This window comes from Nocardia thraciensis, assembly GCF_054782435.1.
This window is the reverse complement of sequence record NZ_BAAGSM010000010.1, coordinates 173,015-229,093: the sequence shown is the minus strand read 5'-3', so window position 1 is coordinate 229,093 and position 56,079 is coordinate 173,015. Positions and strand designations below refer to the sequence as shown.

The following is a 56,079-nucleotide window of genomic DNA, read 5'->3' as shown; positions in this document are numbered from 1 at the left end:
CTCCGCGGCGGGCGCCTGAGCGTGCAGGGCGGCGATCGCCGCCTGCAACTGATACGGCCCCGGCCTGCCCAGCCGCAGAGCCCGGTCGAGCACCCCGACCGCCTCGACGATCTCGGCGCCGTCCCAGCGCGAGCGGTCCTGATCCTCCAGCAGCACCACGTCCCCGGCGGGGTCGAAGCGGGCGGCCCGGCGCGAATCGTGCAACAGCAGCAACGCGACCAGGCCGAGCGTTTCGGGCTCGTCGGGCATCAGGCTGGCGATCAGTTCGGCGAGCCGGATCGCCTCGCGGCACAGCGCGCCGTGCTCGGGAGGGCAGGTGTAGCCCTGCGTGAAGATCAGATACACGACCGCGAGCACCCCGGACAGCCGATCGGGCAGCAGGTGGTCGGCGGGGACCTCCAGGCTGATGCCCGCGTCGCGGATCTTGCGTTTCGCGCGGACCAGGCGCTGCGCCAGGGCCGGTTCGCCGACCAGGAACATGCGGGCGATCTGCGCGGCGGTCAGTCCGGCCACCGCCTGCAGGGTCAGGGCGACCCGGGCGTCCTCGGACAGCGCGGGATGGCAGCAGGTGAAGATCAGGCTCAGCCGCTCGTCGCCCGCGCGCAGCAGGCTGTCGTCCCCGTAGTCGGGCCTCGTCGTCACCGCCTCGGACCGCTCACCGGCCGCGACGAGCTTCTCCCGGCCGCGCCGGGCCCGCCGCAACCGATCGATCGCGCTGTTGCGGGCCGCGGTGAGCAGCCACGCCATCGGATCGTCGGGCACCGTGTCCCACTTGCGCAGCGCGAGTGCGCAGGCGTCCTGCAGTGCGTCCTCGGCGAGTTCGAAGTCGCCGAGCGCACGGATCAGGGCGGCGAGCATCCGAACCCGATGCTCGCCGTAGACCCGCTGCAGCGCCGCCGCGGCGGTCATCGACCGTCGGCCGCCGCGTCCGCCGGACGGTGGTCCAGGCCGGGCACCCCGGCGACGGGACGCACCTCGATCGACCCCGCCTCCGCCAGCGGGCACAGCGCGGCCAGCTCCAGCGCCTCGTCCAGGCTGCGGCAGTCGAGGACATAGACGCCGCCGAGATGTTCGTGCGTCTCGGCGAACGGCCCGTCGGTGATCAGCGTCCGGCCGCCCCGGACGCTGATCGTGGTGGCCGTGTGCTCCCCCTGCAGCGGGTGTCCAGAGACGAAGACGCCGCGGCGCCGACACTCGTCGGCGAACGCGTTCACCCGTGCCAGCGCCTCGGCGAAGTCCGGATCGTCCGGTTCGGGCCGGTCGCAGTTGTAGATCAGCAACATGTACTGCACTGGGTCCTCCACTCACCCGGTCACGGTCGGCTGTAGAGAATGACGAATGAGCCGACCGTATCTCGACAACCGGCCGATCGTGGGCTTCAGCCGCAGTTCCGAACGGGCAGAACTGGTCCGCCGACGCCGGTGCTCAGCGTGCCGGGCTATCGGAGCGCACCAGTTCCGACGCCGGGGTGACCCAGGCGCCGAAGGCCGTCCACAGCGACCCGTCCGATATCCGTCGTAGCGTGAAGCGATACTTGCCGTAGCAGGCGCGCGACTTCAGCGATAGCCGAGCGCTGCCGAGCACCTGGTAGGGATGTCCATCGATACGCACTGTCTGGCCCATAACCTGACCGCACCTCTCGTTGTCGGCTGTGACGCCTTTCGGACACCGTTACGGTCGCAGGGAGCGGCTGAAGACAACCTGAATCAGCCTGAAGACAATTTCAGGAAGCATTCGGCACAATGGGGGCCACCCGGTCACAGCAGGCCTCGAGCAGATCCTGGTCGTGGGCCACGACCAGGACGCCGATCCCCTCGTCGGCCGCGCGACCCATGATCAGTCGCATGATCGCCGCCGTCGTCGCCGCGTCCAGCATGGCGGTCGCCTCGTCACAGAGCAGATAGCGCGGGCGCTGCGCCAGCGCGCGGGCGACGCAGGCCCGCTGGAGTTGCCCGTCGCTCACCTCGTGGGGGCGGCGGTCCAACAGGTCCGGCGTCAGACCGACTGCGGCGCAGAGGGTTCCGATATCCGGATCGCGCTCGCCGCGAATGCGGGCGGGTTCGCCGATGATCCGCGCCAGGGTGAAGCGCGGATTGGTGGCCGCGCGCGGCGACTGGAACACCACGGCCACCGCGCCGCGCGGCGCCCGCGCCAGCGGCTCGCCGTCCAGGGTCACCATGCCCGCGCGCGGCGTCACCAAGCCCGCCAGGGTCCGCACGAGAGTGGTCTTCCCGGAACCGGATTCGCCGTGGAGCCCGATCAGCCTGCCGGGTTCGACCGCGAAATCGACCGCGTCGATGACGGTTTCGCCGCGGCCGTACCCGACCGTCACCGCCTCGGCCGCCAGCATCACCGGCTCCGTTCGCGAATCACGCGGGCTCCTCGCGGCACCGCGGTGGTCGGGCCGCCGAGGTACGGACAGCGCTCCGGCGCGAGATCGGTCAGCTCCGGGGTCGGATGCGGCAGCGGTCGCAGCCCCCGGCCCGGCAGTGCCGCCAGCAGGTCCCGCGTGTACTCGTGCCAGGGGTCGTCGAGCAACTCGTCCGCGGGACCGCACTCCATGAGGTGCGAGGCGTACATGACGGCGACGGTGTCGGCGACCCGGGTGCGGATGAGCGCGGCCAGGTCGTGGGTGATGAGCAGGACGGCGGCCCCGGCGTCGGCGCATTCGCGCAGCAGCCGCAGTGCGCGGTCGGTGCGGTCACGGTCGAGACCGGAGGTGGGTTCGTCGGCAACCAGCATATCCGGGTCACCGGCGAGGGCCGCGGCGAGGGCGGCGCGTTGCGCCATACCGCCGGACAACTCGTGTGGATACCGGTCCAGCGCGGCCACGGGAAATCCGGCGCGCTCGGCCAGTTCGGCGCAGGTGTGCGGCGAACCCAGGGCCGCGACCGTCTCGGCGAGCTGGGAGCCGATGGTGCGCACCGGGGTGAAAGACGTTGCCGGGGACTGGGGTACGAGGGCGGCATGCCGACCGCGATAGGCGCCGCCCGCGGTGAGCGCATCCACGGCGCCGTCGCCGGTGGACACCGCCACCGTGCCGGAGACCAGCGCGCCGGGCGGCAGCAGCCCCATCACGGCGCTCGCGACGATCGACTTGCCGCAGCCGGACTCGCCGACCAGGGCGGTCACGCGGCCGCGCGGGGCCGCGAGCGTGACCTCGGTCGCGGCGTGCACGAACCTGTTGCGACGCACCGGGATTCGGACGGTCAGCGACTCGATCACGAGGCCGTCGCGCGTGGTCGCCGCGGTGCGGGTCACGCCACCGCCTTCGTCGGTTTCGGCGGTATCAGCAGGCCGCGCAGCGCCGATCCGGCGACCGCGACGGCCACCGTGGTGACGACGAGTACGCCCGCCGGAAACGCCAGTGTCCACCAGCCCCCCAGCAGCAGCGAGCCGCGTGCCTCCTCGAGGAGGGCGCCCAGGCTCGGGGCATGCGGCGGCAGGCCGAATCCCAGGAACGACAGCGTCGATTCGTGCCATACGGCGTGCGGGAGCAGCAGCACCACGGCGATGACGGCCTGCGGGGCGACGGCGGGCAGCAGATGGCGCAGCAGCAGATGGCCGCGGCTCGCACCGGCCAGCCTTGCGGCACTGAGGTATTCGCGTTCGCGCAGGCTCAGTGCCTCCACGCGCACGACGCGCGCCACCTGCACCCAGTGGGTGAGCCCGATGGACAGCACCACGGCAGGCACGCTGCCGCGGAACAGGGCCACGATCACGATCCCCAGCAACAGGTGCGGGAGCGCGTTGGTGGTGTCGGCCACCCGCATGACCAGCCGGTCCGTCCAGCCACCGGCCAGCGCGGCGAGCGTGCCGACCAGGGTGCCGAGAACCGTTGCCAGCAGCGCCGATCCGAGCGCGACCAGCAGCGAGACGCGAATGGCCGCGGCGATGCGCACGAACAGATCCCGGCCCGCGGCGTCGGTGCCGAACCAGTGCTCCCCGGACGGTGCCCGCCGGGCCGCCGCGAAATCGGTCAGGCGGTCATCTATATCGGTGAACCAGGGCACGACCAGCGCGTACGCCGCGACCGCCGCGAGGACCGCGACCGCGATCCACCATCGCCGCTCAGCCATCGGCACGCACCCTCGGATCCAGGAGCACACAGGCGATATCGGCGATCAGGGAGCCGCACATGACCGCGCAGGTCGTGCCCACGGTCAGCAGCGCCAGCAGCGGCATGTCCAGATCGGTCGCCGATCCGACGAAGGCGCCCGCGATACCGGGCCAGGAGAAGATCTCCTCCACCAGGACCGCGCCGACCACGATCTCCGGCAGCCGCACCCCCAGGATGGTCACGAAGGGCGCGAGTGACATGGGCAGGATGTGGCGGCGGGCGATGGTCCCGGTGTCGATGCCGCGAGCCACGGCCCCGGCCACGAAATCCTCACTTCTGTTCTGCGACACCGATTCCCGCACCGCCAGCAGCAGCCAGGGCAGTTGCGACAGCGCCAGGGCCGCCGCGGGCAGCACCAGATGCCGGAGCACCTGGGCGGCATCCGGATCGGCTCCGGCATCGGTGAGTCCGGCCGGGGGCAGCCAGCGCAGGCCGACCGCGAAGACCGCGATGGCCGTCAAGGCCAGCACGAACGGCGGCAGCCCCTGCACCACGACGCAGGCCGTGGTCACCAGCCGATCCACCATTCCCCCGCGCCGCATCCCGGTCCACGCGCCCAGCGCCACCGCGACCAGCACGGCCGCCGCGAGCGCGACCCCGACCAGCAGCATGGTCCACGGAATCCGTTCGGCCACCACCTGACTCACGGGCTGGCCGTAGGTGCGCGACATTCCGAGATCACCGGTGAACACCCCGCGCAGCCACCGGCCCAGCAGCCGGTACCACGGGCTGTCGAAGCCCAATTGCTCCGCCAGCAGGGCCTTGTCGGCCTGACCGGTGGTCTCGTACCGAGTGCCGAGGTAGCCCACCAGCGGATCGAACGGCGAGACCGCGGCGGCCGCGAACAGGCCCGCGGACACCAGGCCGAGCACCGGGACCAGGGTGAGCAGCCGGACGCCGATCATGCCCGGCAGCCCGCGATCGCGGAACCGGCTGCGCCGCAGGATGACCGGCGCGGTCACGGCGTGCGGCTCCAGGTCTGCAGCGACCACCACGGACCCCACGCCACGCCGTGCGTATGCGGTTCCAGCACCGGGCCCGACATCGTCCAGCCGGAGTCGCGGGTGACGTAGGTGTGGTCGAGGAAGGCCAGGAAGACATAGCTCGGGTCGTCTATGTAGGCCGTCTGCAGATCGCGGTACGCGGCGGCGCGGGCGGCCGGGTCGGTGCCGCGGCGGCCGCGGTCCAGGGCCGCGTCGAAGGCCGGATTCGCGTAGCGGCTGGCATTGTCGTACGCGCTGCCGACGGCTGGGTCCAGATAGGACGAGTGCAGCGTCTTGTAGGTCTGGGTGTCCGGATCGTAGGGCTCGTCGCCGCCGCCGAGCAGGACGGCGTCGTGGTCCACGCGCGGTGCGATCCGATCCGACGACAGCGCTTCGAGATTCACCTCGATGCCGATGCGCCGGGCGTCGGAGGCGAAGGCCTGCGCCAGATCCCGGCGCAGCGTATCGGTGGACTTGTACACGACCGTGAACATCGCGCGCTGCCCGTTCCGTACCCGGATGCCGTCCGCGCCCTCACCCCATCCGGCCTCGTCCAGGATGCGCAGGGCCCGGGGCCGGTCGAAGGCGAATACGGCCTGCGGATTGTATGCGTACCCGTACACCTCCGGCACCGGCGTGTACGCGGGCCGCCCGTAGCCGCCGAGGACGTTGTCGATGGTCGCGCGGCGGTCCACCGCGAGATTGAGTGCCCGCCGGACCGCGGCGTCACCGGTCACCGGATGTCCGGACGGCAGCGACACCCCGCGCCAGTCGGCGGAGGTGTTGGACGACACCGTCATTCCCTCGGTGGCGGCGAAGGTGCGCGCCAGCAGCGGCGGCAGGGTGGTGCCGTCGAGTTCACCCGCGGCCATGCGCTGGGCGCGGGTGTTGTCGTCGGGCACGTAGACCAGGGTCATCTTCCGCACCGAAGGCGCACCGCCCCAGTAGTTCTCGTTCGCCTCGAAGATCGCGCGGTCGGGTGTCAGCCGGGTCAGCCGGTACGGGCCGGTGCCGATCGGCGCGGAGTTGAGCGGAGATTCGGCGACGGGGCCCGGCGTCGCTACCGATTCCGACGGCACGATGCCGATCAGCAGTTTGGTCGGGAACGCCGCGTACGGATAGCGCAGGGTGAATTTCACCGTGGCCGGGCCGACCGCCTCCACGCGGTCGATCATCTCGTAGGACGAGCGCACCTCCGACGCCGAGGCGGGGTCGAGTATCGCCCGGTAGGTCGCCACCACGTCGGCGGCGTCGAAGTCCGAACCGTCGCTGAACCTCACGCCCGCCCGCAGCGGGACCGTCCACTCGGTGGCCTCGGGGTCCGCGGCCGGGAGCTGCGTGGCCAACGCGGGGTCGAAGGTGGGCAGGCCGGGGCCGCCGTGCAGCTTCAGCAGCCCGTCGTACATCTTCGCCTCACCGGCGGCCCCGTATCCGGCGATCGGGTTGTATCCACCCAGCTCGAAGCCGTCGGCCAGGACCAGCGACCCGTCCGTGGCCGTGCTCGGGGCCCCGCACGCCGAGGCGGCCGCGGCGAGCGCGACCAGGACACCGGCGACCCGCAGTGGCCGGGAGCTACCCCTCATCGAAAGCCTTCTAACTGTTCATCTGTTCAGGTGGACAGATCATAGAGCCGGCGCCGGGATCCGGCTAACTTGTTGGCCATGGGTGAACCTAAGTCCACGGCGGGGTCACCGGTCGGGCGCGGTCGGTCCGCACTCCGCGACGTCGATATCGACGCCTGGGCCCGGCGCTTCGACCTGCTCTCCGACCCGAACCGACTGGAGATCCTGCTCTGCCTGCACTGCTCTCCGGGCATCACCGTGAGCGAGCTCGCCGCGGCCACCGGCCGCACCGAGAACTCCGTATCGCAGGCGCTGCGGGTGCTGCGCCAGGGGCAGTACATCACCTCGACGCGGGTCGGCCGCGCGGTCGCCAACCAGCTCGACGACCCGATCATCCACGAGGTGCTGCACAGCATCGGCGCCGGGCACGGCTGACACAGGTCCGCAAACCCGCCCTGGCGTGAGCGTCATGAGCAGCGAATACCGCTTCGAACAGTCCACTCGGGTCCCCGCCACCCCGGACAGCCGGTTGCCAGTCAGCATCAGCAACCCCGCCTATGGTGGCGGTATGCCCGAGAGCGAGATAGAAAATCCTGCTCAGAGTCATGGCGATGCCGATAGCGGCAGCGTTGCCAGATGGCGCAGACGGTGGCGCCGCTTCCGGCAGTCGCCGTTCTTCCCGGCGACCGTGCTGGTGTTCATCCTGGGGGCCGCGGCGGGATTGTTCGCGGGCTCCTATACCTACACGCTGGCCAACCCGACACCACACCGCATTCCCGTCGCGGTGGTGCACGCCGACCGGGCCGCGCCGACCACGGGAGCCGCCTTCCTGGCGAACATGGACCGGGCGGTGGACGGTTCACTGCACGTCATCCGGTACGACACGCCCGAGGCTGCCGGGGCGGCCGTGGCCGCACAGCGGGTCTTCGCGATCGTGGATGTCGGACAGCCCGACCTCGTGCCGGTGGCGGTCTCCGGCGCCTCGGGATCGTCTGTGGCCGAGGTGATTTCGAGCGCGGCCGGGCAGGTGGGCCGCCAGGTCGGGGTGCCGGTCACGGTCACCGATATCAATCCCCTGCAGCGCGGGGACCCGCGCGGTCTGGCGATCTTCTACATCACGCTGGCGGCCGTGATCGTCGGCTTCGTCGGGGCGATCCAGCTGAGCGTGCACGCGCAGGCCCTGAACCCGCCGGAGCGGATCGCCTACTCCGTCGCCTATTCCGTGCTGGGCGGCTTCGTGATCGCGGCGGTGGTGGACTGGTGGCTCGACGCGCTGCGGCTGCCCTTCCTGGAGTCGTGGTTCATCCTGGCCCTGACGATGTTCACCTCGGGCATGATCTTCACGATGTTCAACACGCTGTTCGGCCGCTGGGCGATGATCCCGACCTGGGGCCTGATGGTGCTGCTGGGCAATCCGTCGTCGGGCGGGGCGGTCTCGTGGCCGCTGCTGCCGTCGGTGCTGGGCAGCATCGGCCGGTGGCTGCCGCCGGGCGCGTCCGTCAACGCCCAGCACACCGCGGTCTACTTCGCCGGTCACCAGCACCTGTTCCCGTTCCTGGTGCTGGCGGGCTGGGCAGTGCTGTCCTGCACCGTGTTCTGGGTCTGGCGGGACCGGCATCCGGGCGGGCGCGCCGCCGATCTGTGACACGACCTACCGGTCACCGTTCGCGGCGGCGACGGCCTCGCCGATCTCTATCACGGCGGCCAGGCCCGCCGCGATCAACGGGTTGTCCCCCGAGCCCCGGCGGATGCCGCCGATGATGGTGCGGGTCGGACGCGGGCTGCCGCGCAGCGGAATCCGGATGACCGCGTGGTCGTCGGGAATGGGGGCCAGCCGCGGCAGCAGACATACTCCGAAACCCTGTGCCACGAACGTGGATACGGCGAACCACTCCTTGACGTGATGGACGACGCGCGGGGTGAACCCCGCTGCCGCGCAGGAGGTAATCACGACGTCGTAGGTGTCGCCGCCGGGTTCGTCGAGAATCCACGGTTCCGCGGCCGCGTCACGCAGGGTCACCGAATTCCGCTGGGCCAGTGGGTGTCCGCGCGGCACCAGCAGATCCTGCACGTCGTCGAAGAGCACGCGCTGCTCGAAACGGGCGTCGTCGACGGGCGGTGTCGCGGCGGTCGGGAATCCGACGGCGATATCGGCGGACTCGGTCAGCAGCTCCCGGAAGAAGCTCGTCGACTCCTGCTCGCGCGCGGAGCCGTCGATCCCGGGGTGCCGCTCGCGCAGCAGCGCCAGGGCCGGGGCGACGACGGCGGCCAGGGCGGAGGAGACGCCCGTGAACCGGAGCGGACCGGTCAGATCCGTGCCCCGGGACAGCACGTCGGCGCGGGCACGCTCCCAGTGCTCGTGCAGCGCGTCGGCGTGTTCGAGCAGAGCCCGCGCGGCCTCGGTCAGCCGTACGTTGCGGCCCTCCCGGCGCAGCAGTTCGACGCCGAGTTCGGTGGCCAGCGAACGGATCTGCTGCGAGACCGCCGAGGGCGTCACGTACAGCGCCGCGGCGGCGGCCGCCACGGTGCCGCGATCGGCGAGCACCCGCAGCACCTGAACCCGGCGTAGATCAATCATGTAGCTGATTCTAAATAACAAACATCGAAATTATCCGATGGACCTGAACGCTTTTCGGGATGACGCTGAAAACATGTTTCCCGCACCGGTTTTCGTCCTGGCCGCCGCCGTAGCCACGCAGACCGGACAGGCACTTGGCAAACAATTGTTCGCCCAGGTGGGCCCCGGCGGCGTCGTCGCGCTCCGGCTGGGCTTCGCGGCGATCGTGCTGCTGGCCCTGGCACGCCCGCGCGCACTGCCCCGCGGCGCGCGGTCGCGCACCGCGCTCGGACTCGGCGCCGCGATCGCCGGGATGAACCTGATCTACCCGGCGCTGCACTACCTTCCACTCGGGGTCGCCAGCAGCCTGCAGCTGCTCGGACCGCTGACGGTGGCGCTGTGCGCCTCGCGCCGGGTCGTCGATATCGGCGTGGTGGCGCTGGTCGTGGCCGGGGTGTGGCTGGTGCGCGATCCGGCGTCGGGCGCGCTGGCCTGGCAGGGCATCGCGCTGGCGCTGCTCTCGGCGGCGGCGATGGGGATCTACCTGCTGCTGTCGCGCCGAGCCGGGTCGCACGCCGACAGTCGATCCGTGCTCGCGTTCGGTGTGGGCGCCGGGGCTCTGCTGGCCGTGCCGTGGGGCGTGGCGGAGGACGGTCGCACCCTGATCGACCCCGGGGTGCTGTGCGCGGGCGCGGTCGTGGCCGTGGTGTCGGCCGTGATTCCGTACTCGCTCGAACTCGCTGCGCTGCAACGGCTCTCCCCCGGGATCGTCGGCACACTGCTCACCCTGGAACCCGTCGTCGCGGCCCTCGCCGGACTCGTCGTCCTGCACGAGGGCCTGTCGATCCCGCGCTGGGCCGGAATCGTGTGCATCTGCTCGAGCGCCGCCTACGTCACGTGGCAGAACTCGCGCCGCACCGAGACCGCCGGTTCTCCCGGCGCGTCCACCGCGACCGCGCACGGTGGTCCGGATCATACGGCGGCGACCTTCCCACGCAATTAAAAGGACAGTGGCGCCTGACGATCGGCGAAGACTCCCGAAACCCTCCGTTCACGCACTGTTTACGATGTCCGAATGCTTCTCGACGACGCGCACGGGAGACCGGCCCCGCCGGTCGAACGGATGGGCGCGCTGCAACTCCGAGTCCGCCGCTACGGGCCGGCAGCGGTGTGGCTCGGAATCGCGGCGGCGGTGCTCGTGCTCGTCGCGGGCGAGCTCATGGCCGTCCACATCCACGCGCTGGGCCCGCTGACCAGCCTCTTCCGCGACTACGCGGGAATTCCCAAGTCCGCGACCACGCCGTGGGCGGGCTTTCTGCTGGCGCTGGCCGGAATCACCTGGCGCGAGCGCGCGATCGCCGTCGCGGCCGCGGTCGGGCTCGATCTCGTCTTCGTGATCGTGCGCGCCGCCGAGGGCCACAAGTTCACCGTCGGCAACGGCCCGACACTGGTGCTGACCGCCCTCGCGGCGCTCGCGGTCGCGCGCTGGACCGGGGAGCGGCAGCGCACCGCGCTGCGCACGATCGCGCTGGGCGCGCTGCTGATCCTGGCCACCAAGGTCGGCGACATCTGGCTGGACGTCACCGCGTGGGCCACCCCGGAGGTACTCGATCCCTTTGTGCAACAGGCCGATCGGGCGCTCGGGAACCCCTCCTGGGTGGCCGGGCAGGCGCTCGACGCGGCGGGGCCGGTGGCGTCCGGAATCCTGCGCTGGGTCTACTTCGAACTTCCGGTCGCGGCGATAGTGGTCGCGGCCTGGCAGCTGCGCGGCGTCACCGCGGGCGCATGGCCACGGCACTACCTGGTGCGAACGTTCCTGGCGATCGGGCTCATCGGGCCGATCTTCTATGTGATCTTCCCGGTGGTGGGACCGATCCTGGCCTACGGACCGGAGGGACACGGCCTGGAGGCGGCCGATGTCTGGCCGAATATCGTTCCGCCGCTGTCGAACTCGATCGAGCCGCTGAGTTTCGACAGCATCACGCCACGCAACTGCATGCCCTCGCTGCACACCGCCTGGGCGCTGTCGCTGTTCATCCACTCTCGGCGCGGACCGCTGTGGCTGTGCTGGGGCGGCGCGTTCTGGCTCGCCGGGACGCTGGCCGCGACGCTGGGCTTCGGTGCGCACTACGGCATCGACCTCATCGTCGGCGCCACACTGTGCCTGACCATCGAATCCGTGCTGCGCGATCCCGACCGCGGCTGGGATCGGCAGCGGTCGGCCCTGGTGGCGCTGGGCATCGCGACCTGCACCGGAGTCTTGCTGTGCACCAGGTATTTCGCCGCCGCGATGGCGCAGTATCCGGTCCCGTTCGGGATCGCACTGCTCGGCGGCTTCGCGGGCCTGGCGACCGCGTTCTACATGACGTGGTTCGCTCCGGCACCGGCCGACCGTCACGGCTGAGGCGGAACGCTACCGGCCCGAATCCGTTGTGTAGACGTGGAAGTCGCTGAGCAACCGCTCCTCCTGCAGCAGTGAGGCGCGGGCCTCGCGCCCGTGCGACCTGGCCACTCCCGCGGTGAGCGCCTGCACCAGCGAGGTGAACGCGGTCATCGAGCGCAGCACCGAGGGGCTGGTCGCGTCGACGAAGAAACAGTCGTCGGCCGTGGCGGCCAGCGGCGACCCCGGATTGTCGGTCAGCGCGACGACATGCGCGCCCACCGAACTCGCCCACGCCGCGCCGCGCACGGTTTCGGCCATATAGCGGTGAATCGACATGGCCACGAAGCAATCTCCCGCGCGCACCCGGCGCAGATCGTCGGTCAGCGCACCGGCCGTCGCGGTCACCAGGTCGACCTCCTCGCGCACCATGCCCAGCAGATAGGCCAGCAGATAGGCCGGGGCGTGGCATTTGCGCAGCCCCATCACGTGGACCCGCGGCGCCTCGGCGAGGTGCCGCACCGCCCGCTCCCAAGTCTCGTCCTCGATGCGGGCGAAGGTGCGGGCGATATTGGCCTGATCGAAGCCCAGCGTGCGATTCAGCAGCCCGCCCCCGTCGGCGGGCAGGCGCTCCAGATTGTCGAACCGGCGCAGCAGCTGCGCCTGCTCTTGCAGCCGCTCTCGGCACAGCCGGATCAGTCCGGGATATCCCTTGAGCCCCAGGGCGTTCGCGAAGCGGACGACCGTCGCCTCGTTGACGCCGACCGCCGCCGCCAGTTCGGACACGGTCATGAAAGCGACGGCCTCCGGGTCGGCCATCACCCGCTCCGAGAGCTTGCGGTGCGCCTGCGACAGCGAGTCGTGCCGCGCGCGCAGTTCGGCGACCAGTTCGTCGAAGGTCTGCGGTCCCTGATCAGTCACGGCGTTCATTCTCCCTCGCCGCTCGGCGCCGGTCGGAAGGTGTCCACCCCAGGTTACGTAATCAGAATTGCATTCATTCGAACTTATGCAATTTTGCTTGCATTTCACGCCCGGCTGCTGTTAGCTACAACACACGCCCGTCCGAACAAGACTGGATTCGCCCATGACATCTGCCTCGCTCACCGACGCCGCGGCGTCGTCCGGCCTCTCCCCCGCCGCCCCGCTGATCTCGATGCGCGGCGTGACCAAGACCTTCGGCGCCACCACCGTGCTACGCGACATCGACCTGGATATCGACAAGGGCGAGGTCGTCGTGGTGATCGGCCCGTCCGGTTCCGGCAAGTCCACGCTGTGCCGGACCATCAACCGGCTGGAGACGATCAGCGGCGGCGCCATCACCTTCCGCGGCGAGCCGCTACCCGCCTCCGGCGCCGCGCTGAAGAAGGTGCGGGCGGACATCGGGATGGTGTTCCAGTCGTTCAACCTGTTCCCGCACATGACCGTGCTGCGCAACATCACCTTCTCGCCGATGCGCATCCGCAAGCTGACCCGCGCCGACGCCGAGGCGAAGGCGAAGGCGCTGCTGGAACGAGTCGGCTTGGCGCACAAGGCCGATGCGTATCCGCCGCAGCTTTCGGGCGGGCAGCAGCAGCGCGTCGCGATCGCGCGCGGCCTGGCCATGGAACCGGAGGTGATGCTGTTCGACGAGCCGACCAGCGCCTTGGATCCCGAGATGGTCAGCGAGGTGCTGGACGTCATGAGAACCCTGGCGAGCGAGGGTATGACGATGGTGGTCGTCACCCACGAGATGGGGTTCGCCAAGGCCAGCGCCGACCGCGTGCTGTTTCTCTCCGACGGCGTCATCGCCGAAGAGGCCTCTCCCGAACAGTTCTTCACCGACCCGAGCACCGATCGGGCCAAGGACTTCCTCGCCCGCGTATTGCAGCACTGACAGCCGAATACCCACTACCGCAATGCTTTCAGGAACCCTGTGATGAGAAGACTCGCCCGCCTCGCGGCGGCACTGCTGGGCGTGACGGCGGTAACCCTCGCCGCCGCTTGCGATTCCGGCGCGCCGTCGATCGATCTGTCCGATTCCGGCCCGCCCGTGGACACCACGGTCGAATTCCCCGCGGAATCGACCATGCGGCGGCTGCACGACGCCCAGAAGATCACCATCGGAACGAAATTCGACCAACCGCTCTTCGGCCTCAAGAACCCGGTCACCGGCAGGCCGGAGGGTTTCGACGCCGAAATGGGCAAGCTCGTCGCCGCCCGGCTGGGCATCCCGGCGAACCGGATCGAATGGGTGGAGACCGTTTCCGCCAACCGGGAACCGTTCCTGCAGCAGGGCCGCGTCGACGCCGTCATCGCCACCTACACCATGAACGACAAGCGCAAGGAGATCATCGACTTCGCGGGTCCGTATTACATCGCGGGACAGGCGCTCATGGTGCGCCGCGGCAATCCGGCGAGGATCACCGGGCCGGACGATCTGTCCGGCAAGAACGTCTGCGCGGTGGAGGGGTCGGCATCGTCCACCAATATGCGCAATCGGGTGCCCGGCGCCGACGTCGTGCTCTTCGACTCCTACAGCAAGTGCGCCGAGGCCCTGAAGAACGGCCAGGTGTCGGCGATGACCACCGACAACACCATCCTCGGCGGCCTGCGCAGCCTCGACAAGGACTCCTTCGACCTGGTCCCCGGAACCTTCACGCAGGAGCCGTACGGCATCGGAATCGCCAAGGGGCGTGCGGATCTCGTGCGCTTCATCGACGACGCGCTGCGCTCCGCCTTCGCCGACGGCGCCTGGACCACGGCCTGGGACCGCACCGCGGGCCGCATCCTCGGCGCGGCGCCCGCGCCTCCGGACGTCGAAAGCTACTGAGGGACACCATCATGCATGTAATCACCGATAACGCCGCGCTGTTGACGAAGGCGTTCGGGACCACCCTGCTGCTCAGCGTCGGCGGCGGCGCGCTCGCCGCGGTCGTCGGACTGCTCGTCGGCGTCGCGCGAATGTCGCCGGTGCCGTTCCTGCAGCGCGCCGGGGCCGTCTACGTCGAGATCATCCGCAACACCCCGCTGACGGTCGTGTTCTTCCTGATCGTCTTCGTGCTGCCGCAGCTCGGCCTGACCATCCCCAGCTATGTGCTGGCCGCCGTCCTCGCGCTCGGCTTCTACACCGCGGCTTTCGTCTCCGAGGCCGTCCGCGCGGGGGTCAACACCGTCGGTCGCGGACAAGCCGAAGCCGCACGGGCACTGGGCCTCTCGTTCCTGGAGAACATGCGGTTCATCATCGTCCCGCAGGCCCTGCGGGCGGTGGTGCCGCCGCTGGCCAATGTGTGGATCGCACTGGTCAAGAACACCTCCATCGCGGCCGGATTCGGCGTGCTGGAGCTGACCGCGTCGGGGCAGCGGATCAACTTCCTCGAACCCGCCGCCGTCGTGCGGGCGCTGCTGTGGATCGCGGCCGCCTACCTCGTCATCACCCTGGGGTCCGCCTTCGGATTCCGTCGGCTCGAGCACCGATTGGCGGTCGCGCGATGAACACCTCCTTCCTCTACGACGAGCCCGGCCCAAACGAGATCCGCCGGTCGCGCCGGATCGGCGTCGCGGCCGGGATCGTCGGCGCGGTCCTCGTGGTCGCGCTGCTGCTGCGGCTCGAGTCACACGGACAGCTCGACCACAAGCGCTGGGCCATCCTGCTCGACCCGGAAACCGGTGTGCCCCAGGTGCTGTGGCAGGGCTACGTCGCCACCCTCGAGGCCGCCGCGCTGGCGATGGTCATCGCGCTGGCGGTCGGGCTGATCCTCGCCGTCGGGCGGCTGTCGACGCATCGGCCCGTGCGACTGGCCACCGGGGTGCTCGTCGAAGGGTTCCGCGGCGTACCCCTGCTGCTGCTCATGCTGTTCGCGGCGCTCGGATTGCCCAGTCTCGGAATGGATCTGAGCCTGCTGCAGATCGTGGTGCTGGCGCTGGTGGCCTACAACTCCTCGGTGCTGTGCGAGATCTTCCGCGGCGGCATCCTGGCCATCGACAAGGGCCAGACCGAGGCGGCCGAGGCGATGGGATTGGGCCGCGGCGTGGTGCTCGGCAGAATCCTACTGCCCCAAGCGATTCCGAACATGTTGCCGGTGCTTGTCAGCCAGATGGTGATCCTGTTGAAGGACACCTCGCTGGGCTTCATCGTCGGCTACGCCGAACTGTTGCGGCAGGGCCGGTCGCTGGTCGAGTACTACGGCAGCCAGTACTCCATGCAGCTGTACGTCGGCGTCGCCGTCATGTACATCGCAACCAACTTCGCGATCTCGTTCCTCGCCCGCCTGCTCACCTCGCGGCAGGGGCGCGGCAGGCGCACCGAATCCGCTCCCGGCGGGGACATTCCGCTGACCCCCACCCCGGCCGTCGGCACCGCGCGCTGACCGCCATTCCGAGAGGAGACACACCACGATGACCGCAGCCACCGACGCACCGACCGTGCTGGTGACCCGTCGCGGACAGGTCGCGGAGCTGACGCTGAACCGGCCCGACCGGCTCAATGCCGTCAGCGAGCAGCTGTACCGCACCTTGATCGACGCGCTCGCCGCGGCCGACGACGACCCGCAGGTGCGGTGCGTGATCCTGACCGGCGCCGGTCGCGCATTCTGTGTCGGCGCCGACCTGAAGGCGCATGCCGCCGGTACCCGCACCCGCGCCGACCGGGAGGAGTACGCCCAGCTGGGCCAGCAGGCCTGTCGGCAGATCCAGACCATGTCCACGCCGGTGGTGGCGGCGGTCAACGGCTACGCGCTCGGGGCCGGCGCGGAACTGGCGGTCAGCGCGGACTTCCTCGTGATCGCCGACGACGCGCGCATGGGGTTCCCGGAGGTGAGTATCGGCACCTTCGTCGGCGGCGGGGTCACCCATCGGCTGCCGCGGCTGGTCGGGTTGCGGCGGGCGACGGACCTGCTGATTCTCGGCGAACGCTGCACCGGCGCACAGGCTTACGACTGGGGCCTCGCGCACTCGTCGGTCCCGGCCAGGGATCTCGTGAACTCGGCCGCGGCACTGGCCGATTCGATCGCGGCCAAGGCGCCGCTCGCACTGGCTCGGATGAAAGCCGCGCTGCGACGCGACGATCCGTTGGAGGTGGCGCTGGAATCCGAGCCGTGGGATCTGCTGGCGCTGATGGAAACCGAGGATTGGGCCGAGGGTGTCGCGGCCTTCTCCGAACGCCGCGATCCGGTCTTCCGGGGACAGTGAGGAGTGCCGGTGACAGACGCAACCACCACGCTCGCCGCGACCGCGCTGCAGCGGCTGCTCGACCCGCGATCGATCGCGATCGTCGGGGCCTCCACAGATCCCGCCAAGCGCGGCTACCAGGCGATCCGGGCGCTGCAGGAATCCGGATACGCGCATCCGGTCTACCCGGTCAATCCGAAGGCGTCCGAAATCCTTGGGCTGGAGGTGGTTCCGAGCATCGATCGGCTGCCACCCGGGGTCGATGTCGCGCTCATCGCGGTGCCGGGGGCAGCGGTGCCGCAGGCGCTGCGCGAATGCGGCGCCGCCGGGATCGCCGGAGCGGTGGTGCTGGCCAACGGGTTCCGGGAGATCGGCGCTGCGGGCGAAGGCCTCGAGACCGAACTCGCCGCCGCCATCGCCGACAGCGGCGTGCGTGTGATCGGGCCCAACACGTCCGGGTTGGCGAATGTCGCCAGCGGCGCCAATCTGGTAGGACTGCAGGGCATTCCGCGAGGGCCGGTCAGCGTCGTCACGCAGAGCGGGAACATGCTGCTGTCGCTGGTCAACGACAACGACGCGATGTACGGGCCGGGCCTGCACACCTACGTCGGCCTCGGCAACCAGGCCGATGTCCGCTACGACGAATGCCTGCCCGAACTGGCGGCGCAGCCGGGCTGTGGCGCGGTGGCCGTGCACTCCGAGGGGATCGTCGACGGACGCGCGTTCCTGACCTCCGCCGCACGCACCACCGCCGATACCCCGGTCGTGATGCTGCGCGGCGGACGTTCGGCGGCCGGGCAGCGAACGGCGTTGTCGCACACCGGGTCCGTCGCGGGGTCGGACGCGGTGGCCACGGCCGTGCTGGCGCAGGCAGGCGTGGAACTCGTGCGGCGCTCCGACGAGTTGGCCGTTGTCGCGGGAGCGCTGGCCACCACCGGACCGGTGCTGCCGGGCCGCCGGGTGGCCGTGCTCAGCGACGGCGGCGGGCATGCCACCCTGGCGGTGGACGCGCTCACCGCGCGCGGGATCGAACCGGCCGACCTGAGCGAGCGGACGCGAACAGCATTGCGCGAGTTGCTCGGCCCGGCGGCCGCGGTGACCAATCCCGTCGACGTCGCCGGAGCGACCGATGCCGATCCGACCGTGTTCGCCGCGGCGATCGAGATCCTGACCGCCGACCCCGCGGTCGGGCTGGTGCTGGTGGTCGGGTTGTTCGGCGGATATCACCTCCGCTTCGACGCCACCCTGGAAGACGCCGAGAACGACACCGTACGAAGGATTCTCGCCAGCCGAGCGGCGAACGGCACACCGCTGGTGGTGCAGAGCTGCTACGCCGGCGCCCGGCTCGCCAACCACGACACGCTCCGCGCGGCGGGGGTCCCCGTGCTCGCCTCCATCGATCACGCGGTGCGGATCGTGGCCGCGCTGGATCGGCGCAGGCAGCGGCTGGAGACCTCCGGGCGGCGCTCGACTCTCGCGCTACCGGCACCCGCCGCGCCGGTGACGGAGCGGGCGGGCGTGCTCGACGAGCCGACCGGGCGCAGGCTGCTCGAGGCTCGGGGTATCGGGGTCGGCCCCTGGGCCCTGGCCTCGAACGCCGACGAGGTGGCGGTCGCCGTCGCCGGATTCGACTGCCCGTGTGCGGTGAAAGTCGTTTCGCCGCAGGTTGTTCACAAGTCCGAGGCCGGGGGCGTGCGGCTCGGCGTGGTCGCGGGCGACGCCGCCGCACAGGCTCGCGCGCTCACCGACGCCGTCCGGCGGGCCGTCCCGGGTGCGCGGATCGACGGCATGATCGTGATGCCGATGGCGCCGCGCGGGATCGAACTGCTGATCGGCGCCACCCGGGATCCGATCTTCGGGCCCGTCGTGGCCTTCGGCAGCGGCGGCGTGCTGGTGGAGGCGCTGGCGGACGTCACCTTCCGGGCGGCGCCGTTCACCGAACTCGAGGCGCACGAGATGATCCGGGAGACGATCGCATCCCGGCTGCTCGATGGGTACCGCCACCTGCCCCCGGTCGATCGCACCGCGCTCGCGCGCTTCCTCGTCCGCATCGGCGATCTGGTCGCCGCCCACCCGGAGATCGCGGAGTTGGACCTGAATCCCGTCATCGCCGCGGGTGCGGGCATAGTTCTCGTGGATGTCCGGATCGTCAGCGCGCCGGAGGAGAGGAAATCGTGAGTGAGCCAGTCCTGATCGAACGCACCGGCGACGTGGTCGTCTGGACCCTCAACGATCCCCGCGCCCGCAACCCGATCTCCGACGCCGCGACCATCGACGCCCTGGAGGCGGCCGTCGCCGCCGCGAACGCGGATCCGGCGCTGCGCGTGGCGATTCTGACCGGCGCGGGCACGGCCTTCTCCTCGGGCGGCAACGTCAAGCACATGCGCGACCGCACCGGCATGTTCGGCGGCTCCCCGGCCGAGCTGCGGCAGGGCTACCGGCACGGCATCCAGCGGATCCCGAAGGCGCTGTACCACTGCGAGATTCCGACCATCGCCGCGGTCAACGGACCCGCGGTCGGCGCCGGGTGCGACCTGGCGCTGATGTGCGATATGCGGATCGCCGCCAGCACGGCGACCTTCGCCGAGAGCTTCGCCAAGGTCGGCATCATTCCCGGCGACGGCGGCGCCTGGCTGCTGCCCCGCGCGGTCGGCATGGCCCGGGCCAGCGAGATGGCGTTCACCGGCGAGGCCATCGATGCGGCGACCGCCCTGGACTGGGGGCTGGTCTCCACGGTCGTGGAACCGGACGAACTGCTCGACGCCGCCCGCGCCCTCGCGGACCGCGTCGCCGCGAACCCGCCGCAGGTCCTGCGCATGACGAAAAAGCTACTCCGCGAGGGCCAATGGCAGAGCCTGGACAGCCTCCTGGAACTGTCCGCCGCCCTACAGGCCCTCGCCCACCAAACCGAAGACCACCACGAGGCCGTGTCCGCCCTGCTCGACCGCCGCACCCCCAACTTCACCGGCCGCTAGCCCGCCAGCTCAGCCGAAGGGCGGTGGGGCGGCGGGTTCCAGGCGGAGGACGCGGTTGCCGAGCATGATTTCGGCGCCGTGGGTCAGGGGCATGGGCTGGTGGGGCTGCAGGCGGATCCAATCGCGGTAGCCGGGCGGGCGGGTGTGGGTGCCGTTGGTGGACCCGCGGTCGACGACGGTGACATCCCAGTTCACCAGGTGGATCTCGGCGTGCGCGCGGGACATGCCGCCGGAGGTGTCCTCGATCTTCAAGGGCGCCAGGCCGCGCCGGGCCGCCTCGGAGTTCTCCGGATCGCGGCCGATCACCGCGTCGGCCGCCAGCAGGTAGGTCATGCCGTCGTCGAGCACCAGCGTGCCCAGCGGCGGCCGCACCACCTCCGTCGGCTGCTGGGTCTGGTCCACCGGCATCCCGCACACGGTGCAGAACGCCGAGCGCGGATCGCTGGGATGCGCTCGCGCACACTTGAATCCGACCACCCGGACCGATAGCGAGGTGGCGCGCGCGGTCGCCTCCAGACGGCGTTCCAGGTCCGGATCCGGAGTCGGCGCCGGATTGGTGCCGCGGGCCGCGCTCGGCACCCCGGGATCCGTTCCGGGAGCGGGCCGCCGCGGTTCGGCGGATGTCTCGCCCAGCTGCGTCTCGGCCGTGCGGGGATCGCCGCCGGGCCGCGGTGCCGGCGGCGGTTGCAGATCGATATCCGCTCGGGTCGGAGGCACCGGCGCATCGGACTTCCGATGCGCGCCGCCGTTGGCCCGCTCTCGATGTCGCGTCCGGGTCCGCTCCCCCTCGAACCACACGATCGCACCCGCGGCGGCCGCCACCCCCTCGACGAGCGATCCGATTCCCCGCTCCGGCAGCTCCGGGATGCGCCCGAGTTCGTCATCGATGAACAGGGCCGCGGCGCGGGCGGGCGGCTCGGCCACGCGGTCCACGGTGAACGCCGCGTCCACACCGCGGTACCGCTCCGGTCCGTGCTCGCCCGCCAGCACCGCCGTCACGCCACCGTGCAGGAAGATCGCCACCCCGCCGGTCTCGGCCCGCGACAGAATCCCCAGATCGATCGGCCGGTCCGGGCTGATCTGCTCGGCATCGCGCATCAGCCAGCGCGTCACCTCCCGGGCCACCAGCCGTCCCGGCCCGTCCGGCGCCTGCTCGGCCGCGTCCGACACCAACTGCGCCAGGGCCTCGGCCGCCAGCATGGCCGGGGATTCCGGCGTCACGCGGTCGCGGCCGGGATGCGCGACCAGCACCACCGCGCCCGCCACCCGGACCACCACATGATTGCCCGCGACAACCTCGACCTGCCGATCCATCAACGGAATCGGCCCCCGGGGTAGGTCTGCGCGGTCATCACCACATGCACCAGGTTAAAGGCAAACGGTTCGCACGGGGCCCCCGCCCGGCCCTCGGTCCGGTAATTTGAGACGACGCGTCGGGAGGAACGGGGGCTGATCCATGGGCCGCAGCGGACGTGCGTCGCTCGTCGCCGGGGCAATCGCGCTGGCGGGACTGCTGACCGGATGCGGAGTCTCGGGCACCCCCGTGCCGAGCGAAATCGACGTCCGGACATTGGAAGTCGGCCCGTACCAGGTGAACCGGCACGACTACGCCTGGGATTCGGACGGCACGGGCTCACTGCTGGAGGGCATGCGGATGTCGCAGGTCGTGGTGCCCGCCGTCCGCATCGATCCGTCGCTGACGATCGGCTCGGGCGGGCGTGTGGTCGCGAGCACCGCGGAGGCCACCGAGCGACTGCTCGCGGCGGTGTCCAAGCGCGTGCTCGACCGCCGCGAGATGCTCGTCGGCTACGTGGCAGGCGGATCCGACAGGCCCCGGAGCCCGGAGGCCACCGCGGTCACCGACCTGGTCATGCGGTTCCCGGACGCGCAGGCGGCCGCGCTGGCCGCCCGCGAGCTGGAGGACGCCGACTTCGGTGTCGCCCCGGACCTGAACCGCAAGCTCACGCTGCCGGAGTATCCGGACGCCTTCATCCACTACCGGCCCGGCGTCGCGACCATCGGAGCCTTCCTGGCGCACCGGGAATTCGTGATCTCGCTGTTCATCGAGCGTCCCCGGCCCGAGGAGCGGGACCTGCTGGCCTGGGTGCAGAAGACCCTCGACGCACAGGTGGCCGCGCTGGACCGGTTCCGCGCGACCCCGCGGGAGCAGCTCGATGAGCTGCCCGTCGACCCGGACCGGATGCTGGCCCGGGCGGTCGTGCGCGACCGGCGGCAGCGTCCGGATGCCGAGCGGTTCGGGGTGTTCGGCGGACCCGCGTTCGTGCACATCGCCGCCGACGCGGCGACCCGGCAGCGCCTGGTCGACGACACGGGACTGGACGCGGTCGCCATCGCCGAGACCAGCTCGGTGCTGCGGGTGCGCGACGGCGATGCGGGCCTGCGTCTGATCACCGGGCTGCTCGCCGCCACGGGACCGCAGTACGATCCGCTGGCCGCGCCGACGAGCATTCCGGGCGCGAAGTGTATGCAGCTCAACGGCAAGGGCGATCCGCAGCGCGAGAGCCGCTACCGCTGTTATGTGCCCTACCACCGCTACGTCGAGACGGTGGTGAGCAGCGAGCTGCAGGACGTCAAGCATCGGGCGGCCGCCGCGTACGCGCTGCTCGCGAACAACTATTGACCGCGCCGTGCTGTCCGTGCCCGCGCACCTGTTCGGCACGGGCGGCGCGAGCCGCCTGCAGTAGGATTCCGCGAGATGTACACGGAAGGGGAGGGCGTGAAGATCGCTGTGAGTTCGCCGCACGAGGCCCGGACGGCCTGATGTCCACTGTCGAACTGGTTCTGACCGACACCCGGCTGTGGGCGCGCAGCGAGGCCACGCACTGGGACGGCCCGCCCTCGATCGTGCCCGCCAGCGACGGCACGAGTTTCATTGTGGGAGAGGCGCTGCGGCCGCAGTATCCGGCGGTGTCGGTGGTGCGGCTGGCGGACGCCGACCGGATCGCCTTCCCGGCCCTGCCGACGCTCGCCGACGCCTTCGCCGTGTTGTTCGGGGCGGTGCTGACCAATTTGCGACTGACCGGGCCGTGCGAGCGGCTCACCGTCCTGGCCCCCTCCGACTGGGGACGACGGCGGTGCGCGGCGGTCGAGGCGGCCGCGTCTCGCCTGGTCGCCGACGTGACGGTCGAGCCGCTGGCTTTGCGCGCGGTGTCGCTCGGCGCGAGTACCGCGCAGCACCAGCGGATCGCGGTGCTGGAGCTGAACCCACTGTCCACCACCGTGACCCTGGTCGGCCGCTCCGGGTCGAACACCTGGATCGACGCCTGCGAGCACGAGCCGACCATCGGCCTGGCCGATGCGCCCGACGAGCCCGGCTCGGCCGCCGTCGGCGCGGTGGTCGCGCGCCTGCTGGCGGGGCAGCAGCCGACTTACCTACTGGCCGTGGGGATCTCGGATCCCGCCCTGCTGGAGGCGCTGCGCACGGCGATCGCCGCGCAGTGTGGGTTTCCCGTCGACGTGCGTCCCGTCGCGGGCGCCGAACTCATCCGCGGGTCGCAGCCGCCCGGGCAGGCCGCGCGGCCCAGCCGCTACGGACCCGCGGAGCCGCCGGCCGTCGAGTGGGACGCGCCGCTGCGTGACCACGCCGTCGCCGCCCAGCCGCCCAGATCGCGGCGCACCCTCGTCGGCACCGTGGCCGCGGCGGCCGTCCTGATCCTGGCGGTGGGTGTCGCGGTGGTGCTGACGCGATCCTCCGACGGCACGACAGCCGCGCCGCCCACCACCCGGCAGGCATCGGCGGAGCCCACCGCGCGGCCGACCCCGCAGACGTTCGGGCGCGTGCAGACACCGATTCCCGGCGGCTGGCACATCGCCACCCAGACCGACAACCGTGTCGATCTGAGCCCGGACAGCGGTGCGCGCCAACGGATCACGCTCACCCAGAAGGATCTCGCCCCCGGCTCGAGCGTCGACGAGGTCGCCCGCGCCCTGCAGGCCCAGATCCAGCGCCGACCCGCCGGAACGGTGACCGACCTGCGTCGCGACACCGCGTTCGGCGGGCGTCCCGGACTGTCCTACGAGGAATTCCCGTCCGACGGCACCACGGTCCGCTGGCAGGTCATCGTGGACTCCGGCCTCCAGGTCAGCATCGGCTGCCAATACCCTTCGGACGCCTGGCAGCCCATGGCCGCCCCCTGCGAACAACTGGTCCGCGATATGCGGATCACGCGCTAGAGGATCGGCGATCCGGTGTGCGAAGCACCAGGACCGTGATCTCACTGGGAGCGAAGACGCGCAGGGGCGGGCCCCAGAATCCGGTGCCGCGGCTGGTGTAGAGCTGGGTGTGCTCGCCGTGGCGGCTCAGGCCCGCGACGACGGGCTGGTCGAGGCGGACCAGGTAGTGGAACGGCCAGATCTGACCGCCGTGGGTGTGGCCCGAGATCTGCAGTGCGACACCGGCTTTCACCGCGTCTCGGATCTGTTTGGGTTGATGGGCGAGCAGTATCACCGGCAGCGCGGGGTCGCCGCCGGAGAGGGCGGCGGGAAGATCGGGGCCGTGTCCGTCCAGCGCGATGCCGGTCGGATCGTCGATACCAGCGATCACCAGCCGGTCGCCGCCCCTCTCGATGATCTCGTGCTGATTGTGCAGCGGCTGCCAGCCCAGATCCGTCATGACCTCGATCCAGCCCGGGGCATCGCCGAAATACTCGTGGTTGCCGGTGATGTAGTACCGGCCGAGTTCCGCCTCGACCTTGCCCAGCGGCTCCACCTGCGGCCGCCGCCGCACCACCGGACCGTCTGCGAGATCGCCCGCGTGGCAGGCGATATCGGCCCGCTGCTCGTTGACGATCTCGACCACGCGCTCCGACCACCGCAGCCGATTCAACGCGGCGAAGTGCGTATCGGTGACGACCACCATCCGCAGGCCGTCCAGGCCGCGCCCGAGCCCCGGAATCGTCACCTCGACCGTCCGCACCCGCGGCGCCCGCCGCGCCTCGAACATCCCCCAGCCGACCAGCCCCGCCCACACCGCGAACACACCCACCGCGACGACGCGCGAACGGACCGGATCCGCCACACCCCCGACGATCAACCCCGCCCGCACGACGGCCCCGACCACCGACCAGGTGAACAACACCCACACGACCCCGAGCAACGTATCCCCCACGACCACGGCCGCATCCGACTGCACCCGCCCGTGCCCGAGCACCAGCCCCGCAGGCAGGCACACGAACGCGGCCGAGAACATCGCGGTCCCGGCCCAGAACATCGCCCCCGAACTCGTGGCGTACACCAGCAACCACCACGGCACCAGAAACAACAGGCCCAGAATCCCCAGCACCACGGCAACTCGCGGAACGTATTTCACCAGACCAACCTACGCGCAGCGGATTGCGATTCGCCCAGCGTTTCCTACCGCCTGACCCGAGACCTGGAGCTGCAAGGAAACCCCAACCCGACGCCAAGCCGACCGGATCACCATGCTGTGGTCCGATCGGGTGCCGCCGAGGCCGAAACCCGGGGCATGACGTGCCCCTCCACAGGTGGTTGCTCGATCCTGACCCGGACCGGCTTCTGAAGTAGGATGCCGCGAGATACACACGAGAAGGGGGAGGGCGTGAAGCTCGCCGCGAGATCAGCGATGGCTCGGACAACGTCTGCCTTGATCACGGCGGGACTGGTGGTTGCCGCGGTAGGAGCGTGCGGTTCGGACAAAACCGGCGATCCGACTCCGGAGGGACCTGACGTGTCCAACCTCGACGTCGGCAACTACCAGACCACACCACGGGTCATCGGCAACGCCAAGAACTTCAAGCAGGCTCGGGTTCGCGAATCCCAGCGCCTCGCCGACTACGTCGCGCTGCCGTTCGAGGCCGACCCCACCTATGTCAAGGACGATACCAACGGCATCAGGCCGCACATCGTCCTCAATCGAAAAGGCATGGGCGACCTGGTCGTCAACGACACGTTCGACGACGTGGCCAAGGACCTGCTCGCCGGTTGGACCAATCGGTGGTCCACTCAGGAGACCCCCGATCACAAGGACCGGACGCTCAGCATCGCGGTCATGGAGTTCCCGGATGCCAAGACGGCCGCGAGCGTCGGCCCCACCCTCGAGAACGACGACTTCACGTTCACGCCGGACAACCAGCCGGTCCCGATCGCGAAATACCCGAACACCAAGGCACATTGGCGGCCGACGGTCTCGTCGATCGGTTCGTGGACGGCGCACGATCGGTACGTCGTCTTCATCAAGGTCGACGACGACACCTCGGCGCCCGATCTCCCCGCGCTCTCGACGCAGGTCGAACGCATGCTGGATGTGCAGCTACCGCTGCTCGACAAGTTCCAGCCCACGCCCGCGGACAAACTGGCGACCATTCCCCTCGACCCGGACGGCCTGCTGGGCCGCACCCTGCCGACGAACCCCGAGACACCGTGGCGGCCGGACCCCGACGGGACGTATATGGGCCGCGGCGTGATGGCGGGCCTCGACTCCGATCCGAGCCTCGACTTCCTGACGATCGGCGACCTGGACCTGGTCTCCTACGGTGACGCGACGGTCTTCCGCAGCAGGACGGACCAGGGCGCCGAGGCACTCTGGCAGAAGTGGCGACAGTCCGGGGACAAGGAGAACAAACAGTCGGTGGAGCCGCCCAAAGGCATCGATACACCCGTCGAGTGCTCGACCGACAAACCGAATCCCAACTATCCCGAATATCAGGGAATCAAGCTGTGCATGTTCAAGACAGGCCGATATCTCGTGCAAGCCGTAGCTAGGCAGATCCAGGACCTGCATCAGAAGATGCTGGCTCAGTACGTTCTGCTGCAGGGGCGGTGAACCCGATGCGGCCACAGAGATCCACCATATATCGAAAGAGCCTCACCACACTCTCGGCGGTTGCCGCCCTGGCGTTGTCGGCTACTGCCTGTGGGGCATCCAGCAGCGGTCACGCCGTTCCAGGAATGACACCGGCCAACGTCGCGAAGCTCAATATCGGACCGTATGCGGGTACACCTGGTGATTACGAACCGGACATCACCAAGAAGGACGATGTATTTCCGATCGAATCGCGACGACTCATGAGCGTGCTGGTCTCCCCGGACGAGATCGATGCGGAGATGAGCAATCTGGTAGCCACGCAGATAATCGAAAACACCAGTTCGACATTCGACGACCTGCTCGGCGTCTTTCCGAATTCGTTCAAACCGGTAGCCGAGCGTAACAACCTGATCGGTGGCGCCTACACATCACGCGGCAACGGCAGTCGTCGCAGCGAGAAACTCCTGGCGCTCGCCATCATGCGCTTTCCCTCCGAAAAAGCCGCACAGGCCGCCGCGGCAGAATTCGAGCAGGATATCACCAGCAGGCACCCGGAGCGTCACCCCATCCCGATCGCCGGTCATCCTGCCGCGCATTCCGGTTCGTCGACCGATACGCTGGGCACCGCATTCGTCGCACACGGCCCGCATGTGATCACGGCGTCGCTGACGATTCCGAAACCCGACGCCGCGGCGCTGGGCACCGGCCTGAAAAAGGTCCTGGATCTGCAGGTCGCACGGTTGGATACCACGCAACCGACCGCCCCGGACGATATGCTCGATCTTCCGCAGAACCCCAGCGGCATCATGCGATACGCGCTGCAACAACCCGCCAAGATCTACGACAGCACCATCGAGGAAAACACGGTCGGATACTACGAGCCCGCCGGGGACCTCCACTTCGAACGCGATGCGGCCGGTCTGCGCAGAGCATTCGCCGAAAACGGAGTAGACCTGGTCGCGAGGAACGACGGCGTCGTATACCGCACGCGAGACCTGGAGTCCGCGTTCAAGCTGCAGGCCGCCCTGACCAGGCTCGGGCGCGACGACGAGGAGGTGCCGAATCCTCCCGGCGTGACCGACTCCCACTGCGTCAAGCTCGACAACAAAGAACCCATTCGCAATCACACGTTCTTCTGCGCGGTCGTCTATGGCCGCTACGTCGGAGTGATCGGCGCGCAGGCCAAGATGACGGGCGCGGTGGACCCGGCCTTCTATCAGCGCGCCGCGGCCCAATATTCGATACTGACCAAGAGTGAATAGCGACTGCATATGACCCGGAAAGATGTACCCCAGACGACGCGCGGCCGCACCGCCGTCGGGCGACTCGTGCTCGCAATGTCATCCGTGGCAGTCCTCGTCGGCGCGATCGGGTGCGGAGAAACAGCATCGGAATCACCCACCATCGACGTGGCGAAATTGGATTCCGGGAATTACCCGACGACGCCGCGGGATATGAACGCGGTCAAGGACGCGGTCTCCGGCGCGGTGCAGGAATCCATCCGCATGGCGGAATTCCTACCGTTGATGCTCGATATCGACAGCCGACTCATATACGGCCGCAGCGCCATTACCCGCGCACACACCGCGAAATTCGCCCCGACACTCAACTCCAAAGAGATCAAATTCGCCGACGCCGCACCCGGTCTGGTCTCCGGCTGGAGCACCTACGGCAACCGACGCCCCGGACAACAGCCCGGCCTCCGGGTCGAGTTGACATTGTTGCGGTTCGACAGCGCCGAGCACGCGGCCAACGCCGCCAAGGTCATGGCCGACGACGACGCCAGGCAATACGCGCCGAAGGGCCCGCTCACCATCGTCGGTTATCCGGCATCGTCGGCGTCCCTCACCAAATACGACTCGGTCAGCTCGTTCACACCCCAGGGCAACTTCCTGGCCAAGCTCTATATCAACAGCCCGATGGCGACGCCGCCGGATCCGGCGCCGTTGACCGAACTCACCAAGACGGTGCTGGACAAGCTGTTCGAATCGCTGAAGGGTTATGAGCCCACACCGCCCGACCGCTTGGCGGAGGTTCCCAACGATGTCGACGGCCTCCTGGGCAGGACGATTCCGCTGGACAAACCCACGGCTTACACCGGCATCTACCGCCCCCATGCCGCACTGCATCGGCAGAGTCTCCCGGACTCCGCCAAACAAGCCTTCGCCGACGCCAAGGTCGACCTTGTGGCGGAGCAGGACGACTTCATCTATCGCACGGCGGATGCGGCCGCCGCGAAGCGGCTCATGGCCGCCTATCTCACCCAGGTCGAGGACCGCTACGAGGCGATGGACAGCCCGCCGGGACTGCCGACCGCCAAGTGCCTGAAGCTGAAGGACAACAGCGCCTCGGACGTGAAGTTCCGCTGCTATCTGCCCTACGACCGTTATCTGGCGTTGGTCCCGAGCGAGCAGCCCCAGGATCTTCATCAAAAGACAGCCGCGCAATACAAGCTGCTGGCCGCCGGTCGGTAGCCCGAGGCGGGTCGATTACCAGCGCCCCCCTTGCTAGATTCTGACCACCAACCGGTGTCCGACGGGCACCAGATAGGCACAGAGGAGGATCGGATGCCGTTGCAGCCCGGTGCGATGATCGGCGGCTACCGGGTGATTCAGGTGCTCGGCAGCGGCGGCATGGGTACCGTCTACCTGGCGCAGAACCCGATCCTTCCCCGTCGTGACGCGTTGAAGGTGCTGAGCGCGGACCTCTCGACCGATCCCGAGTTCCGTGCGAGATTCGAGCGGGAGGCGAATCTCGCTGCCGGGCTGGACCATCCGAGCATCGTCAAGGTGTACAGCCGCGGCGAAGAGGACGGCCAGCTGTGGATCGCCATGCAGTACGTCCGCGGGACCGACGCCGCCGAGGAGGCCGCCAAGGGACCGGCGGCCATGCCTCCGCAGCGGGCGCTGCGTATCGTCACCGAGGTCGGCAAGGGCCTGGACTACGCCCATCGGCGCGGACTGTTGCATCGGGACGTCAAACCGGCGAACTTCCTCCTGTCGGCCTCGGACGACGACGATGATGAGGAGCGGGTGTATCTCACCGATTTCGGCGTGGCCAAGTCGGCGGAGGACGGCCAGGATCTCACCTCGACCGGTAACTTCATGGCGACGGTGGCCTACGCCCCGCCGGAGCAACTGCTGGGCGAACGGCTCGACCACCATGCCGATATATACAGCCTGGGATGTTCCCTCGTTAAACTTCTGACCGGCCAAAACCCATTTCCGGCAACGGTTCCGGCGATGGTGATGATGGGTCACCTGCATGAGGCGCCGCCCAGGGTGAGCATGCTCCGCTCGGGACTTCCCCCCGCGCTGGACGACGTGATCGCGCGGGTCATGGCCAAGAATCCGGCCGAGCGTTTCAACAGCTGCCGGGAGTTCACCCACGCGGCAGAGATCGCGTTGCTGGGGCAGGGCGCCCAGTATCGCCCGCCCGCACCGGGATACACGACGCCGCCGCACAGCCAGCCGGTCGCGCAGCAGGTGGAATACAACTACACGCAACCCACGCGCGGGGCGACCGTACCGCGTCTCGCGGCCACAACACCCAACGTGAACAACCTGACACCCCAGCGGTCCAGATCACGAAAGTTCTTGGTGCCCGGACTGGTTGCGCTGGTGGTCGCCGTGGCGGTGGCTGCCGGAACGTATTTTCTGACCAAGGACGGCACACCACCCGCATCGACCGACAAGGTCGCCGAGGCGAAGAACAATCACCCGCAGTTCAACGGCAAGTCGGTGGTCGCGCTCCGATACTCCAACGCCGGTATGTCGGCCGACCTCGACCCCAGCGACCAGACCGACTTTCTCCAGGATCTCGGATTCCGATACAGCCAGGACTATCGCGCCACCAGCGGTGAGAAATCGCCGCGGCAATTGTCGTTGAGCGGGCTGGACGTCAAGAAGGTCGATGTGCTCGTCATCCTGAGAACCGACAGCCAGGCGGGTAACGGCGGGCTGCGCGGTCTGCCCAATCCGGTGCTGGGTACATCCGCGAAAATCGTTGTGGTCGACGACCCTACAACAGTTCAGGCTTACCAGGCGTGGACGGAGCAGTCGGTCGACACCCTCGTGGACAAGATGGTGCCGACGCTCGCCAAGGTCGTCACGTAGGCCCGATCGGTAACAGAAAAGCGGCTGGTCGGAATTCCTTGCCGACCAGCCGCTCGCATCGTAGGCGCTTCGACTAGCCTCCGAAGCCGCCCGCCAGCGACGCATCCAGCGCGAGGGCTTCGTCCATCGCCGACTGCGATACATTGATCAGATCCTGCAGCTTGGTCAGCGCGTCCGCGAACTCGGCGTTCCAAGCCTTGTGCGAGACATCGAACTGTTCTGCGGCTTTACCACGCCACACCGACAGCAGCTCGGCACTGGCCTGCTCGATGTCCTGGCTGTCGGTCGTGAGCTTGGCGTGCGACCCACGCAGATCACCCAGGCCGGGAACGATGATGGCGGGGTTGTACTTGGTGAAACCCATTGTTTCTACTCCGTTCTATGTAGAAAGAAAGCCAATTACATTTGCAGCTTGGCGATATTGCCACTGCTGTCGGCCTGTGCGGCATTGGTCTTCTGGACGACGACCTGAAGGTGTTCGCGCATCGCATCGATCTTCGCGTTCAGGCGAATGCCTTCCTGCTGCCAGCTATCGGCGACACCGGTGAACGCGACGTACGCGTCGCCCTCCCAACCGGCCTTCATCTCCTGCGCCTTGGCGGTGACGGCGTTGATCTGGCTGCGCATCTTCTCGATGGCGTCCATGACCTTCTGAGCAGCGCTGGAGATCGCCGCATCATCCTGTTCCATTGCCTGGGTCATATCCCCTAGCCCCTCTCTACGTTCTCTTCGGATCGAGTCGACTCACGACTTGGCACATCGATCCCCTACATATCGATTCGACGCACGGTGCACGTCGTTGGTTCCATCGGCTCCCACAGTTTCGGAACCCTGGGAGAGCACCGGCCACCGCAACAGCTGACGTCATGCGGCCCGGGCAGAGTCCCACCCCCCTTCCTCGCTTCCGTACGACACCGGCCCGCGAGCCTGGTCGACTAGCTGTTTAGAGTACACGGCCGGGCAAGCCCCTATCAGGCCTGCGATCGTGCACTCCGACCGAGTCATTGCCCGGGGCTCCACGCCGCCTGGAACAGGTCGTTGCCTGCGCGAGTGATGAGCGTTCCCCGGCCCGGCGGCATCTCGCTCGGCCGCACATTCCCCAGTAGTTGACCCTCGTCGCGGTTGCCGCTCATGATCAAGCCGATGGCGCCGACATCGCGCATTCGCGAGATCACCGGGTCGTACATCGCTCGCGACGCGCCGCCCGAGCGGCGGGCCACGATCAGGTGGAATCCGAGATCCTTGGCGTGCGCCAGGAATTCGACCAGGACGGCGATCGGATTGCCGGAGGAGGTGACCACCAGGTCGTAATCGTCGACGACCACATAGACATCGGGACCGGACCACCACGAGCGATCGCGCAATTGCTGCTGTGTGATGTCGGGACCGGGCATGCGGTCCTTGAAGAGCGCGGCCAGCTGCTGTGCCAGCGATGTCAGCACTTCCTCCGAGGGCGCGTACCCCGCCAGGTGCTCGGTTTCGATCAACCCGAGCATGGTGCGCCGGTAGTCGGCCAGCACGATCTTCGCCTGGTCCGGCCGGTTGGATTGGATGATGCCCTGGACGATCGTGCGGAGCAGGTTCGTCTTGCCGCTCTCGCTGTCGCCGAAAGCCAGGAAGTGCGACTGCTCTTCGAAATTGAAGAAGACCGGGGCCAGTTCGGATTCGTTCAGGCCGACCGGGATCCGCGCGTTCTTGCGGCTCGGATCCAAGGTGGCGGGCCAGCCGTTCAGCATGTGCAGCAGCTGATCTCGGGTGAACGTATCCGGCAGCATCCGGACCACCGGCGCCGGGCGTCCCGGCGTCCGGGCGGCGATATCGCTGACGGCGGCGGCCACGCCGGTGCTCAGGTCCACGGGGTTCGAGCTGCCGTCGACCCGCGGCAAGGCGGTCAGCATGTGCAGGGCCTCGGGCGTCATGCCGCGGCCGGGGCGACCCTGCGGGACCAGCGCGGCGACCTTGCGGCCGAAGTCGGAGTCCATCGGATCGCCGAGTCGCAGCTCGATGCGGGTACCGATCTGATCCTTCAGCGCGGGGCGCGCCTCCATCCAGCGCGACAGCGACAGCACCACGTGCACGCCGTAGGACAGGCCCTGGGCGGCGAGGTTGGTGATCGGCTGTTCGAGCGGGTCGAAATCCTGGCGGATCGAGCCGTAGCCGTCGATGACCAGGAAGACGTCACCGAACGGGTCCTCGTGCACACCGGCCACGCCCGGGCTGGAGCCCGGATCCGACGCCCGCATCCGGCGGAACTCCGCCATCGACTCGACACCCAGTTGGCGGAACCGCAATTCGCGCTGGCGGACGATGGTCTGCATCTCGGAGATCGTGCGGCGCACCTTGTCGACCTCGAGGCGGCTCGCCACCGAACCCACGTGCGGCAGGCCCTCGAGGCTGGCCAGCGTGCCGCCACCGAAATCCAGACAGTAGAACTGCACCTGCTCGGCCGTGTGGGTCAGCGACATCGCCATGATCATCGAGCGCAGGGCGGTCGACTTACCCGACTGCGGGCCGCCGACGATGGCGACGTTGCCGCGCGAGCCGGACAGGTCGACGATGTACGGGTCGCGGCGCTGGTCGTAGGGGCGGTCGACGATGCCGATCGGCGCCCGCAGCGACGCGACCTGGTTGTACTCGCCGGTGAGGATCGAGCGCGGGATGAGCTGGTCCAGGGTGGGCGCCGCGTCCAGCGGCGGCAGCCAGATCTCGTGGGCGCGGCGGCCGTGGCCCCGGATACGGGACACCAGCATGTCGAGGTTGGAGATCTTCTCGCCCTCGTCCTTGGCCTGCTCCACCACCACCGGCTCCTGCGGCAGCGGAAGCCGGTCGCTGGCACGGAAATTCACGTGACCGGCGGAGAAGGCGCGGGCGTTGATGTCGATCTCCCCGCCCGCGATGCCCGCCTGGGTGACCTCGCGCTGCGCGCCGCCGCCGACGTAGGTTCCGGAAACGTAGGACGCCTGGAAGCGCCGGATCTCGCCGTCACCGGCCTTCAGGTATCCGCCGCCCGGGCTGGAGGGCAGGTTGTAGGCGTCGGGCACACCCAGCACCTGACGAGACTCGTTGGCGGAGAACGTCTTCAGGCCGATCCGGTAGGACAGGTGGGTCTCCAGGCCCTTCAGCTTGCCCTCTTCCAGGCGCTGCGAGGCCAGCAGCAGGTGTACGTGCAGCGAGCGGCCCAGTCGGCCGATCATCACGAACAGCTCCGCGAAATCCGGGTGCTGCGAGAGCAATTCGGAGAACTCGTCCAGCACCACGAACAGCGCGGGCAGCGGGTCCAGGTCGGCGCCGGCGGCGCGGGCCTTCTCGTACTCGCCGACGTTGGCGAAGTTACCGGCCGAGCGCAGCACCTCCTGGCGGCGGTTCATCTCACCGGCCAGCGCGTCCTTCATGCGGTCGACGAGGTCGGCCTCCTCCTCCAGGTTGGTGATGACGGCCGCGACGTGCGGCACGTCTTCCAGGCCGAGGAAGGTGGCGCCGCCCTTGAAGTCGACGAGGACCAGGTTCAGCTGGTCGGGCGAGTGCGTCGCCAGCTGCGAGAGCACCAGGGTGCGAAGGAATTCCGACTTACCGGAACCGGTGGCGCCGATGCACAGGCCGTGCGGGCCCATGCCGTTCTCCGCGGCCTCCTTGATGTCCAGGTACACCGGCAGCCCGTCGGCGCCCACGCCGAACGGGACGCGCAGGCGCTCCCGGCCGTAGCGGGGCTTCCAGGCGTACTCCGGGTTGAACGTGCCGATATCGCCGAGGCCCATCAGCTGCGACCACGACGAGATGACCTCGGCGCTCTCCTCCGCCGCCACATCGCTGCCGCGCTGTACGGCCACCCGGAACGGGGCCAGGCGGCGCGCCACCTGCTCGGCCTGGCGGGCGCTGATCCGGTCGATCAGCGCGAAGCGCTCCATATTGCCGGTGGCGCCGCGGCCGACGCATTCGCCGTTCTCGACCACCATCTGGATACCGCGCGAAACCGCCAGGCGCGGAGCGTAATTGCACAGATCGATGACGGTGACGCCCTCGAAGCCGGACTCGCGCAGGCTGTCCTCTTCCGCCTCGAGCAGGCCGCCGTCGACCACGATGATGATGTGCACCAGGTTCTGATTGGCGGGCTGGTTGCGCGAGTAGCGAACTCGATTGTGCAGCAGCGGATTCAGGCCCGCGGCCATCTCGCGGACCGAGCCGTACACCATGCGCTCGGTGCCGACGCCGTCGTGCGATTCGGGGTGCTGGGTGTGCGGGAGCCACTTGGTCCACTCCCACTCGCGCATGGTGTCGGCGCCGCACACCACCGCCAGCAGCACCTGGTCCGGCGCCTGGAACATGCACAGCTGCAACAGCATCGCGCGCGTCATGTCCCGGGCCTGGGTGCGGTCGCCGTTGAGCTGGATGGTGGCGAAGCCCTTCACCGCGATCGCGGTCGGCAGGTCGACCACCGTGGAGTGCGTGCGCACGAACCGGCGCAGCGAGACCGCGGCGATCGGCTCCAACTCCTCGACCGGGCCCGTCTCCGGGGAGACCAGCCGGGTCGCCAGCCGCTGCCCGCCCAGCCCGATGCGGGCGTGGCAGAAGTCCTTGTCGCCCGGGCGCCGCTCCCACATGCGGCTGGTGCCCGCGAGCATCCAGATCAGGCCGGGCTCCGGGTGGCTCCACTCGACGGCCTCGCGCTGCTGTCTGGCGGTCTCGTCGACATCCTTGCGGACCTGATCGAGATAGCGCAGGTAGTCCTTGCGGTCCTCGTTGGCCTCCGCCGCCTTCTGACCCTTCCCGCCCTGACCTGCGAACATGCCGACCATCGAGAAGACCATCATCATCGGGAACATCATGCCCATGGGGTTGGAGGCGATGCCCCCGCCCTGCGTGAACAGCAGGGCCATCATCCCCACCATGCCGACGATCATCACGACCGGCATGAGCTTCTGGATCAGACTGCCCGGTACCGCGCGCGGAATCTCCGGCGGCGGCTGCAATGTGACCTCGCCACCGGGCGATCTCGGGACCTCCCGGCGTTGACGGCGTTGAAACCGGACTGTGCTCATCGACGGAAGATCCCCCTTCGCGGCAGTGCTAGCGGGCTCAGTGTAGAGCGCACTGCCGACATGACGTACAGTTCGGAGGCATTCTGCACGGACCGGCCGCGCGACCGCAAACCGGGGCGGATGCGGAAACCCGAGGTAGAGACGGAGTTGGGGGCAGCGTGACGCACGCGCGACTGGAACATATCGAAGAGGATTCGAGCCGCGGGATCGTCCGGGCGCCCGATCTTGCCCGCGTAACCATTCTGGCCAAACATACGCAGGTGGATATGGCCATTCCGGTCGACGTCCCGGTCGCACTCGTCATTCCCAGCGTCGTCGACATGGTCGCGCAGCACAGTCGGCACAACGACTTCGACAACTCCGGTGAACAGTTCCAGCCCGCGGAATGGGTGCTCGCGCGCATCGGGCAGCCGCCGTTCTCCAATTCGCTGAGCCTGGGGGAGCAGGGCGTGCGCGACGGCGAACTGCTGATGCTGGAGAGCGCCGACCACGTGGCGCCGACGCCGCTGTTCGACGACATCATGTACAACGTCGCGATCGCCGACGCCGACCATTTCCGCACCTGGTCGCCGGGGGTGGCGCGAGTCACCGGCTCGGTCATCGCCGTGCTGACCATGCTCGTCGGCTGCGCCGGGCTGCTCACCGCGCCGGAGGCGCTGTCGGGCTACATCACCGGGTCGATCGCCGCGTTCATCGCCATTCTGCTGGTCATCGCCGCGACCGTGCTGAGCCGGATGTACGGCGATCGCGCCACGGCGCTGATCCTCGGCGGATGCGCGCTGCCCGCCGCGTTCACCGCGGGCATGCTGCTGGTTCCCGACCATTACGGATGGGCGAACATCCTGCTGGGGGCGGTGCTGGCCGGGGCGACCTCGATCCTCGCCTGGCGGGTCAGTGGGGTGGGCCTGGCGCTGTTCATCGGCACCACCACGCTATCGGTGTTCGCCGTCCCCGCGGCGCTGGTGGGCCTGCTGACCTCGCAGCCGGTGAAGGCCATCGGCGCCGTCGCCGCCGCGCTCGCCCTGGCGGGCCTGTCGCTGTCGCCGCGGGTGTCGATGCTGCTGTCCAAGCTGCCGCTGCCGCCGGTGCCCTCGCCGGGCACCCCGATCGACCCCACCGAGGACGATCCCGACGACCATCGCGCGCTGCCGACCATGGAGGCGCTGCGCGCGAAATCCGAACGCGCACGGATGTATCTGGCCGGACTGGTCACCGCGACGACGCTGGTGACGGTCGTCGGTGTGCTGGCCGCCACCGACCCCGGCGCCGCCGACCCGTTCTGGCCCGGAGTGGCGCTCGCGCTGGTCGGCGCGATCGTGCTGATGTTTCGCAGCCGCACCTACGCCGGGGCCGAGCAGGCCGTGGTGCTGCTCGCCGGCGGCGCCACCATCCTGCTGGCCATGATGATCGCGGCCGCGCTCACGATGGAACAGCCGCTGGCGGTGTTCGGCGCCGCGATGGTGATGGTGATCGGCGCGCTGATCCTCGGCCTCGTCGTGCCCAATCAGTCCGCCACCCCGCCGATGCGCCGGGCCGTCGAACTGCTGGAGTACACCTTCGTGGCCGCGGTGATACCGCTGGTGTTCTGGGTGGCCGAGCTGTACTCGCTGGTTCGCTCGCTGTAGCGCCATGAGACCGAAGATGTTCGGGCGCAACGTGGTTCGCGTCGTCGCGGCGGCCGCCGCGCTGGGAATGAGCGTATCGGTGGGCGCCGGATCGGCGTTCGCGGACAAACCCGTGGTACCGCCGGGCGCGGCGCCACCGGCGGGTAATGCCGCGCCGCCGGGCGCGACGGAGCGCAACGCCAACTCGGTCTGCCCGGTCGGCACCGTGTGGGGCGGCGACGGGCCGACCATCCCCACACCGCAACGCGCGCTGGACCTTCCGCACGCCTGGCAGTTCTCCAAGGGGGCCGGGCAACTGGTCGCCGTCATCGATACCGGCGTCGCGCGGCACCCCCGACTGCCGGGACTCATCGCGGGCGGCGACTACGTGAGCACCGGCGACGGCACCGAGGACTGCGATTCGCACGGCACGGTCGTGGCCGGAATCATCGCTGCCAGTGAGGAACCCGGCCAGGGCTTCGCCGGAGTGGCGCCCGAGGCACAGATCCTCACCATCCGGCAGACCAGTTCGCAGTATCAGGAGAAGGGCAAGTCCCGGGAGCAGGCGCCGGACGCCATGCCCGAGGGCTACGGCAATACCCGCACGCTGGCCTCCGCGGTGCGCCGCGCCGCCGACATGGGCGCGTCGGTGATCAACGTGTCCGAGGTGGCCTGCAACACCACGATCGAGGATTCGGAACTGGGCGCCGCCGTCCGGTACGCGGCGCTGGAGAAGAATGTCGTGGTGGTGGCCGCCGCGGGCAACAACGACAAATGCAAGGGCACCAATCCGGTGCTCGATCCGCTGGATCCGGCCGCGGACCCGTGGAGCAAGGTCAATATGAACGTCTCGCCCGCGCGCTACGACGACTACGTGCTGTCCGTGGGCTCGATCGACCGCAACGGCCAGCCGTCGAAATTCACCGTGCCGGGACCGTGGGTGGGCGTGGCGGCGCCCGGTGAGGACATCGTCTCGCTCGACGTGCATTTCGACGAGGGCGGCAGTAAAGGCACCGCCGTCGGGACGGTCAGTCCGCAGGGCCAGGGACAGCAGGCCCAACTGCAGGGCACCAGCTTCGCCGCGCCCTATGTATCGGGGGTGGCCGCGCTGGTGCGAGCCCGCTTCCCCGAACTCAGCGCGCTCGAGGTGATCCAGCGCATCGAGGCCACCGCGCACGCCCCGGCCGAGGGCTGGAATCCCTTCCTCGGATACGGCGCCGTCGATCCGGTCGCCGCCCTGACCGCCCAGGTCCCGAATCAGTTGCCGCCCAAGCGCCCCAGCCCTGCCAAAAGCCTGCAGCTGCCGGTGCCCCAGGCCCCGCCGCCGCCGGACAACACCGCCCGCAACGTCGCCCTGATCGGCACCGGCGTGATCGCGCTGCTGCTCGTACTGGGATATCTGGCGTCGTTCCCGATCCGCCGCCGCCTCGGGGTCCGCGAGGACTGAGCTGGTCGAAGCGCCGGCGGGTGTTTGCCGCGACCGTCGCCGGGGCCCGGACCTCGTCCCAGCTCATGGCCTGCTGGTCGTACAGTTCGACGAGATCGATCGTCTCCATATGGTTGCGACTTCCTTCCCGTCCCGAATTCATCGGTATCGAGGACTACGCGACCGGCGATAGTTTCGATGCACCCCACGGTCGGCCGTTCCGCGGCTGCCCGACGATCGATCAAGGCAGTATCCGCATGGTTCAGACCGGTATTCACACAGGCTCCGAAGCGCTCTCCCCTCCGGCGAATCCGGCGGCGGTGAGCCGCCGGGTGGCCTGGGAACGCACTACCAATATCCCGATGGGCGTGCTGGCGGTCGCCTTTCTCGGCGTCTACGCCTGGCACGTCCTCGATACCGGGGCCTCACCGGCGCTGGACACCTGGCTGACGGCCGCCGACATCACGATCTGGGTGATCTTCGCGGCGGATTTCGCGATCCGGGTCGGATTGTCCACGCGGCGTTGGCGTTTCCTGCGCACCCACCCGCTCGAACTGCTGATCGTCATACTGCCGCCGATCCGCCCGCTGCGCCTGTTGCGGGCCGCCCTGCTGGTGCTGGACACGCTGAATCGCAATACGTTCAGCCGCATGCGCCTGTCGATCTTCGTCGGCGTGAGTTCGCTGCTGGTCGTATTCCTATGCAGCCTGGCGATGTTCGACGCCGAGTACGGCGCCCCGGACGCCAAGGTCCAGAGCTTCGGCGACGCCCTGTGGTGGGCGGCCGTCTCGGTGACCACCGTCGGCTACGGCGACTACTACCCGGTCACCACCGAGGGGCGCCTGGTCGCCCTGATCCTGATGACCTTCGGCATCGGCCTGATCAGCTTCGCCATCGGCACCACCACCAGCTGGGTCCTGGACCAACTGAAGACCGTCGAGGAATCCACCGAACGCACCGACATCGAGGTAGGCAAGCTCATCGAGGAGATCCGCGCCCTGCGCTCCGAGGTCGCGGCACTGCACACGAACGAGATGCCGCCGCGGGCCTGATCGCTCAGTTCTGGCCCGTGACCGCGGTCTTGTCGTCCTTGGATTTCACCAGTTCCTTGGCGGGGTTCGGGTCGGGGGCCACGCCGTCGTGGGCGACCATGGCCTCCTGGCGGCCGAGGGTGGGGCCGGGGGCGAGCAGGCCGACGATCGGCCAGGGGGCCGGTTCGGGCTTGGCCTTCTCCGAATCCATGCCCAGGGCCTTGGCGGCCTCGTTGTCCTTGATGCCGTAGCGGACCCCGGTGTCGGCGATGAAGAACTGGCTGTCGCGGCGCTGGCTGTCCGGCTCGATGCCCGTGGTCTGCACGAAGACCCCGGAACCGGGCGTGGAGTAGAAGGCGTCGACGTTCGGGCCCGACGCGTCGGCCCGCGCCAGCGGCGTCGTCTTCGAGTTGTCGGGCAGCGGCAGCATGTGGCCGGTGATCAGCGACAACTCGGCATGCCTGCTGCCATCCGACTTCTCGGCGGCGCCGGCCATCGGCTTCCACGACAGACAGCCCACCGGCTGATCCTTCGTGTCGACGATCCTCGGCGCGAGCTCCGGGTACTTCGACACCTGCAGTTCGCTGGTCGGCGGCGCGTTGGTGCTGTCGTACTGGGTGATCGAAGCATTCTGCGACACAGTCGGATTCGAGTTCCGGATGATGTCGGCGGTCAGCGGCGACACCGCCTGGATGCCGTCGCGCAGCACGACGAAGTACTGATCCTTGGTGTCGACGTGCACCACGTCGCCGATGCGGTGGCTGCTGCCCAGCGAATAGGAGGGCAGGCCGCCCGGATCGTCGATCTTCGGCGGCACGATCGGCAGCACCTCGGGGATCGAGTTCAGCAGGCCCTCGCTGACCGGGCGGGGCGTCATGCCGCGAATCTTCAGCGCGTTGGTGACGGCGGGGTCGGTCATATCGACCCGCGCGCGCTGGTTGTCGTAGATCAGGTAGGTGGCGTCGCGGCCCTTCACCAGCAGGGCCGCATCGCGGCCCATGGTCGAGGCCTTCTCGCCCAGCAGCGGGTCGCCCGCCAGCACCGTCGTGGTCAGGCCGCGGCTGCCGTCGTTGCTGATCTCGTCGCAGATCGTCCAGACCCGGCCCTTGCCGCCGGTGTCGAAGTTCAGCGAGGCGGGGGCGCCGGGGATGCCGATGAGCGTGCCGCGCGGCTTCTTGGCCAGCTCCGACTCCTTGATCGACTCCGCCTTGGCGGGCTCGCCGACCGCCAGCCGCGCCGATGCCAGGTTCAGGGCGGGGTGCACGACACCGTCGATGACGGCGTACACCGCGCCGCTGTCCTTGCCGAGGAGAATCTTGTTGTCGCCGATCGCCCCCTGCGGGCGCAGCAGCGCCAGCACGCCGCAGCCCGCCAGCGCCACGATGCCCAGCACCAGCCCCGCCGTGTACGCCCGCGACTGCGAGCGCATCGGGTCGTGCAACATGCGCACATCCCGTCGTACCAGGGCGTGTTCCATCCGCCGCACCAGGAAGCGGTAACCGCTCACCTGCCAGCGAGTGGTGGGTCTTGAAGGCATAAAGGCTCCCCCGAACAGTGCTCACGTCCGCACAACACAGTACAGTTCACCGGGACTGAAGTTCAGTTCGGCCGTCGAAATGGCCGACACCGGGTACCTGGGGGACGACGATGGCCGAACCGAGCGGCACGCACAACCGCCCGCTGTTTGGACGGATCTCGCTGCCGAATCTGCTGGTGGCGCAGTTGTTCGGACTAGTGGTTGGGGTGATCGTGCTGGTCGTGGGCGTGCCGTGGTGGTACGCCCTGGCCGCGGCGATCGGGGCGGGACTGCTGGTGCTGATCCCGTTCGGCAAGCGCACGCTGGCCGACTGGATCGCGACGATATGGCGGTACCGCACCCGCCGCGACTACCGGCTCGGTGACACCGTCGACTTCCGCGGTCCCGACGGCCGCTCGCTCGGCCTGTACTGGGAGGGCAGCCGCGTGGTGGCGGTGGTCGAGGTGCTGCCGCCTAAGGGCGGGCTGACCCGCATCGACCGCAACACCGTGCACGCCTCGCACCTGCTGCCGCTGCCCGAGCTTGCGCAGTGCCTGAACCAGCACGACATCCTGCTCAGCGGCATCGACATCATCAGCCACGGGCACCGCAGCCGCTCCGGTACACCCGCCGGGCCGATCTACGAATCGCTGCTGGGCCCGTTGCCCGCCACCGCGCACCGCACGGTGTGGCTGGCGATCAGCTTCGACGCGCTGACCTGCCCGGACGCGGCCGACCGCCGCGGCGGCGGGACCGCGGGCGCCTGCCGCGCCGTCACCATCGCGACCCAGCGCATCGTGCGCGCGCTGGAGGACGCCGACTGCGCGTCGCGCGTGCTGACCGCGCCCGAGATCAAGAAGGCGGTACTGCAGGTCACCGCGGGCATCGATGCGCGCACGCTCAGTCACCGCTGGCGCTACGCCGAACTCGGCAACGGCGTCAACATCGGCGCGGCCGTCGATCCGAAGCAGCTGGGTTCGGACCTGCTGGCACAGCTGTGGGTGTCGCCCTCGCGCGGCACCACGGTGGCCGTGCGGCTGCGGCCGGGCAGCTCCGCCGCGGAGGTGAACGTCGGCGCCGCCTGGCGCCTGACCACCCGGGAACTGCCGGAGAAGCAGCGGCGCAAGGGCATGGTGTCGCTGCACGGCCGACATCGGCAGAGCCTGCTGGCGCACCTGCCGATCGGCATCCCGGACGTCGACGACACGGTGCCGCTGGGCGAGTACCCGATCGACGTGGTCGGGGCGCTGCACCTGCCGTCGTCGGGCTGCGGTCAGCTGATCGGCTCCGACGACGAGGGCAACGGCGTCGCGATCCGCCTTGTCGGACAGGGTATTTCGACCGTGTACGTGGCCGGTGAGTTGTATCTGGCGCAGCAGCTGGTGTTCCGGGCGCTGGCCGTCGGCGAGCGCATCCTCATCCGCACCGACCGGCCGCAGGCCTGGCAGCAGCTGGTCGAGACGATCGGCAACCCGGAGCGGCTGACCATCGCCGTCGAAACCCACCAGAGCGACGCGAATTTCACCGCCGCCGTGGTCGACGGCGTGCTGGCGCCCGCCCCGCACGCCGGTGTCACCACCATCTACGTGACCGGGGACCCGATGGGCTGGCCCGCCACCCGCCCGGACCTGCAGATCCACCAGCCCGGCGCGATCGGCAACCACGTCATCCTGCGCACCGGGACCGCCCAGGTCGACCTCACCCTGGTGTCGATCCCCCGTGAAACCACCTACATCGGCCAGCCGCGCGGCCAGCGGCGGGCCATGGCGAGCCAGTAGATCAGGCCTACGCGGTCACCCCGGATACGGATCGGCGGCTCGAGCCACGCGCAGGTGGCGGGCCCACCAGGACAGCTGGCGGAGGAGGCGCTGGGCGGCGTCCTTCGCGGCGCCGTCCTCGGTATTCCCGTCGGCGTCGAACTTGCGCTTGGCCTCGTGGAAACTGACGGATTCGCGGATCGAGACCATATGGATCTCGGCGACCACCTGGCGCAGCTGCTCGATGGCGCGCAGACCACCCGACAGGCCGCCGTAGCCGACGAAACCGATGGGTTTGGCCCGCCACTCGTGCTTCGCGGTGTCCAGGGCGGTCTTGAGCGAGGCCGGATAGCCGTGGTTGTACTCGGAGGTGACGACGACGAAACCGTCTGCGGCCGCGAGCCGTTCGCGATAGGCGCGGGCCTGCAGCGTCGGCGACAGGTCGGTGGGCAGCGGGGTGTCCATCAGATCGATGACCCCGATATCGAATTCGGGGTAGGCCCGCGCCGTGCGCAGGAACCAGTCGGCGACGACTGGCGCGAACCGTTCCGGCCGCACGCTGGCGACGATGACCTCGAGGCGCAGCGGGGTTTCCATGACGCGAGCGTAGCCGCGCCGACGCCGGGGGCGGATATCGCCACCCTGTCACCACACGAGCCGTGGATGGTGCACGATATTCGCTGGCTATCACCGCAGAACAGGAAACCGGAGAATTCGGAGAGGGGGACGTGGCGATGATCGTCGGCGAATGGCTGCTGATCGAGACGCTCGCCGGACCCGAGACCTGGTCGGTGCTGGCGGTCGGTACCGCGCCGCGCCAATGGAAATCGTTGGCGCGCACCGTTCCCGCGCGACTCCTGCCCCTGGTCGCCGCCGCGCGCGCCACCGGCCGCACGGTGGAACGCGAGCTGCCGAAATCCAGGCATTCGTGGTCGCGGCAGCCCGCGCGGGCGGTGCCCGTGGCGGGGCCGGACGGCTGTGTCCACGGCGTGCAGTTCCGGGCGGGCGGCGCCGCGCCGCGGCCGCCGGTGGCGCCGTTCCTGCTGGACGCGCGCACCCGCCGCACCGAGGTGCTCTCGGCCGGGCTGGGACCGGCCTTCGACCGGGGCCGCTCGGTATGGACGGGCGCCGAATCCTTCGAGCACATCGAACGTTTCGACGGCGGGCTGGACCTGGTGGCGACCGTGTCCAAGGCCGAGCCGGGATCGCGCTGGTCGGGCACCTGCACCGTACGCACCCCGGTGGGTCTGCGCACCCTGCTCATCGCGGCCCGCAATGCCGCCGACGATCCGCAATGCTGGCGGGGGCTGCTCGCCGATGTGACCGAAAGCGTTCCGCCGCAGGGCAAATCGTTCGAGGCGGCCACGGTGGACACGCTGGTCAACACCAATCCCGGGCTCTATCTGGCGGTGGTCGACACCGCCCGGGTCCGGGTGATCCGCTGGATCAGCGACCCGATCCCGGGCCTGCGCTGGACCGGAGACACCGACGAGCGCACGCTGCCGCACCCCGACGATCGGGCGCGAATCCTGGCCGCGCGCGACGACCTGCGTTCCGGCGTGCCCGTGTGCACGATCGCCGGGCTGCGCCTGGCCGCGACCGACAGCGACTGGCTGACCGTCGACGTCGAGGTGTCGCCGCTTCCCTCCGGCCCGCCGGATACCGGGCCACCCCAGTTCGCCCTGATCCGCATCGATCTGCGATCGGCGTCTGGCCAGGAGACCTGATGCCCCTCCCTCAGGGATGGGCCATCGCCCGCCTGCGCATGGGCTCAGGGTAGTTCGAACGGCAGCGACACCCCGGCATGGACACGGCAGCGCTCGCAGGCGCCGGTACCGTCCACCGTCGACACCGCCTGGCGGACAAGCTTCTTGAACGGCACCAGGTTCCGTTCGAACTCCGCGAATACCGCCGCGGCGCTCACGCCGTCACCGGCCTCCAGCCCGGCGTCCAGGTCCGTGACCAAAGCTATTGCGGCATAGCACATCTCGAGCTCACGAGCGAGCACGGCCTCGGGATACCCGGTCATGTTCACCAGTTCCCAGCCCTGCGCGGCGAACCAGCGGCTCTCCGCACGGGTGGAGAACCGCGGCCCCTGCACCACGACCATCGTCCCCGCGGACCTCATCGGCAGCTCGTCCACGGCGGATCGCGTTGCCGCCGTGCGCAGTTCGTCGCAGTAGGGATCGGCGAAGGAGACGTGGACGCCGCCGTTGTCGAAGTAGGTCTGCGCCCGGCCGGAGGTTCGGTCCACCAGCTGGTCCGGCACCGCCACGGTGCCCGGACCCCAGTCGGCGCGCAAGCTGCCGACCGCGCACGGCGCGAAGATCCGGCGCACGCCGATGGAGCGCAGCGCCCACATGTTCGCCTGGTACGGCACCGTGTGCGGGGAGTACTCGTGCTTGCGGCCGTGCCGCGGCAGGAAGGCCACCTGCCGCCCGCCGACCTCTCCGACGGTGATCGGCGCGCTCGGCGCGCCGTAGGGCGTGTCGATATCGAGCGTGGTCGCGTCGTCGCCGAAGAAGTCGTAGAAGCCGCTGCCGCCGATGATGGCCAGCGCGGGCCGGGGAACCGAACTCATGCCCCCGATTCTCGCGCACCCCGGCCCCGCGTTTCGCCCAGGTCCGCCGTGCGCTGACAAGCCGGACCGAACCGTGTACCCTAGGGGGGTATTGAAGGCGATGGGCGGGAGTGAGGAAGCAGCCGGTGACCGAGGACCAGACCATAGCGGTGGAACAACCCAGCCACGACCACGCTACCCACGGCTACATCACCGCCAAGGAGGACTACCTCAAGCGGCTGCGCCGCATCGAGGGCCAGTCCCGCGGCCTGCAGCGCATGGTCGAGGAGGAAAAGTACTGCATCGACATCCTCACCCAGGTATCAGCGATGACCAAGGCCCTGCAGGCGGTGGCGATGGGCCTGCTCGAGGACCACATCAGCCACTGCGTGGTCGACGCCGCGGTCCAGGGCGGCCCGGAGGCCGACGCCAAGATCAAAGAGGCCACCGACGCCATCGCCCGCCTCGTCCGCTCATAAGGCACTCGCCGGTACCCACGTCGGGTGAGGCCTGGGTCAGACGCGCGCGGCCAGGGCGGGGGCGAGGGCGCGCAGGGTTGCCATGTAGTCGTCGTCGAGGACCTGGACGGCGATCTGGTCGGCTCCGGCGGTGAGGTGGGCGACGAGGCCGTCGGCGATCTCGTCGGCTGTGCCGTGCAGGGCCAGGGCATCGATCAGGCGGTCGCTGCCGGGCTTGGTCACGTCCTCCTCGGTGAAGCCGAGGCGGCGCAGGTTGGCGACGTAGTTCTGCAGGTCGAGGTAGAACCCGACGCTGCCGCGGCCCGTGGCGCGGGCCCGGTCGACGTCGGTATCCAGCGTGATCTTGTTCTCGGCGACCAGCAGAGTGTCGGCGCCCAGCGTCTCGCGGGCCTGCCGGGTGTGCTCGGGGGTGGTGAGATACGGCAGTGCGCCCGCCGTGCGATCGCGGGCCAGTTCCAGCACGCGCGGGCCGAGGGCGGCGAGCGCGCGCCGCTCCTTCGGCACGCCCGCCTCGTCGAGTTCGTCCAGATATTCGACCAGTGCGTCGTAAGGCTTGCGGTAGACCGCGTCGTGCTCGGGGTGACCCGCGCCGACCCCCAGAATGAAGCGCCCCGGGAACCGCGCCTCGATGCGATGGAACGACTCGGCCACCTGCTTGGCGGGCGAGGACCAGATGTTCACGATGCTGGTGCCGACCCGCTGCGTCTCGGTGGCCTCCAGCAGCGACTCCACCACCGGCAGGTCCGCCCCCGGCGAGGCGCCCAGCCACAATGTGCCGTAACCGAGCGCCTCCAATTCCCGCGCGTTCTCGGGCGTGAACCCCGAGAAGTACCGCCACACCGCAAACCGTCCGAGTCCCTGAATCGTCATATCGATGGCGAACTCCACTACCTTCGTTCCTATTCCACGCGATCGGCCGGTTACCCGGAAATGCCCGGATGTACGTGTACGGGAAGGGGTTTGGCGGGCATGGGCAGGACTCGTAGTCGGGCCCGCAGGACCACGTCGGTGACCTCGTGCGGCACGTCGTCCTCGTCCTCGGGGGTCTCCGGTTCGATGCCGAGGTCGAGGGCGGCTCGCTCGTGCAGGGCCCGCGCGGCCAGCGCGGCCTCGACCTGCCACCGGAATTCGTCCGCCGCGATCGGCTCGCCGGGCGCGGATTCGCGTTCGTCGGTCAGGCGGCGCGCCTCGGCCAGGCCCTCGCCGATGAACGGGGCCAGGTCGTTGGCGGCGCCGCAGTCCTCGTCGTCGACGAACAGCAGGACACCGTCCCGGCGTCCGGCCCGCTCGAAGCTGCCGTACAGTACCGACCCCTGCCCGTCGGCCGTCGTCCAGCGCAGATACTCGCCCGCCGTGGTCGGCTGCGCGAGCTCGGCCACCCAGGCCGGGGCCTCGACCCCGGCCGCGGCCAGATGCTCCGCCGCCCGCAGCGCGGCCGTGCGCGATGGTTCGGGCGTCAGCGCCGCGATGCACCGCAGGAACGCCAGGCCGCCGGGTCCCGCCTGCCGTACCCCTTCATCGATGAACATGCTCGCGAACGCCTCGTCGTACTCCGGGGTGCCGTAGGTCGCGGCCAGCAGGGAGGCCGCCAGATACTCCCCGTCGACCGGGTCGTCCACGTCCTCCAGCCGCGCGATGGTGGCCTCGATATCGTCGACGAGCTCCTCGAATCCGCTTCTGTCGATGCCGACGTCGACCTCGTCGACGTCGACCGCACCGACTTCCGGAGAGGCGACCGGCTCGGCCTCGCGAACCTGTTGCTTCTTGTTCTTCTTGCCTTTACGGCCACGACTCACCGGACTCATGTTGCGCGAGTCTGCCATCCCTGGCGCGTCGCACCCACCACCAACGCGCGTGTGGGATTCACCGAGTATTACCGCCCACCGCGGTCCCGATGGTCGCCGGTCCGGATCGGGCAGCGGGTTCAGCCGCCGCAGCAGCCGAGTTCAGGTGGGGCCGTACGCTTTTCGCGGGTCTGGAGATTGCGGGCGGCGAGATCGACGTCCGCCGGATAATCGACGGCGATGAGGCTGAGTCCGTGCGCGGGGGCCACGGTGACCGAGCTGGACCGTTCGCGCTCGTGCAGCAGCCCGGCGACCCAGTCGGGCGTGCGGCGGCCCTCCCCCACGGCCAGCACGGCGCCGACCAGGCTGCGGACCATGGACCAGCAGAAGGCGTCGGCACTGACGTAGGCGGTCAGCAGGTGCCCGGATTCGGCGGCGCCTTCGAGCGGAAGGTCCCGGCTCGATCCCGGCGTTCGCCGGGAAGACGGGGGAACATCCTCGATGCGGGAAAGCGGGGAGACATCCTCGATACGGGAAGGCCGGGAAACATCCTCGATACGGGAAAGCGGGGAGGAGACCCAGTCGAACCGCTGCAGCTCGCGGACGGTGGTCGCGCCCTCGCGGCGACGACAGAAGGCCGCGAAATCGTGCAGCCCCAGCAGTTTTCGGGAGGCTTCCCGCATCGCATCCAGGTCCACCGGACGGCAGGGCACGACGCCGCGCGCCCGCAGCGGATCTGCTCCATACGGCGCGGTGGTCAGGCGATAGGCGTAATGGCGGCGAATCGCAGAGAAACGAGCGTCGAATTCAGGCGGGGCGAGGCGAATCCCGGTGACCCGCACATCCTTCGGCAGGAATCGGGCCAGGCGGTGAATCAGCTTGGGCCCGTCGAACTCCGCGGTGGTATCGAAGTGGGCGACCTGCCCCTCGGCGTGTACCCCGGCATCGGTGCGGCCCGCGACGGTGAGCTGGATCGGCTCGCGCAGCACCTTGCTCAGCGTCTCCTCGAGCACGCCCTGCACCGTGCGCAGGCCCGGCTGCCGGGCCCAGCCGGTGAAATCGGTGCCGTCATAGGCGATAGCGAGTCGTACTCGAATCGCAACGGTTCGCCGGTCCGAATCCGGACTGGTCACAGCCATCTCCTGGTTAGCATGAGAGAAGCCCGCCGACCCGGAGGGGACGGCGGGCTCACTCCTGCCGATGCCTCGCCAGCGCTCGGCATCGCCATGAGTTCTACTTCTCGTCGGCCTTCTCCTCGGCAGCCGGGGCCTCGGCCTCGGTCGCCTCGTCGGCCTTCGCCTCGGTGGCCTCCTCAGCCTTGGCCTCCTCAGCCTTGGCCTCCTCAGCCTTGGCCTCCTCAGCCTTGGCCTCCTCGGCCTTCGGCTCCTCGACCTTCTTCTGCGACGCGGCGACGCGACGGGCGCGATCGGCCTCGTTGGTCACGGTCTTCTCCCGGACCAGCTCGATGATCGCCATCGGCGCGTTGTCACCCTTGCGCGGCATGGTCTTGATGATCCGGGTGTAGCCACCCTCGCGGCCCTCGAACGACGGTCCGATGGTCGCGAAGAGCTCGTGCACCACATCCTTGTTGCGGATCACCTTGAGCACCTCGCGGCGGTCGGCCAGCGAACCGGCCTTGGCCTTGGTGACAAGCTTCTCGGCGTACGGGCGCAGCGCCTTGGCCTTCGCCTCGGTGGTCGTGATCCGACCGTGCTCAAAAAGCGCCGTCGCCAGATTGGCGAAGATCGCCTTCTGGTGCGACGCCGACCCGCCGAAGCGGGCACCCTTCTTGGGCTTGGGCATTGGTTGTTCTCCTTAGGAAAGGCCCCGGGACTGGCCCGTACGGCCTAGAGCTGTTCGGTTTCGGCGTAGTCCTGCTCGCCGTGGTCGGTGTCGCTGAACGAGCCGCTGTCGCTCCAGGTTCCGGTGGAGGCGTCGTAGCCGACGACGCTCGACGGATCGAAGGAGGCCGGGCTGTCCTTCAGCGAGAGGCCCAGCGAGTGCAGCTTGACCTTCACCTCGTCGATGGACTTCTGCCCGAAGTTGCGGATGTCCAGCAGATCCGACTCGGTGCGGGCCACCAGCTCGCCGACGGTGTGCACACCCTCGCGCTTGAGGCAGTTGTACGACCGCACGGTGAGGTCCAGGTCCTCGATCGGCAGCGCGAACGAGGCGATGTGATCCGCCTCGGCCGGGCTGGGGCCGATCTCGATGCCCTCGGCCTCAACGTTGAGCTCACGCGCCAAGCCGAACAGCTCGACCAGGGTCTTACCGGCCGACGCCAGCGCATCCCGCGGGGAGATCGAGTTCTTGGTCTCGACATCCAGGATGAGCCGGTCGAAGTCGGTGCGCTGCTCGACACGGGTCGCCTCGACCTTGTAGGTCACCTTCAGCACCGGCGAGTAGATCGAATCCACCGGGATCCGGCCGATCTCCGCGCCCGAGGCCTTGTTCTGCACGGCAGGGACGTAGCCGCGACCGCGCTCGACCACGAGCTCGATCTCCAGCTTGCCCTTGTCGTTCAGGGTGGCGATGTGCATGTCCGGGTTGTGGACCGTGACACCGGCCGGGGGAACGATGTCACCGGCGGTGACGGTGCCCGGGCCCTGCTTGCGCACGTACATGGTGACCGGCTCGTCCTCTTCGGACGACACGACCAGGCCCTTGAGGTTCAGGATGATGTCGGTGACATCCTCCTTCACGCCCGGGACGGTGGTGAACTCGTGCAACACGCCGTCGATGCGGATGCTGGTGACTGCGGCGCCCGGGATGCTCGAGAGCAGGGTGCGGCGCAGCGAGTTGCCGAGGGTGTAGCCGAAGCCCGGCTCGAGCGGTTCGATGGTGAACTTCGAGCGGTTCTCCGCCAAGACCTCTTCGGTCAGCGTCGGTCGCTGTGAAATCAGCATGAGGATCTCCTCCTTCAGGGGCGCCCGCTATTTGACGCCCACGAACTGGGGCTTCCCGCGGCGTCCCCTCTCCCTCATCCCGGCGTCACGTCCCTCCGTCATTCCGGCACGCTTTTGGCCGGAATCTGGATCCCGGCCAAAAGCGTGCCGGGATGACAGGGAGTCGTCTGCCGAGGATGACGAGTTCGGGATACCGAGGGACAGCAGCAACGCTCAGCCTTACTTCGAGTAGTACTCGACGATGAGCTGTTCGTTGATCGGCACGTCGATCTGCGCACGCTCCGGCAGCTGGTGGACCAGGATCCGCAGCCGGTTCGGCACGACCTGCAGCCAGCCCGGGATCGGGCGGTCACCGTGGGTCTCGCGCGCCACCTGGAACGGCAGCGTGCTCAGCGACTTCTCCTTGACATCGATGATGTCGTACTGGCCGACCTGGAAGCTGGGGACGTCCACCTTCTTGCCGTTGACCAGCAGGTGGCCGTGGCTCACCAGCTGGCGGGCCTGGCGGCGGGTGCGGGCCAGACCGGCGCGGTACACGACGTTGTCCAGCCGCGACTCCAGGAGCTGCAGCATGTTGTCGCCGGTCTTACCCTTGCGACGGTTCGCCTCTTCGTAGTAGCGGCGGAACTGCTTCTCCATGACGCCGTAGGTGAAGCGGGCCTTCTGCTTCTCCTGCAGCTGGACCAGGTACTCGCTCTCCTTGATCCGCGCGCGGCCGTGCTGGCCGGGCGGGTAGGGGCGACGCTCGAACGCCTGATCGCCGCCGACGAGGTCGACGCGCAGACGACGCGACTTGCGGGTGATGGGTCCGGTGTAACGGGCCATTTCGCTCTACCTTCCTTTCCCGCTAGACGCGACGCCGCTTGGGCGGACGGCAGCCGTTGTGCGGCTGCGGGGTGACATCGGAGATCGTGCCCACCTCGAGGCCGGTGGCCTGCAGCGAGCGGATCGCGGTCTCGCGGCCCGAACCCGGGCCCTTGACGAACACGTCGACCTTCTTGACGCCGTGCTCCTGCGCCTTGCGGGCGGCGTTCTCGGCGGCGAGCTGCGCGGCGAACGGGGTCGACTTGCGCGAACCCTTGAAGCCGACGTGACCCGACGACGCCCACGCGATGACGTTGCCGGTCGGATCGGTGATGGTCACGATCGTGTTGTTGAACGTGGACTTGATGTGCGCGCTGCCGTGGGGAACGTTCTTCTTGTCCCGGCGACGCGACTTCTGGGTCTTCTTGGGGCCGGAGGCCCGGCTCTTCGGAGGCATCGGTTATCCCTACTTCTTCTTGCCGGCGACGGTCTTCTTCGGACCCTTGCGCGTGCGCGCATTGGTCTTGGTCCGCTGGCCGCGCACCGGCAGGTGGCGACGGTGGCGGATGCCCTGGTAGCAGCCGATCTCGATCTTGCGACGGATGTCGGCCTGCACCTCGCGGCGCAGGTCACCTTCGACCTTGAATTCCGACGCTTCGATGTAGTCGCGCAACCGGGTGACGTCGTCGTCGGTGAGATCCTTCGAACGCAGGTCCGGGCTCACGCCCGTGGCCTCCAGGATCTCCTTCGAGCGGGTACGGCCGACGCCGAAAATGTAGGTCAGTGCGACCTCCATGCGCTTCTCGCGCGGGAGGTCGACGCCCATCAGACGTGCCATGTGGCGATTCCTTAATCGTTGCGGAGGTCTTCTCCCTGTCCGTCCCCTCGTGTGGGGCCCCGGCCTCCGTTCCGGGGGTTGGTCACCGTCCGCCCTCGAGGGCTCGCCGACGGTGACTGGCGCTGGGAGGTCTTCTTGTCAGTCAAGCCGAACTGCGTTCGTGCTCCGTGATCCGCGGAGATTCCTCTCCTCGTCCCGGCACGTGGCCGCGACTTGCATTCCCGGCACGTGGCCGCGACTTGCATTCCCGGCACGCTTTTCGCCGGGATCTACCCCTGACGCTGCTTGTGGCGCAGGTTGTCGCAGATCACCATGACCCGGCCGTTGCGGCGGATCACCTTGCACTTCTCGCAGATCTTCTTGACGCTCGGCTGAACCTTCACGTCCGTCCAATCTGGTTGTTGGCTCACAGGGTGTGAACACAGGTTTTCCCCGGCCTATCGGCCGGGGAAGTCTCTAGTTTGTCATCCCGGCATGTTCTCGGCCGGGATCCTTCTCTTGCGAGATCCCGGCCGAGAGCGCGCCGGGATGACGGCGTAGCCGCCGTCACTTGTAGCGATAGACGATGCGACCGCGGGACAGGTCGTAAGGCGACAGCTCCACGACCACGCGGTCCTCGGGCAGGATGCGGATGTAGTGCTGCCGCATCTTGCCGCTGATGTGCGCGAGAACCTTGTGCCCGTTCTCCAGCTCGATCCGGAACATCGCATTGGGCAACGGCTCGATAACTCGACCCTCGACCTCGATGGCCCCGTCTTTCTTCGCCATATCCTCCGCGATCCCGTTTACGCTGGCCCCAGGCTGGGCCCAACTCTTCGGCTAGCTCTGCATGCAGTTTGTCGTGCACTTGCGTCCACCTGGTGCCATACTCACCGGAAGCAACATGCGGGCATGAGCGACCGGCGGATAGGTGCACCGCCGATCAATGCTACCTGTGCATGTACAACCCGGCCAAATGGGGTCCGACGCGCGGTCGGTGCGTCTCGAGTGGCCTGCCCGCGTACAGGCCGATATTGATCATGAACATCCGGCGGCGGCCGAAGACGTCCGACAGGCTGCCGAGCACCAGCACCGCAATGCGGGGTAGCGCGTGCCTCACCACCGGTGGTGCTCGCGTAAACTACGGCCTGTCCAGGTAATCGGTCCAGCAGATCCAGGGGGCCTCGTGAGTCAGCGCAGCCAGCGAGCCGTGGGCGCAGCGCGCGGCACGCACGGTGTCACCGAGTGTGAGCGAGGTGACGTCGGGCGCGTACCAGCCATGGACGCGGCGAACGGCGAGGCGCGATCGTGAGTCGCAACAACGACCTTCCGATGTTGCCGCCGTGGCTCTCGGAGAGTGATGTCACCCAGTCCGGCTACGAGGCTCCGGTCGAGAACCTGCCGCACGAGGACTTCATTCCCGAACAGGCGCTGAAGAAGCGCTCAAAGCGCAAACCGGACGACAAGCCCGAGGCCGACGGCGGCAAGAAACGCCGCAAGGGCTGGCGCAAGGACAAGCCCGACGCACCGGAGCCGGACTGGGGTCGGCCACCTGGCCCCGAAACCGCTGCGCCGCAGGGTGATTACCGCACACCGGACTCCATCCGTCCGAGCGACGAGTTTCACTCCGGCGGGTTCGCGCCCGATCAGCCGCAGCACACCGGGGACGATTTCCGTTCCCCGCAACAGGATCCACGCGGCGCCGCCCCGAGCCCGCCGCCGCAAGGCCCCGCGATGCATCCGGCACCGGACCCGAACGCTGGCAGCGGTTTCCCTCCCCCTCCCCCGCACACCGGCGGTGATTTCGCACCGCCGCAGCACTCCGGCCCGCGACCGCCGTACCCCGACGCACCGCAGCGCGGACCCGAACAGCCGTCGCAGTATTCGGATTCGCGTCCATCGCTCCCCGACGCACCGCCACACTCGGGACAGCGCCCGTCACTCCCCGACAGCCCGCAGCGGGAGCCCGACGCCTATCCGTCGCAACAATATTCGGGCTCGCGTCCGCCGCTTGCGCAGTCCTATTCGGGCGACACGCCGCCCGGCCAGGATCCCTCCGAGCTGACGGTGCGGGTCCCGGGTCGCCCGGATCTGCCGCCGCCGCCCGCACCCGCCGAGCGGTCGGCGCGGCCCCCGCTGCCGGAGCCGCCCGGGCCCGGCGATCACGCCGAGGGCACGCCATCGCCCGAGCCGACGCGGTCGGGCGGCCGCGGTCCGGCAGAGACCCGATCGACCGACCCGGAGAGCGGAGCCGAAGCCCGCCGCGCCCCGGGCGTGTCGGATGAGCCCGCACCGCCGTGGCTGGGCCCGGCCCGATCGGCCGAGGGCACGCAACCGGCCACGGCGCCGGGCGAATCCGCCGACGCGAGCCGAGGTCCCGCGCCACAGGCGGCACCGCCCCGGCTCAGCTCCACGATTCCGGGCCCGGCGGCACCCCGGCCTGACGACACCGACACCGCATCGCCCGGCGATGCCGCCGAACGCCCGCAGGGTGCGACAGGCTGGGCCGGGAGCGAAGGTGTCGCGGGTGGCAGCATCACCCCGCCGCCGTCGCCGTTCGCGAACGCCGAGGTTGTGCGCGCTGCCGACTCGTCGGCCCACGCCCCGAACGAAACCGGCGCCGCGGCACAGGGATTCGCCGAACAGCCCTCCCACCAGAACGATTCGCGCACCGACCGGGGCCCGGCGCCGCAGAGTCAGAACGACTGGTCCACCGCCAGCGGAACCGGCACGGCCGCAACGGGGTTCGACAGCCAGACCGGGTCGCAGCCCAATTCCGGTGCGCCACAGGATCCGACGGTGCTCGGCCAGGTTCCGCCGTCCACCGGTGGGCAAGCGCCGTACGGAGACCCGCGCGGCGGGGTCACGTACAGCCCGGCGACCGGTGGCCAGGCGCCGGTCGGGGAAGGGCCCGGCGAAGGCCGCCCCGCGTGGAGCGCCGGACCGCAGGGCACATCCGGTGCGCCGCAGGATCCTACGGTTCGCGGGCCGGTTCCGCCGAACACCGGGCCGCAGAGCCCCCTCGGCGAGTTCGGGGCCCACGCTGGACAGCAGGCGCCGTACGGCGACTCGCAGATCGCTCGCGGCGGACCGGCGTACAACCCGTCGCCCGTCGGGCAGGCGCCGGTCGGGGAGCCGCCCGCCGACCCTCGGTACGCCGCGCCGCCGCAGGGCGGGCAGTGGCAGTCGCCGCCGCAGGAGCAGCAGTGGGGTGGCGGGCAGCCGTATCCCCCGCAGCACCAACCACATCCGCAGCAGTACCAGCAGCCTGGAATCCAGCCGTCGCTGGATGACGTGCCGGTGCGCCGGGCGAAGAAGGCGCCGGGATCGGGCTGGCGGCGCGCTGTGCATCACATATCCGGCGGTGCGATCAACCCCGGCATGTCCGCCGAGGAACTGCGCCTGCAGGAACTCGTCGCGCGGATCCGCCAGCCGGTGCGCGGCGACTACCGGATCGCGGTGCTGTCACTGAAGGGCGGCGTCGGAAAGACCACCACCACGATGGGCATCGGTTCCATCTTCGCCTCCATCCGCGGCGACCGCGTCATCGCGGTGGACGCCAACCCGGATTTCGGCACGCTCTCGCAGCGGGTCCCGCTGCAGACCCGCTCCACGGTGCGCGACCTGCTGCTGGACCAGACGATCAACAGCTACGCCGACGTGCGCAGGCACACCTCGCAGGCCACCAGCCGACTGGAAGTACTGGGCAGCGAACGCGATCCGGCGTCGTCGGAGTCG

The 56,079-nt window shown here is 69.2% G+C and carries 53 protein-coding genes (2 of these 53 only partly in view); 24 read left to right on the top strand and 29 right to left on the bottom strand.

Annotation, left to right across the window (positions count from 1 at the left end):
* The 8 genes from ACYVLQ_RS04165 to ACYVLQ_RS04130 form a co-directional block, all read right to left on the bottom strand.
* Positions 1 to 909, bottom strand: the 5' portion of a protein-coding gene (locus ACYVLQ_RS04165) for an RNA polymerase sigma factor (RefSeq protein ID WP_460696020.1). 315 nt of this gene lie to the left of the window's left edge; only the first 909 of its 1,224 coding nucleotides appear in the window; its start codon is at positions 907 to 909; its stop codon lies beyond the left edge, outside the window.
* The gene (locus tag ACYVLQ_RS04160) at positions 906 to 1,283 is read right to left on the bottom strand and encodes a YciI family protein (protein ID WP_460696181.1); all 378 of its coding nucleotides are present in this window, start codon (positions 1,281 to 1,283) and stop codon (positions 906 to 908) included. Before ACYVLQ_RS04160 ends, ACYVLQ_RS04165 begins: the two co-directional genes overlap by 4 nt.
* A gap of 142 nt (positions 1,284 to 1,425) precedes the next feature.
* Positions 1,426 to 1,623, bottom strand: coding sequence for a hypothetical protein (locus tag ACYVLQ_RS04155; protein ID WP_460696019.1), 198 nt, complete (start codon positions 1,621 to 1,623; stop codon positions 1,426 to 1,428).
* A 100-nt stretch (positions 1,624 to 1,723) separates the two neighbouring features.
* Complete coding sequence (locus ACYVLQ_RS04150) at positions 1,724 to 2,350, bottom strand: ABC transporter ATP-binding protein (RefSeq protein WP_460696018.1); 627 nt, start codon at positions 2,348 to 2,350, stop codon at positions 1,724 to 1,726.
* Positions 2,350 to 3,261: an ATP-binding cassette domain-containing protein gene (locus ACYVLQ_RS04145; RefSeq protein ID WP_460696017.1), complete on the bottom strand. Its 912-nt coding sequence runs from the start codon at positions 3,259 to 3,261 to the stop codon at positions 2,350 to 2,352. Before ACYVLQ_RS04145 ends, ACYVLQ_RS04150 begins: the two co-directional genes overlap by 1 nt.
* Complete coding sequence (locus tag ACYVLQ_RS04140; RefSeq protein ID WP_460696016.1) at positions 3,258 to 4,079, bottom strand: ABC transporter permease; 822 nt, start codon at positions 4,077 to 4,079, stop codon at positions 3,258 to 3,260. Before ACYVLQ_RS04140 ends, ACYVLQ_RS04145 begins: the two co-directional genes overlap by 4 nt.
* Positions 4,072 to 5,115: an ABC transporter permease gene (locus ACYVLQ_RS04135; RefSeq protein ID WP_460696015.1), complete on the bottom strand. Its 1,044-nt coding sequence runs from the start codon at positions 5,113 to 5,115 to the stop codon at positions 4,072 to 4,074. The genes ACYVLQ_RS04140 and ACYVLQ_RS04135 overlap by 8 nt, the downstream gene beginning before the upstream one ends.
* Entirely contained in the window at positions 5,079 to 6,686 is a 1,608-nt protein-coding gene (locus tag ACYVLQ_RS04130) for an ABC transporter substrate-binding protein (protein WP_460696014.1), read from the bottom strand. The genes ACYVLQ_RS04135 and ACYVLQ_RS04130 overlap by 37 nt, the downstream gene beginning before the upstream one ends.
* Positions 6,687 to 6,764: 78 nt before the next feature.
* On the opposite strand from ACYVLQ_RS04130, the gene ACYVLQ_RS04125 reads away from it, so the two are divergent.
* Both ACYVLQ_RS04125 and ACYVLQ_RS04120 read left to right on the top strand, forming a co-directional pair.
* On the top strand, positions 6,765 to 7,100 hold the full coding sequence (locus ACYVLQ_RS04125; protein WP_460696013.1) for an ArsR/SmtB family transcription factor: 336 nt from the start codon (positions 6,765 to 6,767) through the stop codon (positions 7,098 to 7,100).
* Between the two features lie 34 nt (positions 7,101 to 7,134).
* Positions 7,135 to 8,310 carry an ABC-2 transporter permease gene (locus ACYVLQ_RS04120; protein ID WP_460696012.1) on the top strand — a complete coding sequence of 392 codons (1,176 nt, stop codon included), beginning with the start codon at positions 7,135 to 7,137 and terminating at the stop codon, positions 8,308 to 8,310.
* A 6-nt stretch (positions 8,311 to 8,316) separates the two neighbouring features.
* Here the strand turns inward: ACYVLQ_RS04120 and ACYVLQ_RS04115 are convergent, their stop codons facing one another.
* Positions 8,317 to 9,243 carry a LysR family transcriptional regulator gene (locus ACYVLQ_RS04115; protein ID WP_460696011.1) on the bottom strand — a complete coding sequence of 309 codons (927 nt, stop codon included), beginning with the start codon at positions 9,241 to 9,243 and terminating at the stop codon, positions 8,317 to 8,319.
* Positions 9,244 to 9,316: 73 nt separating this feature from the next.
* On the opposite strand from ACYVLQ_RS04115, the gene ACYVLQ_RS04110 reads away from it, so the two are divergent.
* Positions 9,317 to 10,225, top strand: a complete 909-nt coding sequence (locus tag ACYVLQ_RS04110) for an EamA family transporter (protein WP_460696010.1) — start codon at positions 9,317 to 9,319, stop codon at positions 10,223 to 10,225.
* A 72-nt stretch (positions 10,226 to 10,297) separates the two neighbouring features.
* Positions 10,298 to 11,626 (top strand): DUF5933 domain-containing protein, encoded by a 1,329-nt coding sequence (locus ACYVLQ_RS04105; protein WP_460696009.1) that lies wholly within the window; start codon positions 10,298 to 10,300, stop codon positions 11,624 to 11,626.
* A 9-nt stretch (positions 11,627 to 11,635) separates the two neighbouring features.
* On the opposite strand, the gene ACYVLQ_RS04100 is transcribed toward ACYVLQ_RS04105, so the two are convergent.
* Positions 11,636 to 12,523, bottom strand: coding sequence for a MurR/RpiR family transcriptional regulator (locus tag ACYVLQ_RS04100; protein ID WP_460696008.1), 888 nt, complete (start codon positions 12,521 to 12,523; stop codon positions 11,636 to 11,638).
* 163 nt (positions 12,524 to 12,686) lie between these two features.
* Between ACYVLQ_RS04100 and ACYVLQ_RS04095 the strand changes: the two genes are divergently transcribed.
* From ACYVLQ_RS04095 to ACYVLQ_RS04065, 7 genes are read left to right on the top strand one after another with little or no spacing between them, the layout of a single operon-like run.
* The gene (locus ACYVLQ_RS04095; RefSeq protein WP_460696007.1) at positions 12,687 to 13,475 is read left to right on the top strand and encodes an amino acid ABC transporter ATP-binding protein; all 789 of its coding nucleotides are present in this window, start codon (positions 12,687 to 12,689) and stop codon (positions 13,473 to 13,475) included.
* Between the two features lie 42 nt (positions 13,476 to 13,517).
* Entirely contained in the window at positions 13,518 to 14,411 is an 894-nt protein-coding gene (locus ACYVLQ_RS04090) for a glutamate ABC transporter substrate-binding protein (protein ID WP_460696006.1), read from the top strand.
* Between the two features lie 11 nt (positions 14,412 to 14,422).
* Positions 14,423 to 15,073 (top strand): amino acid ABC transporter permease, encoded by a 651-nt coding sequence (locus tag ACYVLQ_RS04085; protein WP_460696005.1) that lies wholly within the window; start codon positions 14,423 to 14,425, stop codon positions 15,071 to 15,073.
* The gene (locus tag ACYVLQ_RS04080; RefSeq protein ID WP_460696004.1) at positions 15,070 to 15,948 is read left to right on the top strand and encodes an amino acid ABC transporter permease; all 879 of its coding nucleotides are present in this window, start codon (positions 15,070 to 15,072) and stop codon (positions 15,946 to 15,948) included. Before ACYVLQ_RS04085 ends, ACYVLQ_RS04080 begins: the two co-directional genes overlap by 4 nt.
* A 28-nt stretch (positions 15,949 to 15,976) precedes the next feature.
* Entirely contained in the window at positions 15,977 to 16,768 is a 792-nt protein-coding gene (locus ACYVLQ_RS04075) for an enoyl-CoA hydratase/isomerase family protein (protein WP_460696003.1), read from the top strand.
* Positions 16,769 to 16,777: 9 nt separating this feature from the next.
* The gene (locus ACYVLQ_RS04070; protein WP_460696002.1) at positions 16,778 to 18,925 is read left to right on the top strand and encodes an acetate--CoA ligase family protein; all 2,148 of its coding nucleotides are present in this window, start codon (positions 16,778 to 16,780) and stop codon (positions 18,923 to 18,925) included.
* A complete protein-coding gene (locus tag ACYVLQ_RS04065) occupies positions 18,922 to 19,722 on the top strand; it encodes a crotonase/enoyl-CoA hydratase family protein (protein WP_460696001.1) in 801 nt (266 codons plus the stop codon). Before ACYVLQ_RS04070 ends, ACYVLQ_RS04065 begins: the two co-directional genes overlap by 4 nt.
* 9 nt (positions 19,723 to 19,731) lie before the next feature.
* On the opposite strand, the gene ACYVLQ_RS04060 is transcribed toward ACYVLQ_RS04065, so the two are convergent.
* The gene (locus ACYVLQ_RS04060) at positions 19,732 to 21,036 is read right to left on the bottom strand and encodes an FHA domain-containing protein (protein ID WP_460696000.1); all 1,305 of its coding nucleotides are present in this window, start codon (positions 21,034 to 21,036) and stop codon (positions 19,732 to 19,734) included.
* A 142-nt stretch (positions 21,037 to 21,178) separates the two neighbouring features.
* Here ACYVLQ_RS04060 and ACYVLQ_RS04055 point away from each other — a divergent pair, with 142 nt between their 5' ends.
* Both ACYVLQ_RS04055 and ACYVLQ_RS04050 read left to right on the top strand, forming a co-directional pair.
* Positions 21,179 to 22,363, top strand: a complete 1,185-nt coding sequence (locus ACYVLQ_RS04055; RefSeq protein WP_460695999.1) for a DUF7373 family lipoprotein — start codon at positions 21,179 to 21,181, stop codon at positions 22,361 to 22,363.
* Positions 22,364 to 22,503: 140 nt separating this feature from the next.
* Entirely contained in the window at positions 22,504 to 23,916 is a 1,413-nt protein-coding gene (locus ACYVLQ_RS04050) for a type VII secretion-associated protein (RefSeq protein WP_460695998.1), read from the top strand.
* Here the strand turns inward: ACYVLQ_RS04050 and ACYVLQ_RS04045 are convergent.
* A complete protein-coding gene (locus tag ACYVLQ_RS04045; protein WP_460695997.1) occupies positions 23,906 to 25,051 on the bottom strand; it encodes a metallophosphoesterase in 1,146 nt (381 codons plus the stop codon). The genes ACYVLQ_RS04050 and ACYVLQ_RS04045 overlap by 11 nt on opposite strands.
* 378 nt (positions 25,052 to 25,429) lie before the next feature.
* Between ACYVLQ_RS04045 and ACYVLQ_RS04040 the strand changes: the two genes are divergently transcribed.
* The 4 genes from ACYVLQ_RS04040 (at position 25,430) to ACYVLQ_RS04025 (ending at position 30,621) form a co-directional block, all read left to right on the top strand.
* Positions 25,430 to 26,524 (top strand): DUF7373 family lipoprotein, encoded by a 1,095-nt coding sequence (locus ACYVLQ_RS04040; protein WP_460695996.1) that lies wholly within the window; start codon positions 25,430 to 25,432, stop codon positions 26,522 to 26,524.
* 5 nt (positions 26,525 to 26,529) lie between these two features.
* Complete coding sequence (locus ACYVLQ_RS04035; protein ID WP_460696180.1) at positions 26,530 to 27,768, top strand: DUF7373 family lipoprotein; 1,239 nt, start codon at positions 26,530 to 26,532, stop codon at positions 27,766 to 27,768.
* Positions 27,769 to 27,843: 75 nt separating this feature from the next.
* Positions 27,844 to 28,980, top strand: coding sequence for a DUF7373 family lipoprotein (locus ACYVLQ_RS04030; protein ID WP_460695995.1), 1,137 nt, complete (start codon positions 27,844 to 27,846; stop codon positions 28,978 to 28,980).
* Between the two features lie 93 nt (positions 28,981 to 29,073).
* A complete protein-coding gene (locus tag ACYVLQ_RS04025) occupies positions 29,074 to 30,621 on the top strand; it encodes a serine/threonine-protein kinase (RefSeq protein ID WP_460695994.1) in 1,548 nt (515 codons plus the stop codon).
* Between the two features lie 73 nt (positions 30,622 to 30,694).
* On the opposite strand, the gene ACYVLQ_RS04020 is transcribed toward ACYVLQ_RS04025, so the two are convergent.
* From ACYVLQ_RS04020 to eccCa, 3 genes are all read right to left on the bottom strand, one after another.
* Positions 30,695 to 30,985: a WXG100 family type VII secretion target gene (locus tag ACYVLQ_RS04020; protein WP_460695993.1), complete on the bottom strand. Its 291-nt coding sequence runs from the start codon at positions 30,983 to 30,985 to the stop codon at positions 30,695 to 30,697.
* A gap of 35 nt (positions 30,986 to 31,020) precedes the next feature.
* Positions 31,021 to 31,311 carry a WXG100 family type VII secretion target gene (locus ACYVLQ_RS04015; RefSeq protein ID WP_460695992.1) on the bottom strand — a complete coding sequence of 97 codons (291 nt, stop codon included), beginning with the start codon at positions 31,309 to 31,311 and terminating at the stop codon, positions 31,021 to 31,023.
* Positions 31,312 to 31,622: 311 nt separating this feature from the next.
* On the bottom strand, positions 31,623 to 35,657 hold the full coding sequence (eccCa, locus tag ACYVLQ_RS04010) for a type VII secretion protein EccCa (protein ID WP_460695991.1): 4,035 nt from the start codon (positions 35,655 to 35,657) through the stop codon (positions 31,623 to 31,625).
* A 158-nt stretch (positions 35,658 to 35,815) separates the two neighbouring features.
* On the opposite strand from eccCa, the gene eccD reads away from it, so the two are divergent.
* The 3 genes from eccD to ACYVLQ_RS03995 all read left to right on the top strand — a co-directional run bounded on the left by eccD (position 35,816) and on the right by ACYVLQ_RS03995 (position 39,739).
* The gene (gene eccD, locus ACYVLQ_RS04005) at positions 35,816 to 37,282 is read left to right on the top strand and encodes a type VII secretion integral membrane protein EccD (RefSeq protein ID WP_460695990.1); all 1,467 of its coding nucleotides are present in this window, start codon (positions 35,816 to 35,818) and stop codon (positions 37,280 to 37,282) included.
* A gap of 4 nt (positions 37,283 to 37,286) precedes the next feature.
* On the top strand, positions 37,287 to 38,708 hold the full coding sequence (mycP, locus tag ACYVLQ_RS04000; protein ID WP_460695989.1) for a type VII secretion-associated serine protease mycosin: 1,422 nt from the start codon (positions 37,287 to 37,289) through the stop codon (positions 38,706 to 38,708).
* Positions 38,709 to 38,944: 236 nt separating this feature from the next.
* Positions 38,945 to 39,739 carry a potassium channel family protein gene (locus tag ACYVLQ_RS03995; RefSeq protein WP_460695988.1) on the top strand — a complete coding sequence of 265 codons (795 nt, stop codon included), beginning with the start codon at positions 38,945 to 38,947 and terminating at the stop codon, positions 39,737 to 39,739.
* A 4-nt stretch (positions 39,740 to 39,743) separates the two neighbouring features.
* Here ACYVLQ_RS03995 and eccB read toward each other — a convergent pair whose 3' ends face one another.
* Positions 39,744 to 41,255, bottom strand: coding sequence for a type VII secretion protein EccB (eccB, locus tag ACYVLQ_RS03990; RefSeq protein ID WP_460695987.1), 1,512 nt, complete (start codon positions 41,253 to 41,255; stop codon positions 39,744 to 39,746).
* Positions 41,256 to 41,365: 110 nt separating this feature from the next.
* On the opposite strand from eccB, the gene eccE reads away from it, so the two are divergent.
* The gene (gene eccE / locus ACYVLQ_RS03985; RefSeq protein ID WP_460695986.1) at positions 41,366 to 43,012 is read left to right on the top strand and encodes a type VII secretion protein EccE; all 1,647 of its coding nucleotides are present in this window, start codon (positions 41,366 to 41,368) and stop codon (positions 43,010 to 43,012) included.
* A 15-nt stretch (positions 43,013 to 43,027) separates the two neighbouring features.
* On the opposite strand, the gene ACYVLQ_RS03980 is transcribed toward eccE, so the two are convergent.
* The gene (locus ACYVLQ_RS03980; RefSeq protein WP_460695985.1) at positions 43,028 to 43,588 is read right to left on the bottom strand and encodes an NADPH-dependent FMN reductase; all 561 of its coding nucleotides are present in this window, start codon (positions 43,586 to 43,588) and stop codon (positions 43,028 to 43,030) included.
* A 62-nt stretch (positions 43,589 to 43,650) separates the two neighbouring features.
* Here ACYVLQ_RS03980 and ACYVLQ_RS03975 point away from each other — a divergent pair, with 62 nt between their 5' ends.
* The gene (locus tag ACYVLQ_RS03975; RefSeq protein ID WP_460695984.1) at positions 43,651 to 44,718 is read left to right on the top strand and encodes a GAF domain-containing protein; all 1,068 of its coding nucleotides are present in this window, start codon (positions 43,651 to 43,653) and stop codon (positions 44,716 to 44,718) included.
* Between the two features lie 44 nt (positions 44,719 to 44,762).
* Here ACYVLQ_RS03975 and ACYVLQ_RS03970 read toward each other — a convergent pair whose 3' ends face one another.
* Positions 44,763 to 45,572 (bottom strand): S-methyl-5'-thioadenosine phosphorylase, encoded by an 810-nt coding sequence (locus tag ACYVLQ_RS03970; protein ID WP_460695983.1) that lies wholly within the window; start codon positions 45,570 to 45,572, stop codon positions 44,763 to 44,765.
* A 125-nt stretch (positions 45,573 to 45,697) separates the two neighbouring features.
* On the opposite strand from ACYVLQ_RS03970, the gene ACYVLQ_RS03965 reads away from it, so the two are divergent.
* Entirely contained in the window at positions 45,698 to 46,030 is a 333-nt protein-coding gene (locus ACYVLQ_RS03965) for a metal-sensitive transcriptional regulator (protein WP_460695982.1), read from the top strand.
* A gap of 36 nt (positions 46,031 to 46,066) precedes the next feature.
* Here ACYVLQ_RS03965 and ACYVLQ_RS03960 read toward each other — a convergent pair whose 3' ends face one another.
* The 11 genes from ACYVLQ_RS03960 to ACYVLQ_RS03910 all read right to left on the bottom strand — a co-directional run bounded on the left by ACYVLQ_RS03960 (position 46,067) and on the right by ACYVLQ_RS03910 (position 53,464).
* Positions 46,067 to 46,900 (bottom strand): LLM class F420-dependent oxidoreductase, encoded by an 834-nt coding sequence (locus ACYVLQ_RS03960; RefSeq protein ID WP_460696179.1) that lies wholly within the window; start codon positions 46,898 to 46,900, stop codon positions 46,067 to 46,069.
* Positions 46,901 to 46,950: 50 nt separating this feature from the next.
* Entirely contained in the window at positions 46,951 to 47,835 is an 885-nt protein-coding gene (locus tag ACYVLQ_RS03955) for a hypothetical protein (RefSeq protein ID WP_460695981.1), read from the bottom strand.
* Positions 47,836 to 47,954: 119 nt separating this feature from the next.
* Entirely contained in the window at positions 47,955 to 48,953 is a 999-nt protein-coding gene (locus ACYVLQ_RS03950) for a tRNA pseudouridine synthase A (RefSeq protein ID WP_460695980.1), read from the bottom strand.
* A 94-nt stretch (positions 48,954 to 49,047) separates the two neighbouring features.
* Positions 49,048 to 49,617, bottom strand: a complete 570-nt coding sequence (gene rplQ / locus ACYVLQ_RS03945) for a 50S ribosomal protein L17 (RefSeq protein ID WP_460695979.1) — start codon at positions 49,615 to 49,617, stop codon at positions 49,048 to 49,050.
* A gap of 44 nt (positions 49,618 to 49,661) precedes the next feature.
* Positions 49,662 to 50,720, bottom strand: coding sequence for a DNA-directed RNA polymerase subunit alpha (locus tag ACYVLQ_RS03940; RefSeq protein ID WP_068020676.1), 1,059 nt, complete (start codon positions 50,718 to 50,720; stop codon positions 49,662 to 49,664).
* 219 nt (positions 50,721 to 50,939) lie between these two features.
* A complete protein-coding gene (gene rpsD / locus ACYVLQ_RS03935; RefSeq protein WP_460695978.1) occupies positions 50,940 to 51,545 on the bottom strand; it encodes a 30S ribosomal protein S4 in 606 nt (201 codons plus the stop codon).
* Between the two features lie 22 nt (positions 51,546 to 51,567).
* Positions 51,568 to 51,981, bottom strand: a complete 414-nt coding sequence (rpsK, locus tag ACYVLQ_RS03930; protein WP_068020673.1) for a 30S ribosomal protein S11 — start codon at positions 51,979 to 51,981, stop codon at positions 51,568 to 51,570.
* 9 nt (positions 51,982 to 51,990) lie between these two features.
* On the bottom strand, positions 51,991 to 52,362 hold the full coding sequence (rpsM, locus tag ACYVLQ_RS03925; RefSeq protein ID WP_460695977.1) for a 30S ribosomal protein S13: 372 nt from the start codon (positions 52,360 to 52,362) through the stop codon (positions 51,991 to 51,993).
* Between the two features lie 269 nt (positions 52,363 to 52,631).
* Entirely contained in the window at positions 52,632 to 52,745 is a 114-nt protein-coding gene (gene rpmJ, locus ACYVLQ_RS03920) for a 50S ribosomal protein L36 (RefSeq protein WP_025347279.1), read from the bottom strand.
* Positions 52,746 to 52,908: 163 nt separating this feature from the next.
* On the bottom strand, positions 52,909 to 53,130 hold the full coding sequence (infA, locus tag ACYVLQ_RS03915) for a translation initiation factor IF-1 (RefSeq protein ID WP_003886926.1): 222 nt from the start codon (positions 53,128 to 53,130) through the stop codon (positions 52,909 to 52,911).
* A gap of 160 nt (positions 53,131 to 53,290) precedes the next feature.
* Complete coding sequence (locus tag ACYVLQ_RS03910) at positions 53,291 to 53,464, bottom strand: hypothetical protein (protein WP_460695976.1); 174 nt, start codon at positions 53,462 to 53,464, stop codon at positions 53,291 to 53,293.
* Positions 53,465 to 53,649: 185 nt separating this feature from the next.
* Here ACYVLQ_RS03910 and ACYVLQ_RS03905 point away from each other — a divergent pair, with 185 nt between their 5' ends.
* A protein-coding gene (locus ACYVLQ_RS03905; RefSeq protein WP_460695975.1) for a MinD/ParA family ATP-binding protein crosses the window boundary here: on the top strand, positions 53,650 to 56,079 show its 5' portion. It continues 468 nt past the right edge of the window; only the first 2,430 of its 2,898 coding nucleotides appear in the window; it begins with the start codon at positions 53,650 to 53,652; its stop codon lies off the right edge, out of view.

Excerpts from the sequence above, each read along its gene's own strand:
- ACYVLQ_RS04050 (WP_460695998.1), top strand. The coding sequence starts at position 22,504 with ATGTCCACTGTCGAACTGGTTCTGACCGACACCCGGCTGTGGGCGCGC.
- rplQ (WP_460695979.1), bottom strand. The coding sequence starts at position 49,617 with ATGCCCAAGCCCAAGAAGGGTGCCCGCTTCGGCGGGTCGGCGTCGCAC.
- ACYVLQ_RS04075 (WP_460696003.1), top strand. The coding sequence starts at position 15,977 with ATGACCGCAGCCACCGACGCACCGACCGTGCTGGTGACCCGTCGCGGA.
- ACYVLQ_RS04110 (WP_460696010.1), top strand. The coding sequence starts at position 9,317 with ATGTTTCCCGCACCGGTTTTCGTCCTGGCCGCCGCCGTAGCCACGCAG.
- ACYVLQ_RS04105 (WP_460696009.1), top strand. The coding sequence starts at position 10,298 with ATGCTTCTCGACGACGCGCACGGGAGACCGGCCCCGCCGGTCGAACGG.
- ACYVLQ_RS04115 (WP_460696011.1), bottom strand. The coding sequence starts at position 9,243 with ATGATTGATCTACGCCGGGTTCAGGTGCTGCGGGTGCTCGCCGATCGC.
- ACYVLQ_RS04080 (WP_460696004.1), top strand. The coding sequence starts at position 15,070 with ATGAACACCTCCTTCCTCTACGACGAGCCCGGCCCAAACGAGATCCGC.
- ACYVLQ_RS04020 (WP_460695993.1), bottom strand. The coding sequence starts at position 30,985 with ATGGGTTTCACCAAGTACAACCCCGCCATCATCGTTCCCGGCCTGGGT.
- eccCa (WP_460695991.1), bottom strand. The coding sequence starts at position 35,657 with ATGAGCACAGTCCGGTTTCAACGCCGTCAACGCCGGGAGGTCCCGAGA.
- ACYVLQ_RS04030 (WP_460695995.1), top strand. The coding sequence starts at position 27,844 with ATGTCATCCGTGGCAGTCCTCGTCGGCGCGATCGGGTGCGGAGAAACA.
- ACYVLQ_RS03980 (WP_460695985.1), bottom strand. The coding sequence starts at position 43,588 with ATGGAAACCCCGCTGCGCCTCGAGGTCATCGTCGCCAGCGTGCGGCCG.
- ACYVLQ_RS03970 (WP_460695983.1), bottom strand. The coding sequence starts at position 45,572 with ATGAGTTCGGTTCCCCGGCCCGCGCTGGCCATCATCGGCGGCAGCGGC.
- ACYVLQ_RS04055 (WP_460695999.1), top strand. The coding sequence starts at position 21,179 with ATGGGCCGCAGCGGACGTGCGTCGCTCGTCGCCGGGGCAATCGCGCTG.
- ACYVLQ_RS04150 (WP_460696018.1), bottom strand. The coding sequence starts at position 2,350 with ATGCTGGCGGCCGAGGCGGTGACGGTCGGGTACGGCCGCGGCGAAACC.
- ACYVLQ_RS04060 (WP_460696000.1), bottom strand. The coding sequence starts at position 21,036 with ATGGATCGGCAGGTCGAGGTTGTCGCGGGCAATCATGTGGTGGTCCGG.
- ACYVLQ_RS03955 (WP_460695981.1), bottom strand. The coding sequence starts at position 47,835 with ATGAGTCCGGTGAGTCGTGGCCGTAAAGGCAAGAAGAACAAGAAGCAA.
- ACYVLQ_RS04090 (WP_460696006.1), top strand. The coding sequence starts at position 13,518 with ATGAGAAGACTCGCCCGCCTCGCGGCGGCACTGCTGGGCGTGACGGCG.
- ACYVLQ_RS04125 (WP_460696013.1), top strand. The coding sequence starts at position 6,765 with ATGGGTGAACCTAAGTCCACGGCGGGGTCACCGGTCGGGCGCGGTCGG.
- ACYVLQ_RS04025 (WP_460695994.1), top strand. The coding sequence starts at position 29,074 with ATGCCGTTGCAGCCCGGTGCGATGATCGGCGGCTACCGGGTGATTCAG.
- ACYVLQ_RS03940 (WP_068020676.1), bottom strand. The coding sequence starts at position 50,720 with ATGCTGATTTCACAGCGACCGACGCTGACCGAAGAGGTCTTGGCGGAG.
- rpsM (WP_460695977.1), bottom strand. The coding sequence starts at position 52,362 with ATGGCACGTCTGATGGGCGTCGACCTCCCGCGCGAGAAGCGCATGGAG.
- ACYVLQ_RS04095 (WP_460696007.1), top strand. The coding sequence starts at position 12,687 with ATGACATCTGCCTCGCTCACCGACGCCGCGGCGTCGTCCGGCCTCTCC.
- ACYVLQ_RS04160 (WP_460696181.1), bottom strand. The coding sequence starts at position 1,283 with ATGTTGCTGATCTACAACTGCGACCGGCCCGAACCGGACGATCCGGAC.
- ACYVLQ_RS04120 (WP_460696012.1), top strand. The coding sequence starts at position 7,135 with ATGAGCAGCGAATACCGCTTCGAACAGTCCACTCGGGTCCCCGCCACC.
- ACYVLQ_RS03960 (WP_460696179.1), bottom strand. The coding sequence starts at position 46,900 with ATGACGATTCAGGGACTCGGACGGTTTGCGGTGTGGCGGTACTTCTCG.
- infA (WP_003886926.1), bottom strand. The coding sequence starts at position 53,130 with ATGGCGAAGAAAGACGGGGCCATCGAGGTCGAGGGTCGAGTTATCGAG.
- ACYVLQ_RS03950 (WP_460695980.1), bottom strand. The coding sequence starts at position 48,953 with ATGGCTGTGACCAGTCCGGATTCGGACCGGCGAACCGTTGCGATTCGA.
- ACYVLQ_RS04035 (WP_460696180.1), top strand. The coding sequence starts at position 26,530 with ATGCGGCCACAGAGATCCACCATATATCGAAAGAGCCTCACCACACTC.
- mycP (WP_460695989.1), top strand. The coding sequence starts at position 37,287 with ATGAGACCGAAGATGTTCGGGCGCAACGTGGTTCGCGTCGTCGCGGCG.
- ACYVLQ_RS04085 (WP_460696005.1), top strand. The coding sequence starts at position 14,423 with ATGCATGTAATCACCGATAACGCCGCGCTGTTGACGAAGGCGTTCGGG.
- ACYVLQ_RS04140 (WP_460696016.1), bottom strand. The coding sequence starts at position 4,079 with ATGGCTGAGCGGCGATGGTGGATCGCGGTCGCGGTCCTCGCGGCGGTC.
- ACYVLQ_RS04155 (WP_460696019.1), bottom strand. The coding sequence starts at position 1,623 with ATGGGCCAGACAGTGCGTATCGATGGACATCCCTACCAGGTGCTCGGC.
- eccE (WP_460695986.1), top strand. The coding sequence starts at position 41,366 with ATGGCCGAACCGAGCGGCACGCACAACCGCCCGCTGTTTGGACGGATC.
- ACYVLQ_RS04015 (WP_460695992.1), bottom strand. The coding sequence starts at position 31,311 with ATGGAACAGGATGATGCGGCGATCTCCAGCGCTGCTCAGAAGGTCATG.
- rpsD (WP_460695978.1), bottom strand. The coding sequence starts at position 51,545 with ATGGCCCGTTACACCGGACCCATCACCCGCAAGTCGCGTCGTCTGCGC.
- ACYVLQ_RS03995 (WP_460695988.1), top strand. The coding sequence starts at position 38,945 with ATGGTTCAGACCGGTATTCACACAGGCTCCGAAGCGCTCTCCCCTCCG.
- eccB (WP_460695987.1), bottom strand. The coding sequence starts at position 41,255 with ATGCCTTCAAGACCCACCACTCGCTGGCAGGTGAGCGGTTACCGCTTC.
- ACYVLQ_RS04130 (WP_460696014.1), bottom strand. The coding sequence starts at position 6,686 with ATGAGGGGTAGCTCCCGGCCACTGCGGGTCGCCGGTGTCCTGGTCGCG.
- rpsK (WP_068020673.1), bottom strand. The coding sequence starts at position 51,981 with ATGCCTCCGAAGAGCCGGGCCTCCGGCCCCAAGAAGACCCAGAAGTCG.